Below are 57,671 nucleotides of genomic sequence, written 5' to 3'. Positions count from 1 at the left end.
AGAAAAACCAACACCTGCCAGGGTGGAGGCCCAGTATCGCCTTTTTGCTTCAAACCGGGACATTAAAGCCAATCTGGAACGTATACAAAAATGGACCGATGAGGTGGCCTACTTTTGCGTAGACATCCGGGATAAAGACCTTGTCAACGGGGCCATGAAAAAAGTGACCCGGCAGTTAGGTCCTGTAACCGCCTTGATCCATGGGGCAGGTGTGCTTGAAGATAAATTGATCTGTGAAAAAACACCCGACCAATTCAGAAATGTATTTGAAACCAAAATCAACGGACTTTTTGCACTTCTTTCGTCAGTGGATCAGGACAAACTGAAATATCTGGTCATGTTCTCATCGGTTGCGGCAAGATTTGGAAATACCGGACAATGCGACTACGCCATGGCCAACGAAGTGCTCAATAAAATTGGCCAGGCCAGACAACTTACCCTTCCCCATTGCAGGGCGTTAGCCATCAATTGGGGCCCCTGGGACGGCGGCATGGTCACGGACGCCCTGAAACGGGAATTTGAAAAACGCCATATTGAGCTGATCCCCATCCAGGCAGGCGCACACCAGATGGTGGCGGAAATGGGCAATGCCGATAGAGCCTGCGTTGAGGTCGTTGTGGGGGGCACCATATCTCCAGAGGTGCCGGACCCAGCTTCCGTGATGAATAAAGCCCTGACCCAGACCTTCAGCAGCCAGGACAGTTGCATTATTGAAGACCATAAAATTGACAATGCACCGGTTGTTCCCCTGGCTTTAATGGTGGATCTGCTGGCCTGCGGTGCTGAAAAAAACAATCCGGGCCTGACTTTTGCCGGAATGGAAAAGGTGCAGCTGCTCAAAGGGATTGTGCCGGGCAATGGCAAAACAGAAGTCCAGGTGGACATTGGAAAGTGCGTCACCATTGATCATCAGCTCTTTACACCCGGCCGTATTACCTCTTCGGGTAAAAACGGATTAACAATCCACCATGCCAGGGCCCAGGTGTTATTAGCGGATAAGCTTCCCCAGCCGCCGGTATTATCAAAATCAGCATCCATGGACCTTGAACCCTTTGGAATGAGCATGGATCAGGCCTATGAAACCATTCTTTTCCACGAAGGCGCCCTTCAATGCATTACTGACATTACCGGCGTGTCGCCCAAGGGAATTGAGGTGATGACAACCACAGCACCGGACATCGGCACATGGTATAAAACACCCCATGCAAGGCAATGGGTCATGGACCCCATGGTTCTGGATGCAGCCTTCCAGGCGGCGATTTTGTGGACCTTCCATAATTGCGGACAGGTCTGCCTGCCCGCAAGCTTTGCCAATTTACGAATATTTCACTCCTTTCCCAGACAAAGCGGACATAAGATCCGGATATTATTTACGGTCAACCACCAGGATCAGCACAAAATTAAGGGATATTTTACATTCCTTGATGAAAACAAAACGATCATTGCAAGCATGATGGGATTTGAAGCTATCATGGACCCGGGGCTGCTTGATAAATTTAAATCCAGCCCCCTGTTTGACCGGGATAAAATTTTAGCCTTTGCCCAGGGCAATCCATCCGAAGCGTTTGGAGAACCCTATAAAATTTTTGATCACGCGCGTGAAATTGCAAGATTGCCAAGACCGCCCTACTTTTTTATGGACGCGGTGACAAAAGCAGACCACCCCGCCTGGCAAACCGCGCCCGGCGGGTGGATAGAAAGCAGGTATAAAATTGATAAAGACGCATGGTATTTCGCAGCCAACCATAGCGACACCATGCCGTTTTGTATTCTCCTTGAAGTGGCCCTTCAACCCTGTGGCTGGCTTGCAGCCTATGGCGGCGCAGCCCTGACCTGTGAAGACCGCCTTCATTTCAGAAACCTTGGGGGAAAAGCCAGACTGGTCAAAAACCTGACCCGGACATCCGGGTGGGTGAAAATCCGTGTCAGAATGACCGACGTGTCCAAGGCCGGTGGCATGATCATCCAAAAATTTGATATGGATGTGCAACACAAGGGAGAGTCCGTTTACACAGGCTTCACCAATTTTGGATTTTTTACGGCTGATGCCTTATCCAAACAAGTGGGAATCAGGAAACCCGAGGCGTTTTTGAGCCTTGCAAAAAACAGCCCGCAATCTGAAATCGCACTTGAAGATCATGCGCCTTTAACCCCGGAAGATCAAAATATCGGCCCCAATACGGGAATGCCGGGAAAAGCCTTGAGAATGATAGACAAAATCACCTTCCTTGATTTCAACGCAGGATTGCACGGCCAGGGGCTGATCCAGGGTGAAAAACAAGTGGACCCCGATGAGTGGTTCTTCCATGCCCATTTTTATCAGGATCCGGTCTGCCCGGGTTCCCTGGGCATAGAATCATTCCTCCAGTTGATCCGATTTTTCATGGTCAAAAAATTCGATCTTGACCCGGAACAGTTTACACCGGCAATTGATGAAAACCATGAACATGAATGGATATACCGGGGACAGATTATCCGCTCGAACGCAAACATTGTTGTCCAGGCCCATATAAGTGCGTGTTCCATGGATGAAACAGGTTGCAGGGCAATGGCGGACGGTACCCTGTGTGTGGATGGGATCTGTATCTATGAAATGAAAAATTTTTGTTTTTCTTTGCAGGCCTTAACCATTACAACGGATTCGAAAACGGCTAAAAAAATATCCAACCTGTCCTGACAGGTTTTTGATAAAGACTCTTTTTCCTGCCCCCCTTTTTTTTTCTATCCGAAAAAAGTTCTATATAACTAATAAAATATTGACACGAAAAAAAAATTACGTTAATAAAAGTTGTCATTTGAATTATATTTAAGGTGTAAAATGAAATCATCCAAGATCAAATCAGCCCTGACTTCTCTTTTATCCATCTCTCAGCCTGTGTTCATATGGGGGCCGCCCGGCATCGGCAAAAGCCAGATTGTCCGGCAGACAGCGGCGTCACTTGATCTGGATATTGTTGATATCAGGGCGGTTCTTTTGGATCCGGTGGATCTTCGAGGCCTTCCCAGGATCAGCCAGGATGGCCTGTCCCACTGGTGTGCCCCGGCCTTTTTGCCCACCACAGGCTCAGGCGTTCTTTTTCTTGATGAGCTAAATGCTGCCCCGCCTCTGGTTCAGGCCGCATGCTACCAGCTGGTTCTTGATCGAAAACTTGGCGAGTACCAGTTGCCTGACAACTGGTCTGTTGTGGCCGCAGGCAACCGGGAACAGGACCGGGCTGTGTCACACAGGATGCCGTCTGCACTTGCCAACCGTTTTGTCCATATTGATTTTGAGGTGAACACTGACCAGTGGCTTGAATGGGCCCAAGGATATGGTATATCCCGGCAGGTACGGGCTTTTATAAGGTTTCGGCCCTCGCTGTTACACGACTTTGACCCCAAAAGAGAAACCCGGGCCTTTGCCTCTCCCCGGTCCTGGGAATTTGTGTCAAGACTTTTGGAATCAGATCCTGAACCGGAAATGATTCCCGAACTTGTTGCCGGGGCTGTGGGAAAAGGGGCTGCTGCTGAATTCACAGGGTTTCTTGACTTATGGGACCAGCTGCCCTTGCCTTTGGATATCATTTCTGATCCCGAGGGCATACCTGTTCCGGATAACCCTGCGGTACTTTTTGCATTAAGTGAAATGATGGGTGCGGCCATGACCCTTGAAAATATCACCCTTGTCATGGCCTGGGCCCGGCGACTGCCCCCTGAATTCTCTGTTCTTCTGATGCGTGAAGCTGTGCGAAAAACACCCCGGGTCGTTGAAACGGCTGATTTTGCTGACTGGGCATCCATGAACGCTCAAATTCTGGTGTGACATTGGCAATAGAAGATAAACAGGCCAAAGACCGCTTGCTTAAAGCAAGGGCTGACATGGTGTTGAACCATCCTTTTTTTGCCTCCCTTGCCATGCGTTTGACACTCAAAGAGGACCGGACCTGCAGGACAGCCTGGACCGACGGTAAAACCTTTGGCTACAATCCGGATTACATTAATATTCTTCCCCGGGACAAACTTGTGGGCCTGTCTGCCCATACGGTCATGCATCCTGCCTGCAATCACCATTTGCGCAGAAAAGACAAGGAACCCGAAGCCTGGAACAAAGCCTGTGACTATGTCATTAATCCTATTTTGCTGGATGCCGGTTTAGTCCTCCCCGATGGTTTCCTCTGGGATGATACATATATTGGAAAAACCGCAGAGCAGGTTTACGAACGCTTAATTGAAGATTCGGGGGATGAAGAGAATAGCGAGCCTGATCCGGCAGCACAAAAAAGCGCCCCTGATAAAGAACAAAAAAACAAGGAGGATGAGAGCTCATCCACAGATGATTCGGAAAATGGCGATGAAAAACGTCCTGACCCGGATGATGACATGGATCCCGGGGGAAGCGGTGAGGTCAGGGACGGTCAAACGTCTGAAACCACGCCACCTTCAGGGCAGAACGATACGGATACAAACTGGGACCAGGCCTTGGTTCAGGCAGCATCCAATGCCAGGAGCATGGGAAGCCTGCCAAAGGGGATAGAGCTTCTGGTCAAAGAACGATTCAGCCCCACACTGCCCTGGGCATCCTTGCTTTCCAGATTTATTCAGCAGTCTGCCCGCCATGATTACAGCTGGACAAGACCCAATCGCAGATATATCCACCAGGGCCTTTATTTTCCAAGTTTAGTGTCGGATCAACTGCCACAGCTTGTGCTTGCCATAGATACCTCGGGCAGCATAAAACCTGTAGAACTCGAGCGGTTCGGGGCCGAACTCCAGGCCATTTTGTCCATGAATCCAAGTCTTATACATCTGGTCTATGCGGATATGGCTGTCACGGGATACGAAATGATCAGCGATCAGGATTTAAACCTGGCCTTTGCACCCAAAGGCGGCGGGGGTACCGATTTTACCGTGGTGTTTGACTTTGTCCAAAGCCAGGGCATAAATCCGTGCTGCCTTCTTTTTTTCACAGATATGGAGTGCCGGCGGTTCCCCTCATTTACACCGCCATATCCGGTGCTCTGGATCAGGACCGGGCAGAGCGGTTATACGCCGCCATTTGGCCAGATAATAGAGATGTTGCCTGATTGGCTATAGCTGATTGGAGATAATCATATGAAAGTCAATTGGAAGATCAGAAAAAAACGAGGAAATTTCAGGCCCAGGCTTACATATACAATAAGCCTGGACGCATATGAAAAAAAGCTGGCCATTCACGCTGTTCAGGTTGAAAGCCATATCCCCATGATTCCGGGTTCTCATTTAAGTTATTGTCTGCCGGGTGAACACGAAAGAAGCATGTCATGGAAGCCGGACAGATATCATGTGCTTCAGGTCCCGTATTTTAAAGACGGGTATATTGATGGATTTATCCGTCTGCCGTTTAAAGAGTCGGGGCAATATCCCGAAGTGGTATCATCCTTTGAAAAACTTCGAGAAGAGTACGAAAAAAAAGTGTGCATGGTTTATGCACACCCGCCGCTGGAACAGACAGGAAGTCTTGACACCACTGATGACACCCGAAGCCGGATCGCATCAACGGTGACGGCCAATCGTCTGTTATCAATGATAACAAAATCAAAATTTGACGCATATTAAAATGACCGGGCTAAACCAATCGGGCTAAACCAATCGGGCTAAACCAATTGGGCTAAACTAGGCGGCTGTCAAGTCCGCACCGGTCTGCGGCAGCCCGGTCCAGCATGTGGGCGAGCGCTTTGGGCTTGCCCGGAAAAAACCCAAAGGTCTTCATCCATACCTCTTCATCTTCCATGCAAAAATAGACAGCAACACCAGGGGCAAGCTGCCGGAACAGGGCACCAAGGCGCTGATACATGGCGATGCGTAATGGCTTGAAATAGCGCATTTTATTGTCAAGCCCGGTGATGAATTCACCGTAGGGGATGGTTGAGTCCGGAAACCGCGCTTCAATGATGGATTTTAAATGGGGCATAAACCTGAATGTGCCGATGGAAATCCATACAACATCTTCAGGGCTGACATGGGCAAAGATGGCCTCAACCACCTTTTCATAAGCACCTTCGCATCCGGGATACAGGAAAATAGGGTCAAAATGAAATGCCACCCGAAATCCCTTTGACACAGCTTTGGCTGCCGCCTTAAGCCGTGCGGAAAGGCTGGCTGTGCCCCGCTCCTGGGATGCTATCATTTCAGGGGTATTCAATGACCAGGACAGAATGGTTTTCCGGTTATGGTCCAGGTCCAGAAGGGAGTCTATATTGACGGTTTTGGTTTTCAGTTCAAGAATCGCCCGGTCCTGGGTCGCGAATTTTTCAACCAGGAATCCGGGCATCAGGCTGACCGGTTCCCAGATCAGGGAATCTGTGTACTCGCCGGTGCCGATGCGTACAATGTGATCCCCTTGAAAAACCGGGTCCAGTGCGGCAGTGTACTGGTCAAAACCTGCAAAATACTGGAGCACGGGAGGATGAAAATAGGCTTGCAGGATGCAGTAGGAACAATCCATGGTGCAATAGGTACCGCAGTGCAAAATGGTGTAATCACAGCAGGTGTAGTAGCTGGTGCCCGGGCATTGACGGATCAGGGCGCCCTTGTTGCGGGTGATGTAAAGCACTTTTTTGGCAAAGCCCACGGGATCATCGGACTGGTTGATCAGGTCATATACAGGTCTTGGGTCCGCGACCTTTTCCGGGGTGGGTTTGAGTTTTGAGATCAGGTACTCAATTTCCGGCGTCTGATCCAGATCCTTGTCCATGAATACCCGGATTGGATTGATCATATTTATCTGTCCACAAGGGATTTGAAGTCGTTGAGGTCTGCAAGTTCGGCCAGGCGGTTGAGGCGTGTTTTAAACTCATCCATATTTTTAAATTCCATTTGCATGGCATAGATTATTCCCTCAAAATTTTCAGGAACAGCCAGTTGAAGTCCGGAATCCAGTTCAAGGGCCTTGATCTGTTCCCGGGCCTGTTTTTTAGCTGCCGTAAGTGCAGGAAAACGTCTCTGGGCAAGAAACGCCTTGAACTGCTTTCCAAGGGCACCCATATCCCTGTGGCCCAAACGGCTGCCCCCCTGCCCTGTCCCATCTCCATTCGTGATCCCCAAAGGACTTTCCTGGATGAGTTTTGACACGCTTATTTTTTCAAGGGCGCATATCTCCTTTGCCCATGCAATGATTTCCATCTGGATGCCCGAGGACGCTTTGATTTGGGAAAAAAGATGTAAAAACCCAGCCCGGGTCTCTGCATTCATGGACACAAGATGTTTACACGCCTTAATGGATATTTGACCTTGATCCAGAAGATCGAGAACAGGATCGGGCAGGGCATGGATACGCGCCAGCGTATTAATATATCCTGAATTCAGCGGCATGTTGAAAATGGACGTTGCGTTTTCTGCAATACTTTGGGCATCCATGAAACGTAATAAAAGAACGGTTGCCCGGATAAGTTCTGCAGGGGTCAGCTCCCTTGAAAATGAATTTTCGGTTACAGCAGCCATGGCAGCATCAAGGGTTTCTCCGGCCGGCATGACACGGCAGGTTATCCGGGACAGGCCTGCATGCCTGGCCCCTTCAATCCGCCTGAACCCGGACACCACAATGTATTTATCCTGTCCGCGCAACACCAGGGGCGGAACCATGATGCCATATTGGGATATGGATGACTTGAGATGTTCGCTATCATGGTGGGGTCCTGTAATGCGAAACCCGGTGTCTGAAAGATCAACCTCGGACACCGGGATATCTGTAAAAGTCATTACCGGCATGGATCAGATGGATTCTCCGGTCAGCCGGGTAAAGATTTCCTTGTAGGTTCTACTGGTATTTTCAATGATTTCCCGGGGCAGTTCGGGGCCTGGCGGGGTTTTGTCCCAGCCTGAATTGGTCAGCCAATCCCTGACAGTCTGTTTGTCAAAACTTTTCTGTCCCCTGCCGGGGGTATAATCGTCCAGGGGCCAGAACCTGGATGAATCCGGGGTCATGATTTCATCAATAAGGATAATTTCACCATCAAGCAGGCCAAACTCAAATTTTGTGTCCGCAATAATAATGCCTTTTTCCAGGGCAAGGGCAGAACCGCGGTTATAAATTTCAAGGCTCAGGTCCCGCAGTTTTTCAGCGGTTTCCTTCCCTATAATATTCACCGCCTCATCAAAACCGATGTTGATGTCATGATCACCGATTTGCGCCTTGGTGGACGGGGTAAACAAAGGCGTTTCAAGCTTGTCAGACTCCCTGAGGCCCTGGGGCAGCCTGATATTGCATACATGACCTTCGGCTTGATAGGATTTCCAGCCTGATCCTGAAATATAGCCTCTTACGATACACTCCACAGCCATGGGTTGGGCTTTTTTCACCAGCATGCTGCGGCCTTCAAGCTTGTCTCTGTATTTATGAAACTGCACCGGATAATCATTGACATCCGTACTGATAATATGGTTTTTAACGATGCTTTCCATCTGTTTAAACCAGAACACAGAAATCTGGTTCAATACCTTGCCTTTGTCCGGAATGGCGTCTGGCAACACTACGTCAAACGCGGAAAGCCGGTCGGTTGTAACCATGAGCAGGGCATCTCCCGTATCAAAAATGTCCCTGACCTTTCCTTGTCTGATCAATGGCAGACCTTCATATTCTGTTCCGGGTATAATGCTCAAGCCTTCCTCCTGTCCTTAAAATTCAATTTAAAAATTTTGCTGATAAGTATCACACAATGAGTCGTATTACTATCAGAATGATCTTTTGATTTTTTTCTATAACCTGCGGTGATGTGGCAGAAACGTTCATACCTCTACAAATTTGACAATCGTCGTGCCCTGATACATAATTCAGGTATTTTCTAAACCAATAAGCTGATAATACTATGAACACAGTTTTTACCCAAGTCAAAAATGCATTGGGCAAACCCTATGACGATCTTCACTTTCTATTGCATTGCCTTAAAGAAGTATTGGAGGAAAATAATCAGCACAAGCTGGTTGGTTTGCTTCCGTGGCTGAATTCTACAATTCCGTCAGATCCGGACCTCACGAGCAATGAATACATCCATATGATGTCGATGTGTTTTCAACTGTTAAATCTGGTCGAGGTAAATGGCGCGGTACAAAGCCGTCGCCATAAAGAAAATGAGGATATGGCCCAGGTGAACGGACTGTGGGCGAATCAGTTCCGATATTTGACGTCCAAGGGTATCACCCAGTCCCAGATTCTCAAGGTATTGCCGAACGTTCTGGTCGAACCGGTTTTAACGGCACATCCGACAGAAGCCAAACGCACTGTGGTGTTACAGGAATACCGCAAGTTATACCTGTTGCTGGTTAAGCGCGAGAACCAGATGTACACCCGGGTTGAACAAGCGGACATCCGGCAGGAGATCAAACATATTTTGCACCGCTTGTGGCATGTCGGAGAGATCTATATTGAAAAGCCGCGGTTGGCGTCGGAGTTGGACAATATTCTGCACTATCTGACCCATGTTTTTCCCGGTGTGATTATGATTTTGGATAAGCGTTTGCGTCAAGCCTGGAAAGAATCCGGATTTGATCCGAAGGTGCTGAATAATTCGGATTTACTTCCGGTGCTGTCGTTTGGAAACTGGGTTGGCGGAGACCGTGACGGCCACCCGCTGGTGACCCCTGAAATTACCAGGCAGACGCTCGAAAAGCTGCGTATTCACGCGTTTTATATCATTAAAAACGAATTGAAAAACTTGGCGCAAAAGCTGAGTATTTATCACAATATCTCGAACGTGAGCAAAAATTTTGCTGCGCGGATTAAAGAACTGCGAACGGAAGTTGGCATCAATGCCGAAGTTGAGTTCCAAGAACATGCCCAGGAGATATTTAAGGCTTATGTACTGGTGTTGATTCAGAAAATTCCCATTGATCTGAGCCGGGAGTTCAATCTTGAATTAGAAAATAAGCCCAATAGTTACCAAAGTTCCATTGATTTGATTGCTGACCTAAGCTTGCTTTACAACGAGTTGGAAAAATGCGGCATCGGCGAGGTAGCCCATGTTGATGTTGAGCGGATGAAGCGGATTTTAAAGATCTTCGGTTTCCATTTGGCAAAGTTGGATATTCGCCAAAACAGTGCGTATCATGACAAGGCATTGAAACAGTTGGTTGCCGCATCCCTGGGGGCGCAGGCAGCCGCGCAGATTGAATATTCCCAGGACGCCAGGCGCGCCTTCCTGGATCAGGAACTGAAAATCAACCGTCCGTTTTTGGTGCAGCATAAAAGCCTGGAGTTGGAAGGACAAAATGTGATCGGGGCCTTGCAGGTCGTCAGTGATCATGTTCAACGCTACAGCACGAAGGCGTTTGGAAAGCTGATTGTGAGTATGACCCGAAATACAGAGGACCTGCTGACGGTTTACCTGTTCATGCGCGAAGTGGGTTTAATTGTGAAGAAAAACGATCAGCTTGGGGCGGTTCTTCCTGTTGTGCCACTTTTTGAAACGATTGAAGACTTGAAGTTGAGCCCAGCCATTCTGGACGATTACCTGAACCATCCGATTGTGAAAAACAGTTTGCAGATGCAGTCATGGGAGAATCCCGATGGCGAATTGATTCAGGACGTGATGGTCGGTTATTCCGACAGTAACAAGGACGGCGGAATCCTGGCCAGCGCCTGGTTCTTGCATGAGGCACAGAAGCAATTGACAGAAACAGGCAATAAACACGGTGTGAAAATCCGTTTTTTCCACGGTACCGGTGGCAGCATCAGTCGTGGTGCAGGCCCAAGTCATTGGTTCATCAAATCATTGCCGCACGGATCAATCAATGGTAAGTTTCGTGTTACAGAGCAAGGCGAGACGATTGAGCGAAAATATGCCAACCTGGTGAATGCCGCATATAACCTGGAGCTGATGGTTTCGAGTGTTACAGCACAAACCGTGTTGCACGAAAATACAAAAGACAGGTGCGAAGAAGTTGAAAACTTATTCCGTGGATTAGGTGATCGGGGGCGTCATTATTACCGACAGCTGATTCTTGATCCTGATTTTATCACTTTCTTTTCCCAGGCAACCCCCATTGATGTGATCGAGTCGAGTAAAATTGGTTCCCGCCCGGCACGCCGCACCGGAAAGCGCAGCATGGAAGACCTTCGGGCAATTCCCTGGGTGTTCAGTTGGTCGCAATCGCGCTTCAATATAACCAGTTGGTACGGTGTTGGCTCCACGTTGAATGAGCTGAAAAACAAAAACCAGGCGGCGTACAAGAATTTGCTTCAATTCGTTGAATACGATCCTTTTGTACGTTATGTGATGACAAATATGGATAGCAGCCTGGCATCGACCGATGTGCGGATTATGGAGAAGTATGCTTCGTTGGTTGAAGAGGTTCAGATTCGCGACCGAATCATGGAGATGATTAAAAAAGAGCTGGACTTGACGCGTAAGATGGTGGGGAATGTGTTGAAACGGCCAATTAACGAACGACGCATGAATCACTATTATTCAACCATGCTCAGGGCAGAGGCCCTTGATAATTTACACGACGCACAGGTTGAATTGCTGCAGAAATGGCGAAAGGCGAAAAAGGCGAACTCAAAGGAAGAAGACCATTATCTGTTTGCCCTTTTGCAGTGTGTTAATGCAATTGCCAACGCGCTCGGCGCAACCGGTTAAGGATGCAAAGCAAATCAGGGTTCTTCGGAAGGTTTAATGATAAAAGACTGAATCCGGTTGGCGTCCATGTCTTTTACCGAAAAAACCCAGTTATTCATGAGAATGGATTCCCCGGGATTTGGGATGCGCTCCACAAGTTCCAGAAAAAATCCCGAGATTGTATCGTAGTTGGCAGATTCAGGAATGCCCAGGTTCAGCGCTTTGTTAAGATGATATATATCTGTTTTGCCGGACACCAGCCACTTGTTCCCTTTGATCTGGACAATATCCGGTGTATTTTTATCGGACTCGTCGGCAATTTCTCCAAAAATTTCCTCAACCACATCCTCAAGGGTTACGATACCGGACACGCCACCATATTCATCAACCACAACCGCCATATGGCTCTTTTTTGCCTTAAAGGCTTTAAGCAGGGAATCCAGTTTTTTTGATTCCGGTATGAAATACGGATTTTTCATAATCCCTGTTACATCAATGCTGCCCGGATTTTTTCCGGAACCGACCGTTTCCAGGTATCCGGCAAACAGGTCCTTGATATGCAGAATCCCCACAACATTATCGATGGTATCCTCAATCACCGGGATACGTGAAAATCCTGTTTTCAGAATGGTTTGGATATCCACACCCTCGGCCGCATCCACCACAAACATATCTGCCCGGGGCGTCATGATTTCAGAACAGCAGGTATCATCAAACTCAAAGATATTGGTGATATATTCCTTTTCTTCTTCCTTGATTTCGCCTTCCCCTTCAACCACCTCCACCATGGTCATCAATTCATCTTCGGTCACGGTATCCTGGGAATTGTTTATGGTGCCGTGCAGTTTTGGAATAAAATTAAGGATAAAGATCAAAGGCCATAAAAATTTTGACAGCCAGTACAGGGGATATATGACCATCCTTGAAACCACCACATTGTTGTGGTTGGCAAAGGATTTTGGAAAAATTTCCCCAAAAATAAGTATCAGAAGCGTCATGGTGCCGGTGGCAATACCCACGGCATTGGACTGAAAATGAACCATGGCAAGGGAGGTGGCAAGGGCTGATGCACCTATGTTGACCAGGTTATTGCCAATGAGAATAGTGGTCAAAAGGGTGTGGGAGTCCTCTTTCATCTCCAGGATAAGCCGGCCGGATTTTGAACCATCCTTGGCAATATGAAGGGCTTTAATTTTCGAAATGGAGAAAAGCGCTGTTTCAGACATTGAAAAAAAACCTGAAAGAAAAAGGCAGATACATAACAGGGCCGGTTCAAAACTCATAAGCGACAATATTTCCTAATGGTTGTGAATCAGGTTAAGTATAATAGCCGCCGTACGTTTCGGGGCGCCCGGCAGGCCCAACCGCCTGCGGACTTGGTGAAGCTGCCGTTTATGATGCTCAAGTTCGGGTATCATTGAGAATACAGTCTCACTGATAGTTCCGGCATTGGCGTTGTCCTGGATCAGTTCAGGCATCACCTGGCTGCCGACAACCAAATTGGCAAGCCCGATGTATTTGGTTTTTACAAGCAGCTGTGCAAGCGTGTAGGCCACAAAGGACATTTTATAAATAATGACCGTGGGCACAAGATTTAAAGCAGCTTCCAGCGTGACGGTTCCCGATGCTGCAATCAAAAGATCGGCCCTGTCAAAAATCTGTTTTGGCCGTCCGGTTACAATCCGGCATAAACAGCCGTTTGGGTGGTGGAAAACAATATGTTGAATGCGTTCTTCATATTGTTTAATGCCGGATGAAATCAAGAATTTTACATTGGGACATTTTTTTGCAATATTTTTTGCAATCATACCGGCTGCATCCAGCATGACAGGAAGCAGTTTATCAATTTCAGCGGATCTTGAACCGGGAAGCATGCCGATAACCAAATCATCTGACAGGGGGGTTTTCTTGTCTTCGTTTAAAACCGGCAGGCGTTGGGGGTATTCATCCACCAGGGGATTTCCCACATAGGTGGATGAAATTTTTCTGGCTTTATAAATGGGGATTTCAAAGGGAAAGATCAGTGCCACATGGTCCGTGACTTTTGCAATGGTATCCAGGCGGTTGGCATTCCAGGCCCAGACCTTGGGTGCAATATAATAACAGACCGGAATATCATAATGCTGTTTGATAAACCCAGCGATTTTCAGATTAAAGCCCGGATAGTCAATGAGCACAACCGCATCAGGGGGATCTGTTTTTAATCGTCGCTTAACAAGGGAAAAAGCCTGTTTAATGGTGCCTATTTGCTTGATCACCTGAACAAGCCCCATGGCAGACAGCTTGTCAATGGGAAAAAAAATGTCTGCCCCCTGCCCTGCCATGGCTTTACCGCCAATGCCCGTGATCCGGATACCGGGACAAAGTTGTTTTAATGACCGCACCAGGGCGGCCCCGTGGAAATCACCTGACGGTTCACCGGCAAGGATCATGATATGCCGGCCAGGTTTATTCATGGATTTCATCCTCGGTCATAGCGATTATGCAGATATTGTAATTATCGGCAAGGGCAATCATTTTTTCACGGTCAAATGAAATTGATTTTTCAGCTTCAAGCACAAGCACGCTGGCACCTGACCGGTGCATGGTTTCAATGGTGGCACACCCGGATGCGGGCAGATCAAAGCGTAAGTCCTGGTTGGGTTTGGATAATTTTACAATCGTGGCCCCATTACCCCGGCTCAGACGCCCTCCCCGTTCTATGGTGGCGTCCGTGCCGTCAATGGCTTCCACGGCAAGGACCGTACCATTGGAAATAACAAGGCACTGGCCGATATCAAGACGGCCGATGGCCTTGGCAAGTTTCCATCCCTGCTGGATATCTTTTTTTTCCGACCTGTCAGGTTTTCGCTTTGTCCAGCATCCTTTGGGACTGATCAGCTCGGGCAGAAGAAAGGTGGAGGAAACCAGGGTAATGCCCTGTTTTTCCAAAAGATCCGCAAAAGATGACAGAATATTGTCATCGTGTGTGCCTGCGGTTTTAGCGATAAAGGCAAGGGCTTTGAAATCCGGTCTTATATCTTTGAAAATATTGGCCTTGCTGATGGAGCCCATGAGCAAGGCCCGGGTGACACCATGGGATTTAAAATAGCGGATCAGTTTGCTGAGCTGACCAAGATAGAGCCATTCAAACCGGTGGGTCAGTTCGGCAAGTTGAGGGTCAGTTTCACTGTGGAATCCTGCCCCAATAATTTTATAACCGTTTGCACGTGCCTTTTGGGTGAAAAGCATCGGAAACTGGCCGCCGCCGGCAATCAGACCGATGCGGGAAGAATAACTATTGCCTTCAGGGGCGTTCATGAAATTTAACGTGTCACCCCACGGTTGGAGTTTTTTATAAATTCCGTGAAGAACACGATTTCAGGGAGTTGTTCAACTTCTGCCTTGGTTCTTTCCACGGCCTGGGTCACTGTCAGTCCGATCCGGAAAAATATCCGGTACGCTTTTTTCAACTGCCGGATGACACAGGGCTCAAAATTATGGCGTTGGAGCCCCACATTATTCAGTCCATGCAGGGTGGCCCGGTCACCTGCGGCAATGACATAGGGCGGAATGTCTTTGACCACAGCGGATTTCCCGCCGATATAGGCATAGTCTCCGATTTTGACGAACTGATGAACGGCCACAAGGCCGCCTACAGTGGCATAATTTCCGATTTCAATGTGTCCTGCAAGGGTTGCGTTATTGGCAAGGATGACGCCTTTACCGGTTTTGCAGTCATGGGCAACGTGGGTGTAGGCCATCAGATAGTTATCTTCACCGACTTCAGTCAGCCCTCCGCCAAACCCCGTACCCCGGTTAATGGTGACAAATTCACGAATAATAGTCCCCCTGCCAATGGTAAGGTAGGTGGTCTCACCATGAAATTTGAGATCCTGGGGAGCCCCGCCAATGGAGGCATACTGAAAAATATTACAGTCCGGGCCGATGGTGACATGGTCGTCAATGGTACAGTAAGGCCCTATGGTTGTGCCGGATCCAATGGTAACATCTCCTTTGACAATGGCATAAGGGCCAATGGTGACATTCTCACCTATCCTGGCAGACGAATCAATAATTGCCGTTGGATGAATCGGTTGAATCGGTTGAATCATGGTTGCTCCGTTGAACTGCTTTCCAGCTTTTTTATCCGTTTTTCAATGGAAAGCAGTCGTGTTCTTAAACTGGGTAGCCGGGGTATGATACGGGATGCTTTCATCCAGAGTTTATGGGACATGTGGGGGATGCCTGACACAACATCGCCGGCAGGAACATCACTGGAGACGCCGGCATAGGGGCCGACAATGGCCCCGTCCCCGATATTCAGGTGGCCGGAAATACCGGCTTTGCCTGCAATAATGACGTCCCTGCCGATGGTGGTACTCCCGGCAATCCCCACCTGGGCCACGACCAGTGTATTGTCACCGATTTTAACATTGTGGGCGATATGGACCTGATTATCCGTTTTAACGCCGTTGCCGATGCGGGTTATGCCCAAGGTTCCCCTGTCAATGGTAGTGCAGGCCCCGATTTCACAGAAATCACCGATATGGACGTACCCTGTATGGACTAACTTGGCATGGGCATGACCATCCTGGACAAATCCAAATCCGTCAGAACCGATGACGCAATTGGGATGAATAATGGCCTGCCTGCCTATGTGTGTTTTATCTGCCAGGGTGACATTGGGGCAGATCCGGCAGGAATCATTGATCCGGCATTGTTTTCCGATCACCGAATTGGCCATGATATGGACATGACTGCCAATGGTACAGCCCTGCCCGATGCTGACATGGGCTTCAATGCGTGTACCGTCACCAATGATAACGTCATTTGATATCACAGCCGAAGGGTGGATAAATTCTTTTAAGGGCGCCGCCGGCATCAGATGTTCCACAATCTTAAAAAATGCCAGTTTCGGATTATCGCTGTAAAGAAGTGTTATACCGGAAACCGCAGGGGCTTGGTTGGGAACAAGGATGATGCCTGCCTTTGTTTCATCCAGCCGGGAGAAAAAAGAAGGTTCCACCGCAAAAGTCAGGTCATTGGGTCCTGCATCGTCAAAGGAGGATACCCCGGAAATGGCTGTGCCCGGATCCCCATGTATCCGGGCGTTAACCATGGCTGCTATTTGGTCTGCTGTAAGCATGAATTATTTTTTCTTAGCGTATATTGAATTGTATTCTTTAATTACCTCATCAGTGATATCCACCTTATCTGCAGCATAGATAACACCGGCGACTTTTTTTTCAATGATCAAAAGATATCCCTTTGCCGTTCCTATCTTGTTGCTAATGTCAAAGATATCTTTTTGTATTTCATTCATCCGCTTGTTTTGCAGAATCTGCATTTCCTGGGTATAGTCGGCATTCATTTTTTTCAGGTCGTCCGCTCTGTCCCGCAGTTCCCTTTGCCGCTCAAGTTTTTTTTCAGCGCTGAGCACAAGGGCTTCACGGTCTAACGCGGTTTTCATGTCTTGAACTTTTTTTTCCTCAGCCTCAAGTTTTGCCTGAAGTTGTTCAAGTTTTGCCTTGAGGTCTTTCTGCATCACTTTGCCAGCACTGGATTCTTTTACTATTTTTTCAAAGTTTACCATACCTATTTTAGTTGCATCCGCTGCCAATGCACTACAGGTGAACATTGCGGCAATAATCAAACCCACCGGAATTAGATAACTTTTTTTCATTTATGCCTCCGAAGATAAAATTTTATTTTTTTAGAAAAATGCACCAATTGAAAAGTCAAACTGGCCATCACCGGTACTCTTAACATCTTTTCCGTCTATAACTATACCATAGGCCAGCCTGATGGGTCCCATGGGAGAATTCCATCTAAGTTCAAAGCCTGAGCTGGAAAACTGATCGCCAAAGTCAATATCTTCACCGTGGTTATATACATCACCTCTGTCATAGAACAAAACGCCGTAAACCGCCTGTTCCTCTGCAATGGGAAACACCATCTCAATATTGAACTGGAAATATCTCTCGCCGCCCACCTCAATGGAGGAACCATTTCTGGTACCGTTAATATCTGTGTCGTCAAACCCCCTGATGGAGTTAATTCCGCCAAGATAAAAGCGCTCCCAGTCTATGTCCAGATCCCCATTGGTCCTGTCATCAAGGTATCCCCACTTGGCATAGAAACCGGCTGAAAGTTTCCAGAACAAAGGACAAAACACCGCAGATTCCGCAAGATACTTGGTAAAATCAATCTCTCCGCCTATAAATTCTCCCGCATACTCAATGGACAGTTTATGGTACATGCCGCTTGTGGGCAGAAAACTGTGGTTTCTTGAATCATAGCTGATATAGGGCGTGATACTTGAGGTCAGATAAGAGCCTTCGACCACCGATGTATTGGCGGATTCCACATCCCCGATATCGAAGTGCTCAATGTTGTAAATCAACCCAACGGTGGTGTAGTCCCAGAGGCTCCGGGTGGCAGCCCGCAGGGTGAGCCCCATGGCGTCCTTTTCATAATGATCGTATTCGTTTTCAAATTTATAAATGTCAAACCCGGCTGAAATGGGCTTGTCAAACAGCCAGGGTTCGGTGAATCCGATATTATACAACGCATTTTGGCCTGACATCCGAATGGTGAATTTACCTGTCTGCCCTTTGCCGAAAAGGTTACGCTCCTCAACGGAGAACTGACCGAAGGGTCCGTCATCACTGGAAAAACCGCCGCCAAATGAAAAGTTGCCAGTGGATTTTTCTTCAACGTTGATCAGAACGTCCCGTTTGTTTTCTTCTTTGGTTTCAACCGGTTTGATGTCGATATTCTGGAAATAGTCTTTGAACACCAGGTTCCTGTTGGAGCGCTGGATTTTTTTCATGCTGTAAAGGCCCTGCTCTTCAATGGCAAGTTCTCTTCTGATCACCTTGTCCCTGGTTTTTTCGTTGCCGGTAATAATGATCCGGTTGAAGTAGACAAGCGGCCCTTTATCAATGTCAAAGCTTATATTGACAATTGATTCTGCATCATTCCTGTCCACCCGTGGAATGACCCTGACATTGGCGTACCCCTGGTTGGCATAAAAATCGTTAAGGGTAATCATATCCTTACGGATAAGTTCCCTGTTATACAATTCGGATTTTTGAGACACCAGAAGCGCTAAAAGTTCTTCTTCAGAGGTAAGAATGTCGCCTTTAATGCTGACCACACCATTTTTATATTGATTTCCCTCATCAATTTTAAACTGGATGGTAATCTCTTTGGTTCCCATATTCACCACAGGGTCGGATACTTTGACATTGATAAATCCGTTGTTCTTATAAAGGGCTTCGATGCGAAGCACATCATTGTCAAGTTCGGTTTCGTCAAGTTCTCCCGAGGATGTTATAAATGACCAGAATCCCTTTTCCCGGGTCTGTATTTCATCTTTGATATCATCGTCGTCAAAATATTTATTGCCCTCAAATTCAATGGATGAAATTCTTACTTTTAAACCTTCTTCGATATTGAAGACAACATCTGCCTGGTGATTTTTCAATGGTTTGACGTCATAGGAAATCCGGCAGTTGTGATAATTTTTTTCATAATAGAGGCGCTTGAGTTTATCCACATCATTGTTCAGCTTAAATGCATTAAGAATGGACCCGGTGGATGTCCCTACAACCTCAAATAATTCTTCGTCCTTATAAACATTATTATTTTCAAAGCGGATATTACGGACACTGGGTTTTTCCCGGACTTCAAAAATGACTTCAACCCCTTTATCCATGTTCTGCTTTTTGATGACCACATCATCAAAATAACCCATTTTATACACGCTGTTCAGATCTTTATCTAAAGCGGTTCGATTGAGAAGATCGCCTTTTTGGGATGAGATGACCCTTTGGATTGCATCTGCGTCAACACGCACATTGCCTTTAATGGTTATAGCTGAAATGATTTTCTGCTGAAACAGTTCGCCGATAATATCTTTTTCCAGGGAGGTTGCGCCTGCATACAACTCCGCCAGGCTTGGAGATTGTGAGAAAAAGGTTAAGGGGGCCTGTTTTTCATACACATTGTGCATCTGCGAATCAATGCTCACCGCCTGCCCGGCTATAAAAATATCACCGGTAATGATCCAGTCAACACCTAAACGGATGCCCTCCTGGCGGAATTGGTCATATCTCCAGTCAGTTGTGTCCACAACGGTATCGGTGAGCACTACGGTTGCGCCGTCTTTTTCAAGTTTTTCCTTCAATATTTTTGACAGGGCAGGCGCAATTTTTTCATCGGGCTGCTCTGCCTGGACATGGAAGGGAAAAAGTGCCACTGCAACCCCCTCCTCTGCAGACAAAATGCCTGCTCCCAAAAGGTAAAAAACCGCTGCAAGCACCACACCGAACTTAATAGTTTTCATAATCCGTCCTAAGTAATTTATGTTACTTAATTATTACTTTTCATACCGGTACGATTTTCCCGTCTTTAAACGTCAGTTTTCTGTCCATTAAACCGGCCAGATCTGAATTGTGGGTGACCACGATAATAGTCATCCCCATTTCCCGGTTAAGTTCTTTCAAGAGTTGGTGAACCGCACTGCTGTTTTTCTGATCCAGATTGCCGGTGGGCTCATCAGCCAGCAGCAGGGCCGGTGACATGGCAAGAGCCCGGGCAATGGCCACACGCTGCTGCTCACCGCCGGACAGGTCTTCCACCCTGTATTCGATCCGGGCACCTAGTTCTACCCGTTCAAGCATATTTACTGCATGTTTTTCAATAGTTTTTTTCGATTTACCCCTATATTTACGACTGATCAGCCCGGGCAGCATTACATTTTCAACGGCTGTAAATCCCTGGAGCAAATAGTGAAATTGAAAAACAAAACCAATATTTTCGTTTCGAAAGGCTGCAAGCTTTTCATCATTGTACCCCAGAATCTGTTCACCGCTGAACAGCAGACTTCCCTCATCGGGTTTATCAAGGGTGCCGATAATGTTCAGCAGGGTGGATTTTCCAATACCCGAAGCCCCCACAATGGCAATGGTCTCACCTTGTTGTATGGTTAGATCTGCCTGGCGGAGAATATCCAGCGCAGCTGTTTTAGAACCAAAAAACCGTGAAACCCCGTTCAGTTGAATCAGCGGCGTGTCATCCATATCTTATGGCCTCTACCGGATTCATTCGTGACGCCTTGAAAGAGGGATACAAGGTGGCCAGAAAACAGATGACCAGAGCAGATACAGCGGTTAAAATGACATCCGGATATTCAAGCTGAACCGGAAGCGTGGAAAAAGGATATGCCTCGGGCAGCTTGATAAACTCGTATCGTTTAAGAATGTAACAGATCACCACCCCAAGCGTTGTTCCGATACCCGTGCCGATTATGCCGATAATCATCCCTTTTATTATAAATATACGCCGGATCATGGCATTTGTGGCGCCCATGGCTTTTAATACGGCGATATCACGGGTCTTTTCCATGACCATCATGATCAGTGCCGATGCAATATTAAATGCCGCCACAAGAATAATCAGCGTTAAAATGACAAACATGGCGGTTTTTTCAAGTTTAAGCGCTGAAAAAAGGCTGTGGTTGATATCCATCCAGTTGCGCAGGTAATACGGATATTTGATGAATCCAAGTTCGTTCTGACTTAAGTCTTTTACCTTGAATATCTGATCGGTCCAGATGCCGAAAGCCGAAATTTTGCCCTTGGCCGATACCAGGGCCTGGACCTGATCCAGCCGGGCGTAGGCCAGGCTGGAATCATACTCCGACATGCCGGATTTAAAGGTGCCGGTGACCACAAACTGCTTCATGGACGGAATTTGCCCCATGGGCGAGATAATGCCCGCCGCTGACATGAGAATCACGCGGTCGCCTTTAACCACCCTGACGGCATGGGCCAGGGACTGGCCAAGAATAATACCGGGAAGGCCTTTTGTAACCGGTGTGGGGTTCAATGCGTTTTCAAGGTCTTCAGGTGTGTATCCTTTGACCAGCGCAGCTCCTTTTGCCGGCTCAATTCCCCGGATAATAATGCCGGAAAAAGAGTTGGCCGTGCGTATCATGGCCTGGCCGAATAAGACGGGAGATACGGCGGTGACCCCGGGGGTCTGCCTGATTTTATCTTCCATGTCCGGATCAGGGATAAAGTGGCCGGAATAATTCATGGCCAGAATATGCGGTTCCAGTCCAAGAATCCTGTTGCGAAACTCTGTTTCCGATCCGCTCATGACAGCAATAACCACCACCAGAGCCATCACGCCGAGGATAACACCTGACACGGACAAAAGGGTGATCAGAGAGATAAATCCCTCTTTGCGTTTAGCCCGCAGATATTTTCCGGCTATGAAAAGTTCTACCCCCACAGATCCCTTTTATGCATTTTTCATATGTGGAAAAAGAATCACCTCTCGTATGGAGGCCGCATCTGTCAGCAGCATGACAAAACGGTCAATGCCGATCCCCTGACCTGCCGTGGGCGGCATTCCGTACTCCAACGCCTCGACATACTCCGCATCCATGATATGGGCTTCATCATTTCCTTCGTCACGTTGACGCACCTGCATGGTAAAACGGTTATACTGGTCTTCGGGATCATTGATTTCGGAAAATCCGTTGGCGATCTCCCTTCCGGCAATGAATAATTCAAACCTGTCAGTCAGTTCCTGATCTGAATCGCTTTTCCTGGACAGGGGGGACACTTCCACCGGATATCCGGTAATAAATGTGGGCTGGATGAGTTTGGGTTCCACAAGGGCATCAAAAAGTTTGGTCAGTACTTTACCGTGCCGGTCCTTTTTGGCGATTTGAATATTTTCCTTTTCAGCGTACAAAAGCAACGCCTGGGTGTCATTGACAATGGCCGGATCAATCCCGCCGATTTCCGATAAGGACTCTATCATGGAGATGCGTTTCCATCCCTTTGAAAAATCAATGGTCTGCCCCTGGTATTCAATGCTGCTGTCCCCGGCAATCTGGGTGACAATGGTGTAAAACATCTCTTCGGTCAGGTTCATCAGGTCTTCATAGGTGGCATAGGCCTGGTAGAACTCGACCATGGTGAACTCCGGATTATGCCGGGTGGAGACCCCTTCGTTCCTGAAATTCCGGTTGATTTCAAACACCTTTTCAAATCCGCCCACCACCAGCCGTTTGAGATACAGCTCCGGCGCGATACGCAGGTACAACTCCATACCCAGGGCATTGTGCCAGGTTTTAAACGGTGTGGCCTCGGCTCCGCCGGGCAATGTCTGCATCATGGGTGTTTCCACCTCCATGAATCCGTTTTCATCAAAAAAACGTCTCATGGCAGCCACAATGGCACTTCGTTTTTTAAAAATCTGCCGGGTGTTGTCATTCATGATCAAATCAAGGTACCGCTGGCGGTATCTTTTTTCAGGGTCCTTGATCCCGTGAAATTTTTCAGGCAGGGGCCTTACAGACTTGGATAAAAGCTTAAAACTTTGGGCAAGCAGGGTCCATTCACCGGTTCTTGTCTGGAACAACGGGCCTTCAACACCGACAAAGTCTCCGATATCCAGTTTTTTGAACAGGGCATACACATCGTCGCCCACCTTGTCTTTCTGGATATATACCTGCATCTGCTCACCAGCATCCTGGAATCTGACAAATGAGGATTTTCCCATTTTATTAATGGCCATCATACGGCCGGCCAGACGGAACCGGGTTCCGTTTTCGCCCAGGGTTTCCGCATTTTTCTCTATGATTCCCTTTACTTCATGAACACTGTGGCCTGGTTTGAAATCATTGGGATACAGGCTGATGCCTTCGGTTTTCAGCTCGTTTATCTTTTCCTTGCGAAGATCAAGAAGTTTGCTTGTTTTGTTATCCATAAAAATAGCTGCTTTCGTTTATATTTAAGATCCGAATTTATTAATAAAAATGGCCGTTTCGGTTTGATTTAACACTTTAAGGCACGGTAAATCCGTGCATAAAACATGGTAAAATAGCGTTTTTGTATTGCCTTGTCAATGACGGCGCAGGACCCAACAATGCAAGTGCATGAAAAAAATCTGATTATAGCGAAAAAAAATTCAGAATGCTCCTTGATTAGCATGCCTGATATAAGTCGAAATCGTGGTGGGCCAAGATTCCGGGATAACCGTTCGGCACGGGAAAGCCGGACTTGACTTATATGATCCAAGCCGGTACCGTTTCATCTGCACATAATTGAAAAATTAATGTCAGAAACATAACAAGCCGATAGACGATATCTTAAGTATGAGCACTGTTTTCAGAAAAGCCGCGCCTGTTCGCCCGGTACCCGCCGGGATTCAACTTTTTCCCTTTCTGGCATGGCTGGGCCAGCTTAATAAGGCGTCGTTGCGCGCAGATGTGCTGGCAGGGCTCACCGGAGCCTTTATTGTATTACCCCAAGGGGTCTCCTTTGCCATGATTGCGGGGCTTCCGGCCCAGTATGGTCTCTACGCCGCCATCGTTCCGCCGGTGATCGCGGCCCTGTTTGGCTCCTCCAGGCATCTGGTCTCCGGTCCCACCACCGCGATCTCCATTATTGTCTTCTCCACATTGAGCCCTCTGGCTGAACCCGGATCCGCAGATTACATCCGCCTGGCTTTGACCCTGACCTTTATGGCCGGCCTTTTCCAGCTTGGATTTGGCCTGGTCCGCCTGGGCACTTTGATCAACTTTGTCTCCCACTCGGTTATTGTGGGATTTTCAGCAGGGGCCGCATTGCTCATTGCCACCTCCCAGCTCAAACATGCCCTGGGGGTGCCTGTGCCCAGCGGATCTTCGTTTTTAACCTCGTGGGCGTTTCTGCTAAAATCAACAGGTCAGATCAACTATTATGAATTGTGGATTGCGCTTGTTGCCCTTGGCTGTGCCATTGTCATCAAGGCCTGGAAACCCCGGTGGCCGGCACTGCTTTTTGCCCTGGTTGCCGGCTCCCTGTTCAGCATCGTTCTAAACGGCCAGGCCCATGGCGTCAGATTCTTAGGCGAGCTGAGCGGTCAGCTCCCCCCGGTCTCAGCCCCGGATTTCACCCTGGATACATTGAGGCTCATGGCTCCCGGCGCCCTGGCCGTGGCCTTCCTGGGCCTGATTGAGGCGTTATCTATTGTAAGGTCCATTGCCGTTAAATCGGGCCAGCACATCAACGGCAACCAGGAGTTTATCGGGCAGGGGCTGTCAAACATTGCAGGAAGTTTTTTTTCAGGGTATGCAAGCTCCGGCTCCTTTACCCGGTCCGGGGTGAATTATGATGCCGGTGCCGCCTCTCCTCTGGCCTCCATTTTTTCCGCCCTGTTCCTGGCCATTATTGTTTTGCTGGTGGCGCCTCTGACAGCTTTTTTGCCTTTGCCAGCCATGGGTGGTGTAATTTTTTTTGTGGCCTTCAAACTCATTGATGTGCATCATATCAAAGAGATCCTTAAAAGCAGCCGGCCGGATACCATGGTTCTTTTGGCCACCTTTGCCGGAACCCTGTTTTTTGCCATTGAGTTTGCCATCTATGCAGGTGTCCTTCTCTCCATGGCCATCTACCTGACACGGACCTCCCATCCCCATGTCACCCCGCTGATGCCGGACCCCCTGGACGACCGCAGAACCTTGATCAATGCCCGGCAGAGCAACAGTGCCCCCTGCCCCCAGCTCACAATGGTCCGGATTCATGGCTCGCTTTTTTTCGGGGCTGCCAACCATGTTGCCCAGGCCCTGGAAGAGATAGATGAACACAATCCCAAACACCTGCTGATTGTGGGATACGGCATCAACTTCATTGATGTCTCCGGTGCCATGGTGCTGGTCCAGGAGGCCCAGCGCAGACAACAGTTGGGCAAACGCCTCTATCTTTGCAGGATCAACCGGGATGTGGAGCATTTTTTAATCCACGGCGGATTTATGGAAAAAATCGGGAAGGCCCATCTTTTTGACCGGGAAAACCAGGCCATCAGTATCATATACAAAGGACTGGACCCAAGGATATGCCACACCTGCCAAACGCGCATTTTTAGCGAATGCCCGGCACCCCACAACCTGAGAGAATTAAAGGAGAAAAATATGGATAAATATGTATGCGGCCCCAATGGCTACGTGTATGACGATGCGCCTGGATGTGATGGAAGCCCAGGCGCATGCCGGCCCTGTGACTACGTGTATGACCCGGCAAAGGGCGATCCCGACAACGGCATTGCCCCCGGCACTGCCTTTGAAGACCTGCCCCAGGATTGGATTTGTCCTGTATGCGGGGAATATAAAAATGAATTTCGAAAAGAAGAATAACACCCCAACGTTGGGGTCAACCATTACCCGGGAGACGCCGGTTTACTCTTTGAAATTGGGATTTTGAAAAATCAGTGTAAACACCGTGCCTTTTCCGGGAATGGATTCAAAATCAATCATGCCCTCATAGGCATCAACAATTCTGTGGATAATTGACAGCCCAAGTCCTGTTCCATCACCTTTAGTGGTGAAGAACGGATCAAAAATATGGGGGGCATTTTTTTTGTCAATGCCCAGGCCTGTGTCCTGGATCGTCAGGTAAATGCGTTTGTGTCTGGGGGAATACAGGGATATTTTAATTTTTCCTTTGCCTTCAATGGATTCTGCTGCGTTTTTTATCAGATTCCATAAAATCTGCTGCAGATGAACCGCGTCCATATTGATATACAGATCCCTTTCAAGCCGGGTAACAATATTGATTCTGGCATACCAGTCCGGTGTATTGTCAAACAGGGTTTTTACATCATCAATTGCCTTGGCCAGATCTATCAATTCTGCGTTGGTCCGGCCGGGTTTTGAAATCAGCCGAATATCGGTTGCAATCTGTTTGAGGCGTTCTGTTTCCCTTAAAATAATCTGCATCAGTTTATCACTTTCCCCTGTTGGCGCCATCTCCTCCCTCAGCATCTGTATGGAGCCGGACAAAGAGGCCAAAGGGTTTTTAATCTCATGGGCAATGCCTGACACGATTTCATCCACAGCCGCCATTTTTTCCACGCGCTTTAAATGCTCCTGGGCGATTTTAAGGTCTTTTCTGGCTGTCTTAAGCTGCAGGGAAAGAATGCCGCTTAACGCAGCCGTGGCAAAACAGGCTGAAACAGTGATCACAATCCGGTACAGGATATGGTGCTGGTCCACGACCAGAGCAAGGTCCGGGTTTTCAGGCAAGGGGATAATGATTTTAAGATACTCAAGCTCAATGAGAAAACCATATTGAATACTTGATGCCAAAGCCACTGCAAAACTGCCCTGGACAAGCAGCAGCATGGCGGCATAGATGATGACCAGCAGATATAAGAACGTGAAAATACTGTGAAAGCACCCGGTGACAAAAACAATGGCTGTGACGATAACAGTATCAATAAGTATCTGGGTATAGGCAAGGGCATACAGATATTTCTTTTTGCACAGCCAGGCAAAATAAACCAGGGACAGACCAAGGATGGTGCCGGAAATTTTGTAAAGGGACAGAAAGGATTGATCCCGTTGTCCGGTCAGGTCTGTATCGGAAAAAAAAAGGGTGGAAAATATCAGTATCAGGGCAAATACAGCCCTGGCCAGGACAACCCACTTGATCTGACGATACAGCTCCCGGATCCGTCGGAATAAAAAATCCGGGCTATCCAATGGCGCTGGCCATTGAAAAGATCGGCAAGTACATGGCGATAACAAGGCCGCCGACCACGACACCTAAAAAGACAAGCATGAAAGGCTCGATCATGTCAGTCAGGTTTTTTACGGCCTGGTCCACTTCATCATCATAAAAATCTGCTATTTTAGTCATCATGATATCCAGGGCACCTGTGGATTCACCCACTGCGATCATTGAGCAGACCATGGATGGAAAAACCCCGCTCTCCAGCAACGGATCCGCCATGGACCGGCCTTCGGAAATGCCGATCTTGACATCTGATATGGCAAATTCAATGATTTTATTGCCGGCGGTTTTGCCCACAATATCCAGGGCATCAAGAATAGACACCCCGGATGAAATCATGGTGGCTGTCGTACGGGTAAATTTTGCAACAGCCACCTTTCGAATCAAAATGCCGACAACCGGCAGGCGTAAAAACATGTCATCGAGAAAAATCCGGCCCTTTTTTGATTTATACGTTTGTTTGAAAAGAAAAACCGCGCCGATCAATCCCAGGATCATCAATCCGATGTTCCCCACCACAAAATTACTTAACGTCACAACCATCTGGGTGGGGATGGGCAGGGCCGAGCCCATGTCGGAAAACATTTTTTCAAATACCGGTATAACAAAAACAAGGATAACGCCCACCACAATAACTGCCACGGCCAGGGTAATACCGGGATAGGTCATGGCTCCCTTGACCTGCTTTTTGAGTTTTGCCATTTTTTCGGCATAGGCGGATAAACGCTGTAAAATGACATCAAGAATACCGCCGGCCTCCCCGGCCGAGATCATGTTGACAAAAAGTTCGTTAAAGGTTTTCGGATATTTTTTCAGTGCATCGGCAAAGGTCTCACCGGATTCGACAGACTCTTTAATATGCTTAAGCTGCTTTTTAAATGTGGGATTTTCCTGCTGGGAATACAAAATATCCAGGCATTGCAGAAGCGGCAGGCCCGCATCAATCATGGTGGAAAACTGTCGTGCGAAAATAATGACGTCGCTCTCTTTTACTTTAGGCGCAAGAAAGGAAATATCTTCAAATAAATCTTTGGGCTTTTTCCTGACCCTTGTCGGGGTTATTTTGCGGCGTTCCAGACTGGCCCTTACCTGTTCCGGCGTCTCAGCTTCCATCTCCCCTTTGATTTTTCGGCCTTTGGGATTCTTGCCCTTCCACTCGTAAATGACTGTCATGATCATTCCTTCATGTTTTTAAGATAGTGTCCGTTCAGTGCCGACCATTATTTTGCGATGTATACCCCAGGACTTGTCTGAACATTGTAAATTCAATGCAGATATACTATATGAATTTGCAAAGTGCATTTCAACAGGAGTTATCCGGTGTCCCTAAAAAAACAGACAATATCTCCCAGAACGGTCATAACCAGCCATGTAAATTCTGACTTTGATGCCATTGGGGCCATGCTGGCCGCTCAAAAGCTGTACCCGGAAAGTGTCATTATTTTTCCCGGGTCCCAGGAAAAAAATCTCAGGGATTTTTTCATTCACTCCATGGGATACTTGTTTAATATGGCAAATCCTGACACGATCGACTTCTCCTTGACCCAGCGGCTGGTGATTGTGGATACCCGGAAAAAAAGCCGCCTGTCCGGTGTTGAACCGCTGCTGGAAAAACAGGATCTTATCATTGACATTTACGATCACCATCCCTCTTTGCCCGGCGAAATCAAAGGCACCTATGACCTGTCAAAGCCCTACGGGGCCACGACCACCATCATGTGTGAACTCCTGCGTGAAAAAAAGATCCACATCAGCAGTGATGAGGCAACGGTGATGGCCCTTGGGATTTACGAGGATACCGGCAGCTTTACCTATTCTTCCACAACCCGGGCGGATTTTGAACAGGCCGGTTTTCTGGTCTCCTGCGGGGCATGCCTTTCCACCATTTCAAGCCTTGTGGTCAAGGAGATGAAGACCGAACAGGTCACCTGGCTCAATGAATTGATCAATGAAATGACAACCGTTGCCGTCAACGGTATCCAGATCCATCTGTCCGCCATTGCGGCATCCCATTACATTCCGGATCTTGCTGCCATTGTGCAGAAAATTGTCAGAATGGAGAATCTGGACTGTTTTTTTGCCCTGGTGCTCATGGGGGCCAAAGTGCATGTCATTGCCAGAAACCGTCTTCATGAACTGGATGTGGGGAAAATCATGGGGGGCCTTGGCGGAGGAGGCCATTTTTATGCGGCATCTGCCAAAGTGGCAAACCAGACACTTCCCCAGGTTGAAATGCGTTTGATGGAACTTATCGAACAGCAGGTCAGGCATGTGCGTGTGGCAAAAAAATTAATGTCCAGCCCGGCCATCACCATCACCGCTGATAAATCGTGTCTGGATGCAGCGAAGAAAATAATCCGGTACAATGTCAACACCCTGCTTGTCCTTGATTTACACACAAATGAATACCTAGGGTTTATTACCCGCCATGTGGCCGAAAAGATCCTGCATCATAAGCTTGGGCACCAGCCTGTTGTTGATTATATTGAACCGGGGACCCAAAGTGTCAGCCTCTCCTGTGACCTGGCTGACATTGAACACAAAATTATTGATTTAAAGCAGCGGGTCGTTCCGGTCATGGAGAACCGGGTCATTGTCGGCGTTATCACACGCACCGACCTTTTAAATTTTCTGGTGGAACATAACCGGGAAGTTGTCCTGGGCGAGAAAACAGATATTTCCGGCCTGAAACCCCGGACAAAATACGTAGGCAAGCTTCTGAACCGCCGTTTGGACAAGCGTGTACTCACCCTGCTTTCCGACATTGGCAATGCCGGTGACACCCTGGGTGTGGAGGTCTTTGTGGTGGGCGGTTTTGTCCGGGACCTGATGCTGGAACGGCCCATTGAAGATGTGGATATTGTGGTGGAAGGAGACGGCATCGCCTTTGCCAGCTATTTTGCCTCAATGCATAACTGCAGATTTCACCAGCACCGCAAGTTCAATACAGCAGTGATCATTTTTGAGGACGGGTATAAGGTTGACGTGGCCTCTGCCCGGCTTGAATATTACGCAACCCCCGCAGCACTGCCTGTGGTGGAGAACTCCTCCATAAAGATGGACCTTGCCAGAAGGGATTTTACCATCAATACCCTGGCCATTTCCCTGAACACGGAGACCTTTGGCACGCTCATTGATTATTTTGGCGGTGTCAGGGATGTTAAGGATAAAATTGTCCGGATTATCCATAATCTAAGCTTTATTGAAGACCCCACCCGGATTTTCAGGGCCATCAAATTCTCCAACAGGTTTGGGTTCAGGATTGGAAAAGTGACCTCCAATCTTATCGGAAACGCTTTAAATGTCGGTGCAGTCAAACATTTAAGCGGACTGCGGGTGCTTTCGGAACTCAAACAGATTTTCGGGGAAGACAATCCTTTGCCTGCCGTGCAGACCATGGCTGATTACGGCCTGGACAAGGTGATTCATCATGATCTGAAATTAACTGATGCCACCTGCGCCTTGTTTGAGTCCGTGGGAAAAACCCTGGCATGGCATGATCTTTTGTATGAAGAGGATGCGTATCCCAAATGGGCGGTGTACTTCATGGCCTGGCTTCACGGGTACGCCTTTACGATGAGTACCCAGATCGCGGACAGGCTGATGTTCCCTGTAAAGGAAAGAGAGTTGCTGCTTGAACAGCGTATCAAAGCCGAACAAACGATCCGGCTTATTGAAAGAAGCTATCCGGTCTCAAATCAGCAGATGTACTGGTGGCTGATCTATTTTAAAACCGAATGCCTTTTGTTTATGCTGGCATTGACTAAAAATGAACCGGTGCGCAAAGCCATCTCCCATTTTTATACACACCAGAGAAAAACTCAACCGTTGATGGGGGGAAAAGATCTTAAATCCGCCGGTATAAAGCCGGGACCGGTTTACACCACGATTCTCAATAAAATTATTGAGCAAAAGCTGGACGGCAAATTAAATACCATGGACGAAGAAATCGAATTTGCTAAACATTACGCCTCTGAACACAAGCTGATTTGATCACAGGTGGCGGAAGTCATTTTTCTTTTCATAAAAATATCCCGGCAACAGCTCCGGTCATACATGTGGCTAAGGTGCCTGCAATAATGGAACGAAATCCTAAAGATACGATTTCATCCCTTCTTTCCGGAACCATAGCGCCCATGCCGCCGATCATAATACCCAGGCTGCCCGGATTTGCAAAACCGCACATGGCATATGAAATAATGATGCGGCTGCGTTCACTTATTTCGCCTGCCGGAATGCGGGTCAAATCAAGGTATGCGATGAATTCGTTAAGAATGGTTTTGGTCCCCATCAAAGCACCGGTGACCGGGGCTTCGGACCAGGGGATGCCCATCAACCATGTTGCAGGTGCCATGATCCAGCCTAAAATCCGCTGCAGCGTGAACGGCTGCCCTTTTAACAATGGCATAAGTCCAAGCGCCATATTGACCAGGCTCACCATGGCCACAAGAACAATGATCATGGCCACAATATTGATCAGAAGATCAATACCGGACACCGTGCCCTTGGTAATTGCATCCATGACGCTTTTGTAAACCGTTGGCGCGGACAGGCTTCCCTCTGTTACATCTTTAGTTTCAGGAATCATGATTTTTGAAATCAGAATCGCAGCCGGGGCACTGATAATGGAGGCGGTAAGAATATGCCCTAAAATACCGGGGATCACAGGCGTAAGAATCGTGGCGTAAAGTACCATGACAGTACCTGCAATGGTGGCCATACCGCATGTCATTAAAGTAAATAACTCACTGCGGGTCATGGCGGATAAATACGGTTTGACCAGCAAAGGCGCCTCCACCATGCCCACAAAAATATTGGCTGAAATCCCGATGCCTTCAGCTCCGCCGGTACCCAGTGTTTTATTGAGAATCACACTGAAGAAACGCACCACTGCAGGGATAATTTTCCAATAAAACAACAGCGCAGACAGTGCGCTCATCACCAGAACCAGGGGCAAAGATTGAAACGCAAGAATAAACGAAGCTCCGGGATAGGATTCCTGGAAAGGAAGGGCCCCGCCGCCAATGTATCCGAACACCATGGCTGTGCCCTCGCCGGTTGCCGTTGAAATAGCGGTCACTAAACCGTTTAAATAAAGAAAGCCCTGGCGTATCCATGCAAATTTCAGCGTCACCACGCCAAGAACAAGTTGCAAAAATATCGCTGAAATAATCAGCCTGGCAGAAATTTTTTTTCTATTTTCACTTAATAAAACAGCAACACCGGAAAACGCAAACAGTCCCAGAATACTTTGAAACATATTAACTCCTTGGCATCAGATGTAAAAATTTGTACCAAATGGTATCAGCCATTGCCTAAGATATTGCAAGTTTTTATTTTTAAGCGCTGCTTGCTGGTTTTCATTTATCATTGTTTGTTTCACCTGTTTCTGTTTTCCAGATTTACTTGACTATTTTTCTTGAATCGCATTAACCCAAAGCGGTTTTGATAAATTTTTATCAGGCGTCATAAAATTTTTTTTTATGTAATAGGCCATGGCTTTTCGGCATTTTATATGCAATACGCCTAATTTTTCAGCATCATAATTACGGAGAATCGCCTGTTGAATATTTTCCGGCAACTCGGGATTCGGCCTGAAAGATAGGGTCACCCTTTCATTCCACTCCCAATCCTCGTCAGAGGGAGTCCAGTCTTCATATGATATCTCAGCACATAAAATTCTGGACAGTACAAAATCACGAAATTGACGTCTCAAGTGGCAATATGACCTTACATGATACCTGTTTTCTGCAAACACTAAGTGGTTGGGTGAAATAATTCTCTCGGTACGTTCCTCCGATTCAAGCTCCTTTTTTTTATATTCTATTAAAAGCGTCTGTTTCCGTCTCAGGGCTGTGAAAACTTGTTTAACAATTTTGAAGTCCAATTTGTGTCTCAATTTCCTGCTGACATCTTCAACTTCAAAATCACTCCAGTCTATTTCCTCTTTGTAGTATCCGACAAGGGTTTGGCCCCTGAGGTAATCTAAGAATTTTAATGGGTCTGGTTTTATAAATTTTGATTGAAAACCGGCGGTTGCGACATGGCATCTCAGGGAGCTATCATACTCCATTTGATCAGGAAACATATTTCGATAGTTGTCTATTGCTTTTTGGGCCACGGGCCGGCTGATATCAAAAGCGTTTCCCAGTCCGCCGGCAGTCAATCCCTCTCCCCACAAAAGTCGGGTTTCAATATACTCAATTCGTTCTTGTTCAAATTTCTTCATGCTAACCTGTAAAGTTTTATATCATATTGATGGGTTGTTAGGTTGGATTAGTTTGTGTATATAGGAAATATCAAAAATCAGAATCGACGTCAAACTCAAGAAGGATCTGCCAATGTATAGAATTAGATTAACTTTACCTAAAAGGGTTTCCGCAACCTATCGAAATTTGGATATCATTCACGATTCTCTGGTACATGCCTGGATAGACGCCGGAGCGCTGCCGGAATCCGTGGTGGGACAGCAGGCCGGCATCTGGCATTTTGGAGTTCTGGGATGGAACAGCAAACGAGAGAATCATGTCCATACCCTGGTGGTGGGTTCCCCGGATGATGACCTGTCCGGAGTTCTGAAAAAATTTGATCCATCTGCAGTCTGCTACAGCCGGGCCTTAACCGCAGAACAGATTGATTTTTCACAGGGTCAGATTCTCGAAGACTCTGACCCTGTCGGGCCTGGACAGTCTGCACTGGGGCTGGTGCTGCTCTCTCCTTTAGCCATCTCACGTCAGGCAAGGGGAAAAAATACCCCTCGCTGGCATACCCAATTGTTAGAAGCCGATTTGAGCCGGGCGGTAAGTCATCGCCTCAGCCGTCTGACGGGAAGAGATGTTGATCTGAAGATATCGCCAGACCATCTCTATTTGCGCGCCCATCCCAAACACGACACCCTTATCCAGACCAAAGAAATGAAAAATGGCAGGCGTGCCTTTGTCATTGGTATGCGTGCGCCGTTGGTAATACAGGGCAGCGAAGAGGACTTGCGTCTGGCCTGGTATGCCGGCATCGGCGAAAAAAACCGGAGCGGATTTGGATGCATCGGATTGGCAGAACGGGGGATTGGGCGATGAGTGAATCTGAATGGATGCCAAAAGCCACCAATACCGTCTCAAAAGTTTATCAATCTTTTCTTTCAGACGTACTTGAAACGCATTTGATGAAAAAAGACCGGGAAAATATTCCTCTCAGTGAAAAAGCCCGGGAACAAATTTTAAAAAATAAAACCCATATTGATCGCCGTGTTCTCCGTTTGATGACCATCAGCGGCAAGGGCGGGTATTCATCCGATCCCCAAAAACGACAGCAGTACAGCCAATACTTTAATATCACGCTTCTGGAACATCTTTTGTCTGTCATGCGGGGGGCAATGTTGCTGGCAGCAGTGGACTGGCTTGCCCGGAATCCTGAAATGGATGACACAGGTTTGGAACAAAGGCTTGTGGTTATCGCGGTTGTCGGTTTTATGCACGATATTGATAAGGATTTGCAGCTTGCAAGAGATGAGTCAATCTCCCTTGATGATCTTGCAGAGCGAATGAACCGTTACGGCATCTCCGATTTTTTGAGCCGGTTCGGTCTCTCCCTTTCTCCGGCCCAGCTTCGGTATTTGATTGAGAAAGCAGAAGCAAGCCAGGCTCACCGCCATCTGCCGGATATACCTCCCCCCAGAGAATTTGAAAATCTCACACGCTATGTCCGGCTGGCAGATCAACTGGACAGCACCTGGGTTTTAAACAATCCCGAATCCGGTGGTCTACATGGGGTAATACAATGTTTGCAAAAAGATCAAGGCGCCCTTAGAAGCGATTTCATCAAGGCGTGGAAGGAAATCCATTTATTCGATCCCCTGCATCCGTTTTTGCTGGACGAACTTCAGCGGTATCTGTCCCGACTGAGTATTCATTTGTCAGGCATCCCTCCTCTGATTGAGGTCCACCAGGACGGACACCTGTTTATGCTGTTGCCCCGATCCCGGTATGATGCAATTCTGCATAGCGGACTGAATGCATTGGCTGAAGGGCTACCTTTTAACCTAAGCCTGGATGTTTCCAATAGGGGAATTCCCTGTCTCTATAATGGATCACCAACTTTTGGTGACCTGGAGAATTATATTGAAACCTTGACCTCAAAAAAGCTAAGCGATCTTTTCAAAATCAAACAGGACTTAAAACATGATGTTGAAAACCCATTGGACGAACTTCTTTCGGAAATAGGTTTACAGCCGGCATGGCCGTCCAAATTCACCGGGCAGTTACTACCGGTTTATGCAAGTTTCAGTGGATTTGATTCAGAAGCGATGGAATGGATGTATCATGCAGCTATTCTTGTCATGCTTTTAAATCTGAAGGTAGACGCCAAACCTAAAAACGCCGTGCCCCAAAGCTGTGACCGTGAAAAAAAGCTTTTAGACGTTGTCGAAAAGGCACCGCCTGAATGGCTTGTTTCCATTGAGGATGACGCCTCCCGAAGAACATTAACCGGTTTGTGGGTCACGGCCTTGGCAAATGAAAATGAGGATATTGAGGAATCTGTTTGGGGTGAAGACAAAGGACTTTTAAAACAATGGCTGGAGGGCACTGAAGATAGTCCGGGATTTAATCAATTTTTTAGTGGTGAAGGCGCACAAGTAATTCAAGGCGTAAAAATGAGGTTGAAACAGATGCTTTCCGGCAGGCGGGTTTCAGTGTCTGATGAGAATGCAAAGGGCCGGTGTATTTTTACAGATGAACCTGTTCAGTTTTCCAACACCATCAAACAGGCCACTGGATTGTACGGTGTAAAAGTCTCGGCTTTTTCCGGTCGTGAGGGACGGCCTGAGTCAGTGACAATGGACAGTTCCCACACCAATGTCGGTGCCTCAAGTCTTGCTGAACATAAACTTCGTGCCCGGGCACACGGTCTCCAGGGCGGGCGGGATAACGGTGTCCCTACTTTGATTTCTTCCCCTGTTACCAGCGGATTATTCGGAGGTCTGGCGCTGCGGGATGATAAAGCTATGGTTGCCATGTCTGCTTATGATCTAAGCAGACTTGAAATAAAAAAAGGGAAAGTACTCAAAGGCATGGAAATGTATCAGGCCCGATACCGGATCGCCAGGCTTGAGCGAATGCCCGAAAAACTGGAAGATCAGATCAATATGCTCCGCCTGCTCTTAACCGCCTGCCGTCGGACGGGCAGGCCTTTTCATCTATTTCGCGGCCTTCCTGTCCTTAAAAAAGAATTTTTCTTTTATGATGCCATGCCCCGTGTACTGGCCGATCTGATAGGCGGAAATGCCCTCTGCCTTGAACAACTCCCCGAGGCCCTCTATCAACTGCATATTGCGGGCGACCTGATGGAAACAAACGGCCTGGGTTATGACGTGCTAAAGCGATATGCGGCACCCCAGACGCGGTTTGGTGCTGCTTGCATGGCTTGGTGCCATATCAGAGATAAAAAAGAGGAAAAAAAGGAAAAAAAGCCGGATTTAATAAAGGAATTACAAACAGAATATACCAAATATCTAAAAGGAGAAAAAGCCATGGGTGAACAGGAAGGCGCTTTGGTTAAATTGGGAACAGCTGCCGCCGGTATCCAGAAAAATCCGGGAGCAAGAGCCTCAAGCAGTGATGAACTACTGGTGTTTAAAATTTGTCTGGATGCAATCAGTGCAGCACAAAAAGATAGCCAGATAGATTCTATCTCAATGATTTATGCCGTTGCTGGTGAGTTAGAAACCAACTTAGTCCGGCGTGAGAAGGCAGGAAAAAGACAGAACAGGCAGGGGAGGACCTTGATGGAAGGGTGTGAAGAGGTTGCAGGAATTTTCGTCAATGACGTATGGAAAGGGGTATTTAAAAATAAGTATCCCAGCCAGAAAAGCAGGCGGGTGATGTCGAGCATTTACCGGGTGGCATTTATCAAAGCCCATAAAGAAATAAGAGAAGCGCAGAACCAAACAGATAAACAATGAAGGAGATATGCAACATGAAACGATTTCATAAATACCTTGGCACTCTTGAAACCTTGACTGGCACCACCATAACCGGTGATAAAAAGAATGATTTTTACATCCACCCGGCATTGAAAAATACCGGATGCCTGACGCTGGTTATGATTCGTGAGGCCATAGCTCCGGTGATTTTTAGAAATGCGGAGCAGGAAATAACAGATATTGAATTTAATGATGAAACGTATATCCGGGCAGTTCCCAACAAATTCAAGTTCATTGAAAAAGGACGAGGGCTTCAGATTCTCAGGGCATACCAGGTCGGTGGGAAATTGCCCCAGAACAAAACCGTGCTGAGAAAAAATCAGAAGCCATCTGAAGCCTACGACATGAATACACTGGTGTTCGGGGATTCTGCGGTTCAGGATAACCGCATTCTCCCGGTACGGACCGCAGTCAATTACTCAGACGGTCTCAGCCTTTTGCCCAAGCAACTGTGTGTGGATGAAAGTTTCCACAACAGGGCAATGGAAGATGGCACCCTGTTTGACGCGGAAAGCAAAAAAAACAGCGATAATCTGTTCACCCGGTTTTTTATCCTCCCCGAAACCCTCATGATCCAGGTCCTCTCCACAAGGGGGAAGGTGCTTCCGCCTGAAGGGCTGGATCATCTCCTGCTTTCCATGGGGCTGGCTGGTGCATATGGCGGCCAGACATCCACCACAGGCGTCAATATCCGCTCACGTTTTGCAGGGCTGTACGGCTCACAATTTGAACGTCCACAATCCTCACCTTACGAGATTGTCAAGGCTCTATCGAAAAAAGATATAAATAAAAAAGACGCTGATGCCGTAATACAAGCCCTGCATGAAATTATGTCAGGTATTCATGAGACCCATATGGATTCAGACGCATTGAACAAATACCAGCAAGACCTGATCCATAAATTTGAAACCGAAGACGCCGCCCTTGAAACCCAGTATAAAAATGCCGAGCCAAAAATTGCGGAACTTTTTGACAGCTGGTTCGGAACAGGAAAATAACCATGAAAGCAGATCCTATCGACGTAACCGCAGAAACATTGACACCTTTTGCCTACCACAGCCTGATGGTTCAAAGCGGCACAGCGACCCTGCCGGAACTGATCAGCGACAGGGCCGTGGCCTTCGGACTGGCGGCGGCCTTGGGGATGACAGCAGCACGGGTGGGACTGCCCGCCAAAAATTATCGACTGCATATGGCGTCCATGCCTTGGCGTACATCGGTATTTTTAACAGATTCGCCCCGGTTACTGCCGCCGGTCACCCGCCGCTTAAACCTGGATGCAGAGGGTGGTTTTCAAAAAAAGACCCAGGATGTGGCTAAAAAGGGCAACCTCAAAGATTTTTTTCACACCCAGGAAGTACCGCCATACCAAAAATTTACAGGTATTATTCTTGGCTTGGAGGGATTTGATCCATTTGAATATGCCGGAGAAGATGAACTGGTCATTCGTATCGGCCTGCATAGAAACGGGATGGTTAAATTAAAAAAAGAGGAGAATAATTTACGCGCTGTGCGGTTGAACGCATCCACGGCAGCTTTGTTTGATCAGGAACTTCCGGTGGATCGTTATTGTCTTCATAGTCTGCAATTGTCCCCTTTTATGTCACTTTCAGAGGCAGCCGGAAGGTTAATACAATGGAGATAACAACGGAACTGACTATAGCCCGGCACTGCGTGGGGCAGATGCCGGACTCCGGCTTGTCTCCACTACAACAGCGTCTGGTGGACGACCCGGCAAAAATCCGTATTGCCCATGCCCCCACCGGGGCTGGAAAAAGCTATGCCTTTGAACGGGCCATGATTGACAGGGGGGAACGGATACTCTTTATCGTTCCAACCCGAAGGCTTTGTCAGAATCTGGCAGCAGACCTCCGGGACGCCCTGATAAAAGAACATGGCTGGGATGTATCAAAAGCCGGGTCAAAGATTGCCCTTTGGAACTCAGATGAAAGCCAGCGGCTCAGAGAGGCAGGTGAAAACCGTATCAGCACCCGCCGGGTACGGGAAATTACTGATATAAATGATGCCGTTGACGGCGGGGAGATGGTCATTGCAGTGCCGGAAGTGGTCAGCTGTGTGCTGCTAAGGCACACCCCTGAAAAGGGGTTGTCTGATAAAGGCGTATTCGATATTCTGATGGCCTTTGATCACATCGTGTTTGACGAGTTTCACACGATTTCCCCGCGAGGATTCGGACTGGCAGGACTTTTTGCCAAGTTAGCCTCAGAATGTAGCGGTGCCCGTGCAAAGGTCAGTTTTCTTTCAGCAACCCCGATTGATATCAAGCCGGTTTTAAAACGGCTGGAAATTGCAGAAGACCGGATTATGGAAATTGAGGAAAAGCTGACGCCCGAAGGTCGGGCCGTTCATGGAGATGTTCATCTTTCATTCTGCCGTTGTGATGGTATGGCTCCCCTTCTTTATTACAATGCAGATTTAATTCGCAAGGAAAGAGAAAAAGGCCGGCAAGTCGTGGTGATTTACGACAAATTGTCTGATTTGCAACGGGATAAACCAGAACTTGGAAAAATCTGTCAGAAAGCCGGGATAGAATCGAAAAAAGGCCTGGTTATCGACAGTATTGATGATTCCAGGTCCGGCAGGGATGACAGCGGCTATTTTGCATCAGGCAGACAGCAGAACCCGGAACTGTTTGAGATTCTGATCGCAACGGCCAGTGTTGAAATGGGCGTGACGTTTCGGGCTGACCTATTATTTATGGAGCCGGGGTTTGAGGCAATGAATTTTCTCCAACGCTATGGAAGGGCGGCCCGGGGGGATCATGATGGCTTCGTATTTGTTCGCTATGACGATATGATTGTTACTAAAAACAGTTGGCTCAGGCAGCTTGTAAAATGGATTGAAGAACATCGCGGGCAAACAGTTCAAATCAATGAAATGGCAGATGTGTTATGCAAAAAAACAAAAAAACAGTTTAAAGATTGTCCGGAAGACGAGAAAAAACATTTTGGAAAAATGCCGAACCGCGCTGCCTATGCAACAGGTCTCTACTGGAATGTTTTGATGAATCACTTCAGCAACAGAGGGCATCGTTGGAAACACCTGAGAACCTGTCAACCCACCCCTGCAAAAACCATTTTCAGCTTGCTTGGCAATGTCCGGGAAATGGAAAGGGATCAGTTTATGGGCGAGGCAGCAAAATCCTGGTGCGACCGGTTCGAGTTGGAGACCCGGATGCTTCGGGATATCGCCAAAGGGATAAGGGTGATTGAGAAAAACGGCAATGGCGACTGCTTTTGCGCAACTGAGATATGGTTGCAACGCAATACGGATATCCTGGACCGGTATCCATTGCTGGTAGCAGAAGATGGCAATGAAGAGGTCGTTATTCCGGGACGCCTTCCCGACCATTTACTGGATGACGTTCAGTTTGTCAAAGCAACATGCAAAGCCTGTTTTCCCCATACCCAGCAAACGGTTTTGCTGAACGACGACGCTTTTCTGATAAAGGCCTGGTGCAGTGAGTTTTGTAAAAAAGAAGGATCAGAATCTTTGGTCTGGCGCCTTTATCCCCAGGCCATGAATTCCGCCCTGAAGTTGGTACAACTTACCGGCCTTGTTGTTCGGGATGATGCAGAACCGCTTTCAGCGGCAGGTGTTTTATAAAATGCTGAAAAATTGGCCCCATGCAACTGAATTTTATGAAGAGGTAGACCGACTGAACCTTCACGGCCTTCATTTTCAACATATTGCATTGTGCGAAAGGCGGGCATGGATGTACCTGCATCACATCAATTTTGCCCAGTGGTACGGAAAGGTTCAGACAGGATCGGCAAAGCACGCGGCCAGCTATTCACGGGATCGGACCACTCAGAGTCTTTTCGGTCTGGCTCCGGACAGAATAGACTGGGAAAACCGGGTTGTTTATGAAAACAAGGGAACTGCCGGTGCAGTTGATGCCTCCAACGACCAGACTGCCTTCTATGCGGTGATGCTTTCATTAACAACCAACCTGGAATGGCGGGCCGTAACCCACATTTTGTCTACCCGCAGGCGGCGCGAAGTTCCTCTGGATGCCAGGCAATTAAAGCGCCTTCGCACCTCTTTAGAACGGTTAAAATTATTGACCTCAATGGAAAAACCGCCTGAAGCAAGGCGCATCCGGCTGTGTGCCGCATGCTCCCTGGCCGGTTTTTGCGGATTTGATTAGGCTGATCTATGGAAACTCTTTTCGTTTCAAAAGATGCACAGTTGAAACGCCGTGAGAACACACTTTTCTTAACGGTAAATGGAATGTCAAAGCCCTATCCGGTGGAAAAAATCCGGCATATTGTGATGCTCTCAGAAGCAAAGATGAATTCCAGGATCCTGTGCCTGTGCGGGATGCACGGTATCCGAATCTCTTTTTTTGATTATTATGGATATTTTAAGGGCGCTTTTGAACCGGTGGATCAAAGTCCGTCCGGCCGGGTGAAGCTGGAACAGTCTCGCTGCATATTGGATGATAAACTAAAAATGGTGATTGCCCGGGAGATCGTTCGCGGCGCCGCCCACAATATGCAAGCCAACCTGCTTTATTATAAGTATCGAGGTGTTGATGAGTTGAATATGCCTATCTGTCAGATGGACCGTCATATCGATAAAATCGACAAGACAGCTTCCTGTGAGGAACTTATGGGGGTTGAAGGAAACCTTCATCAAATTTATTACGGAGCTTGGAAGCTAATTGATCCTGCCTTGGATTTTGGCAGGCGAATACGTCGGCCACCCAACAATCCAGTAAATTGTCTGATTTCATTTTTAAACCAGATGACATATACGGTGGTACGACATGAAATTTTTAAAACTCACCTGGATCAAAGTCTTAGTTGGCTCCATTCACCTTCATCAAATCGGGCGTCTTTGAGTCTGGATTTAGCGGAACTTTTTAAGCCGATTCTTACAGACGCCTTAATTTTCAAAATGGTCAGGAAAGGGATGCTCCGGGAAAACTGGTTTGATCAAAAAGACGGTGTCTGTCTTCTTTCCGAAACGGGCAGAAAACATGTAGCAATGCAGTTTTCTACACGATTGGAGGAGACATTGAAAGGGCGGACCTATCGTGAGTGGATGTATAAGGAAGCCCTTAATCTTGAACGTCATGTAATGGGAATTTATGAATATGAATCGTTTAAACGAAAGATTTAGGCATGTATATACTGATGACGTATGATGTGGAAGCTCGCCGAACTGAAAAATTTAAAAAGCTGCTCCAGAAATATTTAGAGCATATTCAATATTCTGTTTTTAGCGGGGACCTATCTGAAGCAAAGGTGATTGAACTCCGGCGGGAAATCAGCCGCCTTTTAAGGCCGAACGAGCGCGTGACAGAAATTAGCGCTGCTAACCGGAAAAATGTAAAAGTGGCTCATTATACAAAACCTGCGTGCGGAAAAGGTGAGGCTAAACGAAATGAAGACACTTCTCATTCATCAGATTTTTATGTACTGTAGCAAGAAGAGGTGAACTTCGATGCCGGGTGAAGTATTTGTTTCAGAAGAATGAAGCGAGGGCATACTTATCTACAGGTTGTTTTATTATAATTTGAATTATCGTGGTAATGATATTGTTATAAGATTCGGCGGTTATCTATCCCCATGAGGGATTGTGAACAGGTTGTGACCACATCGGGGCAAACTCCTGCTGACGTTATCTATCCCCATGAGGGATTGTGAAATGGGAACGGGCCTGGGCCGGGTTTAACCTTGAGGGTTATCTATCCCCATGAGGGATTGTGAAAGTATCTTTGCGCTCCGGCCCAGATCGGCAAAACAGGTTATCTATCCCCATGAGGGATTGTGAAGCAACTTTTGTTTGATATAACTTTTGTTCGATATAAGTTATCTATCCCCATGAGGGATTGTGAATCGTTCCCCTTGCCGTTGAACAAACCTTTAGTTTTAGTTATCTATCCCCATGAGGGATTGTGAAAAGACTGAGCAAAAACCGCATGAACAAAGGATCTTGGTTATCTATCCCCATGAGGGATTGTGAAACTTGAGGAGTTTGACCCGGACAGTGGTTTGGCTCGTTATCTATCCCCATGAGGGATTGTGAAGTTTGTCAATGATGTCAGCGACCCGAACAAACCGTGTTATCTATCCCCATGAGGGATTGTGAAGTTTCGATAGTGCTGTCTGCCTCAGTCGGTCCAGATGTTATCTATCCCCATGAGGGATTGTGAAACGGTATTTTGAGCAAAATAACTTTCAGCGGCACGGGTTATCTATCCCCATGAGGGATTGTGAAAGTATCCTGGACGCGATTGAAGGCATCCGTTATACCGGTTATCTATCCCCATGAGGGATTGTGAAATAATTTGGCCACAGGGGGGACCATAACCGTATCCGGGTTATCTATCCCCATGAGGGATTGTGAAGCTCCTAATGATTTTGATGACGCTAAAGCTGCATGCGTTATCTATCCCCATGAGGGATTGTGAAAATATGCTCGTTAAACGAGAAGAACAGAATAACGGGGTTATCTATCCCCATGAGGGATTGTGAATCTTTTTTAACTCGACAGATTTTAACCTGGATGGATGTTATCTATCCCCATGAGGGATTGTGAAATCGTTGACCGTTATGGCATCCGGGTATTGCGCGATCGTTATCTATCCCCATGAGGGATTGTGAAATCGGTAATTATTACGGCCTTAAGGTTGACGGCAATGGTTATCTATCCCCATGAGGGATTGTGAATCAAGTATTCCAGCACACTGTGGAGCCTTGGTTACCGGTTATCTATCCCCATGAGGGATTGTGAACTCAAAATTATATCAGCAGATAATCTTTTTGATATTTGTTATCTATCCCCATGAGGGATTGTGAAACGCTCAGGGGAAGATCCCGGCAGGCGATTAAAAACAGTTATCTATCCCCATGAGGGATTGTGAAATCCGATTAACGCGGCAATTGCGGCACCTGCAACAAGTTATCTATCCCCATGAGGGATTGTGAAACGCTGATTAGTCCAAAATCAAAGCTTACACCAAAGAGTTATCTATCCCCATGAGGGATTGTGAATCCCCGGGGGCAGCCGGCCAAGATGCATGGCTCTATGTTATCTATCCCCATGAGGGATTGTGAAATTGATTATGTCATGGGCCTGGTAAATAAACTTATCGTTATCTATCCCCATGAGGGATTGTGAAATCTTATCAGCCTGGCTAAAACAGATAGAACCGGCCGTTATCTATCCCCATGAGGGATTGTGAACGGGAGCGGGCGGCAAACGATCTTGTCTTTTATTGGGTTATCTATCCCCATGAGGGATTGTGAAGTCAATGTACGTTACAGCATCTTGTCCAATTATCTCAGTTATCTATCCCCATGAGGGATTGTGAAGGTCAAGCGTTGTGGTCAGGTAAACGTCAAAACTGGGTTATCTATCCCCATGAGGGATTGTGAACAATAAATGATGTTTCTGCTATTGTAAGTTTTGGTGCGTTATCTATCCCCATGAGGGATTGTGAATTGATATTTCAGAGATGACGGAAAGCGTTGAGTATCGTTATCTATCCCCATGAGGGATTGTGAATTGATATTTCAGAGATGACGGAAAGCGTTGAGTATCGTTATCTATCCCCATGAGGGATTGTGAACCGCTCAAGCATCATGAGCAGCATGGCCGTGGAGTCGTTCTCTATCCCCATGAGGGATTGTGAATGGGGTTCGCATTTGGCTCAATGATGACTTCATTGGAGTTATCTATCCCCATGAGGGATTGTGAAGCTCGATATCTGTTCTTTGGAATACCGCGATGAGCTAAAAAAGCCAGGCCAACATTTTTTCGTTGACAATAATATTCGGCCCATTTATTAGTTTGATAACTAATAATTAGATAGCTAAATGAATATGACCGATTCAAATTCAGATTTCCAAAAACAGACATTAGGGCTTTTGCTGGCGCATGTCAGCCGGCTTGTGGGAATGCGCATGCGGGCAAAACTGCATGAGTTCGGGCTGTCACACACCCAGGGAATGATCCTGGGCCGTCTTTGGCGAAAAGATGGTGTGGCCCAGACCACCCTTGCCCAGGCACTGAACATCACCCCGGCCACAACCACCAGCGCTTTGCAGCGAATGGAAAGAAACGGATGGATCCAACGCCAGCGAATGGCAACCGACCAGCGGACTGTCCAGGTGCAGTTAACTGAAAAGTCCAACGTTCTGGGCCGGGAGATCCGCACCACGTTTGAAGACCTGGACCGGGAATTAACCTCGGTACTGAGTCAAAGGGAACAAAAAGCCTTGTTTTCTTCACTGATCAAAGTCCAGCAGCATTTGTCCCGAACAGCCCGGGCCACAGATCCCAGCGAACCGGAACACGCTTGCAAGCCGTGTCAGGAGGGCCGATGAATTCCCTTCCCCGGTTATACCGGTTCCTTCGTCCTTATGGGGTCCAGGCCGTAACCGCCCTGGTCCTGCTCTTTTTCATGGTGGCAGCCGACCTTGCCATTCCCCGCTTAACCCAGCGAATCATTGACAAAGGCATCCTGGTCAATGACCTGCATGTTGTGGTGACCACAGCCCTTTATATGGCGGGTGCGGCCCTGATTTCCATGATCTTTGCCCTGGCCAACAACCGGCTTTCGGTGGTTGCGGCCCTGGGATTCGGGGCCAACCTGCGGAGCGCGCTCATGCGCAAGGTCCAGTCCCTTTCATTCGGCAATCTCGACCATCTTAAGACCGGCAATCTTATTGTCCGTTCCACCAGTGACGTCAACACCGTACAGACCATTGTGATCCTTCAGTTGCGCATCATGACCAAAGCCCCGGTCTGGGCCGCCGGTGCCATTATCATGCTGGCCCTGACCAGTCCGCGCCTGGCCCTGATGGCTGCCTGTTTTGTGCCCTTTATCATTGGTATGATGTGGATGTTCGCCCGCAGATCCCGCCGGTTATTCCTGGAGATGCAGCAACGCCTTGACCGGCTGAACACCATCCTGCAGGAAAACCTGGCCGGTATCCGGCTGGTCAAGGCCTTTGTGCGCACGGCCCATGAAATCACCCGGTTTGATCACGCCAACCAGGCACTGATGGACCAGGCTGTCCAGGTCTCCCGGCTTTCGGCGGTGTTCATGCCGCTCATGCTTTTTGCGCTGAACCTGGCGTTGGTCGGTGCCATCTGGCTTGGCAGCGGGCTTGTATTATCCGGGGGCATGACCCTGGGCCATATGGTGGCGTCCATTAATTATCTTGGATTTGCCCTGTTTCCGATCCTGTTGCTGGGGATCATGCTCGGTCCGCTGGCTGCGGCAGATGCCTCGGCCGGCCGTATCCTGGAAGTGCTGGATGCAACGCCCCAGGTCACGCCCCCGGCCAGTCCGGTGTACCCGGACCAGGTCCGGGGACGGATCGCCTTTGAAAAGGTCTGTTTCAGCTACGGCACAGATTGCACCGAGCCGGTTCTCAAAGAGATCTCTTTTATTGCTGAGCCAGGAGAAACCGTGGCAGTACTTGGTGCCACCGGTGCCGGCAAATCTTCCCTGGTTCACCTGATCCCGCGGTTTTACGACGTAACCGCCGGCCGGGTCACCCTTGACGGCATTGACGTAAAGGACATGGACATAGGCCGGCTGCGCAGCACTGTGGGCATGGTGCTCCAGGAAACCGTTCTGTTCAGCGGGACCATACAGGACAACATCCGTTACGGCCGGATGGCGGCCACCCGGGAAGAGGTCCAAGCCGCCGCAGACACGGCCCAGGCCACAGCGTTTATTGACCGCCTGCCCCAGGGCTTTGACACCCCGATCGGTTCGCGCGGGGGCACGCTCTCCGGGGGCCAGCAGCAGCGCATTGCCATTGCCCGGGCCCTGGTGGTCAGGCCCAGGGTGCTGATCCTGGACGATGCCACCAGTGCCCTGGATGCGGAGACGGAAACCCGGCTTCAAAAGGCCCTGGACCAGTGGGCCGGAAGCTGCCGCCCCCCGGTCACCCGGCTGATCGTGGCCCAGCGCATCAGCACCGTGATTCATGCCGACAAAATCCTGCTCCTTGACCAGGGCCGGATTTCAGCCGCCGGCACCCATGCTGAACTGCTGGCCTCAAGCCCTATTTACCAGGATATTTACCGCTCCCAGCTTCAGTGACCGCGGTGGTGGAAGGGGAAACCATGACAAATAAGCAAAACCTGAAATCCGGCAAATCAGATTTCACCGGGATGACCGGTCCGGGAAGGGGCAGCGGGGCCCTGCTGGTGCGGGATATCCGACGGGCCAAAAATGCAGGCGGAACCCTGCGCCGTCTTTCGCGTTATCTTTACCCGTATCGAAGCACCCTTGTAATAATCATTGCCGCAGCAATTACAGGCACAGGCATGGCCCTGTCCACCCCCTACCTGGTCGGCCAGACCATTGATCTTCTGGGCAACCGCCAGACCGATGCGCTGCGTCTGCCCCTCCTGCTCATGCTGGCCGCCTACCTGATTTCCTCCGGGGCCCAGTTAGTGCAGGGCGTTTTAATTGCCCATGTGTCCCAAAAGGCCATGCAGATCCTGCGTGCGGATCTGTTTAACCATATGCAGACCCTGCCGCTCAAATTTTTTGACACCCAGGCCCAGGGGGACCTGATGAGCCGGCTGACCAATGACATGGATGCCGTCAACCAGGTGCTCACCAACCATGCGGCCCAGTTATTCACCGGGCTTTTTACCTTGGCCGGCATTGTGATTATTATATTTTTTATAGATCCGTGGCTGGCTGCGGGCTCAATGCTGGCCTTTCCTTTGATGATCGGTCTGGTGGGGCTGGTGGGAAAAAAAACCCGGAAAAAATTCCAGGGTTATCAGAAAAATTTAGGCAATCTGAACGCATCCCTTGAGGAAACTTACAGCGGACAGCGGGTGGTGCTGGCTTTCGGGCAGGAGCAAAGCGCCCTGGAAAAGTTTGATCAGGCCAACGAAGCAGCCCGGACCACCGGCATCGCAGCCATGACCCTGTCGCTTCTGGTCATGCCCATGATGGGCATCCTGTCCAATCTCAACATCGCGGTGGTCTGCGGCCTGGGGGGGTGGCTGGCTGTCCGCGGCATGGTGTCCGTGGGAACCATTGCCGCGTTTATCTCCTATTCCAGGCGCTTTGCAGAACCGTTGCGCCAGCTGGGCAATATTTACAACCAGATCCAGGCAGCCCTGGCCGGGGCTGAACGGATTTTCGAAATTATGGACATGGTCCCGGATTCACCAGACCCGCCCGATGCCTGTAGATTCGAACAAGTGGCCGGAGAGGTCCGGTTTGACCACGTCACCTTCTCGTATATCCCGGGGATTCCGGTGCTGTATGATATAAGCCTGCATGCCCGGCCCGGACAGCGCATCGCCCTGGTGGGGCACACGGGTGCCGGAAAAACAACACTGATCAATCTGTTGTCCCGGTTTTACGATAACGATCAGGGAGAGATCCGCATTGACGGCATTGATATCCGCAGTGCAACCCGTGAAAGCCTGCGGCGACAGTTGGGCGTAGTCCTGCAGCAGACTTTTTTGTTCAGTGAGTCTGTGCTGGAAAATATCCGTTACGGCCGGCTTAACGCCACGGATGAAGAGGTGTTTGCCGCAGCCCGCACTGCCCGGGCAGACGGTTTTATCCGCCGCCTGCCCCAGGGCTACCACACGCTGCTTTCCGAGCGGGGATCAAATCTGTCCCAGGGCCAGCGCCAGCTTCTGGCCATTGCCCGGGCCATCCTGGCCGATCCGGCCATCCTGGTCCTGGACGAAGCCACAAGTTCCGTGGACACCCGTACGGAGGCACTCATCCAGCAGGCACTTGACCAGCTGATGCGCGGCCGCACAAGCTTTGTCATTGCCCACCGTCTTTCCACCATTGCCAATGCCGACCAAGTCATTGTCATTGACAAAGGCAGAATTATCGAAAAAGGCTCCCCCCGGGAACTTCTGGCCATGCAGGGCAGCTATTACCAGCTGTATCAAAGCCAGTTCAAGCACCGGCCCGGCTAAAATATGGAAATTAAAAATTAATTGACAATACAGACAAATAGTTATAGTATGCAGAGTTTTTTTAGATACTAGATATATGATGTCAGATTGTAAGGAGATAAACCCATGTATGCAGTAATCAGAACCGGGGGCAAACAATACAAGGTCCATGAGGATCAGGTTTTAAAGGTTGAAAAACTTGAGGGCAGCCAAGGCGCTGCAATTGAGTTTAATGATGTCCTTTTATACTCCGATGGCGAGACCGTAACCTTAGGCGCGCCCCAGATTGAGAATGCAAGCGTCAAAGCTTTTATCGTAGAACAGGGGCGGAGTAAAAAACAGCTTGTATTCAAATACAAACGGCGCAAAGGCTACCGGAAAATGAGAGGCCACAGGCAGCACTATACTGAAATCAGAATCGATTCCATTTCAGCTTAATTGTTTGTCCTTAAGGCATATTAAATTTGTAGCGTGTTAATAATGAAAGAGAGAGAAATATGTCACATAAAAAAGCAGCAGGCAGTTCAAAAAACGGCCGGGATTCAAATGCCCAGCGGCGGGGCGTAAAAAAATTCGGCGGAGAAAAAGTCACCGCAGGTAATATCATTATCAGACAGTGCGGCACCAGAATCCATCCCGGCAACAATGTAGGGATGGGCAAAGACTATACCCTTTTTGCCAAGATTGACGGTGTCGTGACCTTTGAAAGAAAAGGTCGTGACAAGAAAAAAGTTAGTGTATATGACGCGTGAAATTCGTTGATGAAGCTATTGTTACGATCAGGTCCGGAAGCGGCGGTGCAGGCTGTGTCAGTTTTCGGCGTGAACGTTTCATTGAAAAAGGCGGGCCCAACGGCGGAGACGGCGGCGATGGGGGAGATGTCATCCTTCGGGTGGATCCTTCAAAACGGACCCTGTATGAATATCGCCGCCAAAAACACTTAAGCGCAAAGAACGGATCTCCCGGCCTCGGACAGCAGAAGCATGGCAAAAACGGCAGCCACTGCTATCTGTCACTGCCTCCCGGTACCATTGTCTTTGATGCTGAAACTTCCGAGGTTCTTGCAGACCTCACCGACCCTGTCAAAGAAATCGTTATAGCCCGGGGCGGCATGGGCGGACGGGGCAATAAACGATTTGCCACATCCACCAACAGAGTACCCAGATTTGCCCAGCCCGGAATCCCGGGTGTTGAGATGAAACTTCGCCTGGAGCTGAAACTCATGGCAGATGTCGGGCTTGTGGGCCTGCCCAACGCAGGCAAATCCACCCTGATTTCAGGCATTTCCGCGGCCCGGCCCAAAATTGCCGAATATCCCTTTACCACACTGACCCCGACCATCGGCATGGTGGAGCCGCCCTTTGGCGAGCCCTTTGCCGTAGCTGACATCCCCGGACTGATTGAAGGGGCCCATGAAGGGGTGGGGCTTGGAATAAAATTTCTTAAGCATATTGAACGTACCGGCATTCTGGTGCATCTCATTGACGCGGGCGGTATTGATCCGGAAAATCCGCTGGCACAGTTTCAGCTTATAAACAATGAACTGGCAATGCACAGCGATACCCTGACAAACAAAACCCAGGTTGTGGTGCTCAATAAAATTGATCTTACGGGCACAGAAAACCGGGTTGAGGCCTTTAAAAATGCGTTGCCTGACCAGACTGTTTTTACCATTTCCGCAGCCACGGGCAATGGCGTTAAACCCCTGGTCAACCACCTGGCTCAACTGCTTCAAGCAACAGCATCCGAAGACAAGGGGAAACAAGGGATCGTGCCGGGCAACCTTTAACGGACACAGCCAAGATGAATGCAGGACTTTTCGGCGGCACATTCAATCCGATTCATAACGGCCACCTAGGCATCATCAAATACGTCAAGGCACAGTGCGCCTTTGACACAATCATCATTTACCCGTCAGCCCTGCCCCCCCACAAATCCAACCATAACCTGGCTTCCGCACAGGACCGTCTGGCCATGGTCAAAGGTGCTGTGAAGCATCTGAATGGTTTCCAGGTATCTGATATCGAGCTTCAGCGGCAAGGCCCGTCATTTACCATTGATACCATATCCCAGTTTAAAACCATCTTTGGTAAAGACGCCCGTTTTCATCTGCTTTTAGGCTCTGATGCTTTTTTTGACACGCCCTCCTGGAAACAGGCCCGCCAAATTTTTGGGGCACTGCCCGTGATCGTGATGCAGCGGGGGGAAAAAACCGGGATGGCACCTTTTGCATCCTTTATTGACGAACACGTCGCAAAAGGCTACAAACTTAAGAACGATAACCTTTTTGTCCATGACCGGCTTTTTGCCATCCGCATCTGCAATGTTCCAAGAATTGATATTTCATCAACACAGATTCGGAACCGGATTAAATCCGGTAAATCCATTTCAGGACTTGTACCTGAATATGTTGAGACTTTTATCAGAACAAAGGATTTATATAAATGATCGCCCTCCAAGAGGAATATATCCCCTATTTTTCCCCGATATTTGACCGAAAACCCAAAAGCGTGGTTGCACTGATGGTCAGTGAATTAACCTCTTACACAGACATGGTGGTCATTGTGGAGGCCGGATCAAGCCGGCAGGTAACGTCCTTGGCCGAACATATTGTAACATCCCTTAAGGACGCAAAAATAAAGGCAATCGGTTCAGAAGGGGTCAAAGAAGGCCTGTGGGCGCTTCTGGATTTCGGGCACCTGATCATCCATGTCTTTGAATCCGATGCCAGGGCGTTTTATGACCTTGAAGGGCTGTGGAGTGATGCCAAACGGGTTGATCTCTCCGGATTTGGTACCCAGACAGAAACCGATATGGAGGATGACGATGGATTTTGAAAAACAGCCGGTCAATATCTTGATGATACTTGACGGATGGGGCATCAACGAATCGGAAAAAGGCAATGCCGTGGCCGCGGCCAACACACCGTTTCTGGACACGCTGATGGCCGGCTGTCCGAACACAACCCTTAAATGCTGCGGCGAGGCCGTGGGTCTTCCCGACGGTACCATGGGAAACTCCGAAGTGGGACACATGAACATGGGGGCCGGCAGGATTGTGGCCCAGGATTTTGTCCGGATCAACATGGCCATCCGGGACAACAGTTTTTCTTCCACCCCGGCCCTTGTTTCAGTTATGGATAAGGTGAAACAGGCCGATAAAAGCCTGCATCTGTTAGGGCTGCTTTCCGACGGCGGGGTCCACTCCCACATCAATCACCTGTTTGCCTTAATAAAAATGGCAAAGGATCAGGGCATTACCCGGGTTTATATCCACCCCATTATGGACGGCCGGGATACCTCTCCCACATCCGGCATTGATTTTCTAAAACAGCTTGGGGACAAACTCCAGGACCTTGGCACAGGAAAAGTGGCCACCATGACCGGCCGTTTCTGGGCCATGGACAGGGATACCCGCTGGGAACGGATAGAAAAGGCCTATGCGCTTTATACCCAGGGCAAAGGGATTGATGCGTCAGGACAGACCCCGGTCCAGGCCATCCAGGCCGCCTATGACCGGGAAGAAACCGATGAATTCATCAAGCCGGTATGCTTTTGTCCGGGGAATGAAGGCAGAATTGAACCAGGCGACGGCGTGATATTTTTCAATTTCCGGGCTGACCGGGCCAAGGAGATCACCCGGGCATTTACACAAAAAGATTTTTACGAATTTGAGCGGCCCGTCAATCCCACGCTTTCCGATTTTGTGTGCATGACCCAGTATGACGAGCACTTTGATCTGCCCGCAGCCTTTGGTCCCCAGCACCTGGACAAGATTTTAGGACAGATCTTAAGCGAACATGAAATCCCCCAGCTTCGCATTGCAGAGACTGAAAAATACGCCCATGTCACCTATTTTTTCAACGGTGGTGACGAGGCCGTCTTTGAGGGAGAAGAGCGCATACTCATCCCCTCCCCCCGGGATGTGGACACCTATGACCAAAAACCTGAAATGAGTGCAGCCCAAGTGGCGGATACAGCCTGCAAGCAGATCAGATCAGGCAAATTTCAGTTTGTGGTGCTTAACTTTGCCAACATGGACATGGTGGGCCATACCGGCATATTTGAAGCGGCGGTAAAGGCATGTGAAACCGTGGATATCTGTGTAAAAAAAGTCGTTGAAGCCATCTGGGAAACAGGCGGCACCGCTTTTGTCACGGCAGACCACGGCAACGCCGAACAGATGCTGGCCCAAGACGGGTCCCCCCATACGGCCCACACCTTAAATCCGGTAAGGTTTATCGTTGCAGCCAAGCCAGCCCCTGCCATCACGCTTTCGGACGGCAAACTTGGGGATATTGCCCCGACCATACTCAAGGCTCTTGGCATAGAGCAGCCTTTGGAAATGACAGGCCAGTGTCTGATCCAGGGAAAATAAGACAAATATTAAAATTAATCATTTCACAACTTGAATAATTTATAAATTATGACACTTGATCAAATCACTGATTATATTACCGGCAAAGAGATCGACAATGTGGGCGCGGAAGCCAGCCGCCAGATTTTTGAAAAATTCCTGGTTCTGACCAAAGGCTACGCCAGAACGGATATCCTTGTGGATGTCCCTTTAACCGTTCAGTTCAAGGGCGAAGACTATCTGTCCGTGATCGATCTGATTGTAAACGTGGAAGACCGCCCCTTTATGGCCATTACCTGTGTGGCAGGGTCCATTGGCTCCTATGAAAGGGAAATCCTGGCCGGTGCCAGGCTGATCTATGACCACATCATTCCCTTTGCCGTATCCACGGATGCCAGGAGCGCCATCATCAAAGACAGCGTCACAGGAAAAACCATCGGACAGGGCCTTGACGCCATCCCGGATTATTCCCAGGCCCGGGACCTGTTAAAAAACATGGAAGCCATTGTCCTTGATCCGGACAAAAGAAGCGGTGAAATGATTATCTACAGATCGTTCAACCTGGAAAAGGTCAACAAATAAAGAATGGTGTGGACGCATTTAGCCGGGCATATGCGCCAGAACATGAATCATGATTCAGGGTGAATCTTCATATCCTCAATAATTCTGGTGTCCAGGCAGGACCGAATGAATTGATTCATGGGCACCGGGTTTGCGGTTTCATAAAAGTCCAGCATCAGGGTGTTGAATTCCAGTTTGCGTTTGGCCTGGACATTGATCCCTGGAAATCCGCTTTGAAGAAGAAAACCGTTCATTACGAAGCGGCCGGTGCGTTTATTCACATCATGGTAAAACTGGTTTCGGGCCATGGCTAAAAAATAATGGATTGCCCGGTCATACACATCACTATATCCAAGGGCAGTTGACAGCATCAGATCAAACTGTTCCGGTAACTGCTCTGCCCTGGGTGGCGTATACGGGGTGCCGGCAATGGTTACGATTCCGTCCCTGAATTTTCCCCAGGTCAGCGCATCTTCTTTTGCCGCTATTTTATGAATTTCATTGACCGTTAGCATATCGACTTTAAAAGTATCGCTTTCAACCAGGCTGAAAATGTATCTCCAGGCATCTGCCTGGTTCAGGACCACCTGCTGATCCGAAACCTTATGTCCGCCAACGGTTATCCCGTCAAGCAGGGTCTGAATTTCAGGAATGGTGAAATTCAGACCCTCCAGGTTTACTGCGTCGCACACAAATTCAGGCATCATTCTTTTTGTGTGCATCAATGCCCTGTTTTTATCGGGGGTCATCCCCCAATGACGGTCCTGCATAACGTGCCCGTTTCCAATTATGCCCGGGGCACATCCTTGCCGCAATGTTTGCATACCGTGGCCCGGTTTTTAATAATCTCGGCACAGAAGGGGCACTCCCGGGTGAAATGGCGTTCATGGAGCTGCTCAATGGCTTTTTTCACCCCTTCCTGGAGCACCGGGGTCGGGAACTTATGGTTGATCAGGTGCTCCACAGCCGTGGCATCACCTAACTCGCCTACCATTTCTGCCGCTTTCAGCCTTACCTTGGGCGGAATTTTTGGGTCCAGGCAGAGCTTTAAAATCTCATCCCAATCCTTGGAAATATAATAATCAGTGAGAATGGAAAAGGTTTGTTTCATCAGCTCTTTTTTGGCCTCTTCCGCGATAATCGCTGCATCATCCATAACAGAACCGGTGCCGCCGATGGGGCTGAACACGGGCATGTATTCAAAATGGTCGGCACCGGGTTCGCAAAAGCATCTGTACGAGGCAGGTGCTTCCATGGATTCCATCAGGTGCTGCCAGCCCTTTTGGTAAGAAGGGCATTGATCATTAAAACAGACAAACAGATAGGGGGTCTGCCAGCCCAGACCGTCGGAAAAATTAATGGGCGGAATCTCCCACAGGGTCATGGGCTCATCGCAATGGGGACAATGGGGTTTGTCCAATTTAATATATTTTTCAAGCAGTTCTTCTTTGGTCTCAAAAGCCATTGTTTTCTCCTTATAGTAATTATGCCGGATCAAAAAAACCGCAGCATCTACCATAATAAGCACAGGGGGATGGTTGTCAAACCATCCCCCTGTGTTAACAGATTATCTTGGAATAATTATTCAATGATTGCCAGTATATCATCCTTGGCCACGGAATCACCGGTTTTAAAATTGATGGCTGAAATCGTTCCCCCGGCTGTTGCCGGCAGGGCGTTTTCCATCTTCATGGCCTCAATCACCACAACGGTATCGCCCGCATTCACCGTATCCCCTACATTTTTCTCATACTTGACGATCATGCCGGGCATGGGTGCCTTGACAGGCGTTCCGGAACCTGCTGCCGCAGCAGGTTTGGGGGCGGGTTTGGGCGCTGACTCCACCGGTTTGGGTGGTACGGGTTTCGGAGCCGGTACGGCTGCCGGCGCCCCAGGGAGCGCAGGGGATGCAGGGGCAGAAGGTGCTAGGGGCATGGCCCCAGCAAGGGCTGCGTAGGAAATCACGGGAGAACCGCCCACCTCATCGACACCCACTTCAAAACATTCACCGTCCACAAATACGTTAAAGGTTCTGGCAAATTCGCTTTTTTCAGGCAGATCCGCAACCGGCTCGATAAGTTTTCCGGCCCGGGCCTTTTTAATCATATCATCCTGTTTTTTTACATCTTCCAGGGTAATGGGTTTGACAGCGTCAGGCACCTGTTCCCTGCCGTATTTCTGCATCAGGTATTTTTTGCCGGTTACGGGGAACAGGGCATAAAGAATAAGATCTTCATCGTCCACAGCCAGATTACCGATCTCTTCCCTGGCTTTTTCAAGTTCCGGTGAAAGGACTTCGGCCGGACGGCAGGTAATGGGTTCCTCGCCCCTCTCATATCCCTTGAGCGCCTTTTTCTGAACTGCGGCATCAATGGGAACCGGGGTTTTGCCGTACAGGCCGTAGCACAGATCCTTGACCTGGGCCGTAATCATTTTGTAGCGCTCTTCCTTGGTGTCAAAAAGCACATTATTAACCGTCTGGGTGCCCACAATCCTGCTGGTGGGCGTCACAAGCGGAATCTGGCCCAGCTCTTTTCTGACCCTGGGCAGTTCTTTGTACACCTCATCAATTTTGTCCAGGGCATCCATTTCCCGGAGCTGTTTCACCAGGTTGGCGAGCATGAAGTCAGGGGCCTGGTGCAAAAGCACATTGATATCGATCTGGGAAACCCTGGTGTCGTCCAGCAGGTGCTTATACTTGGGTATCACCTCTTTTTCCAGGGTCTCATTGATCCGGGTAAGGGCCTTGATATCAAATCCCGTATCCCGGCTGGTGCCCATAAGGCTCATCACAAGGGGTTCCAGTGCAGCATGGGATGTTCTGTATGCATAGGGCGTCATGCAGGTATCAATGATGTCAATCCCTGCCTCTACCGCCTTGAGCTGGGTCATGGGGGACATGCCCGTAGTAAAATGGGAATGCAGGTGGATCAGGGGTTTGACTTCGGCCTTCAGCGCTTTTACCAGTTCAAAGGCGTCATAGGGGGACATCAGACCTGCCACATCCTTGATGCAGATGGAGTCAGCGCCCATATCCTCAAGATCTTTGGCCTTTTTCACATAATAGTCCAGGTTATACACCCCTTTGCCCAGGCGGGGTTCTGTCAGGGTATAGCAGATGCAGCCCTGGAAATGAGCACCGCACGCTTTGATAACAGGCGCCACGGTCTCAAAATTTCTGTAATCATTGAGGGCATCAAAGGTTCTGAAGATGTCCAGCCCGTTTTCCACGCCCTTTTTAACAAAAAGCTCGGCCAGATCATCGGCATAGTTACGGTGTCCCACAAGGTTCTGGCCGCGCAGCAGCATGGAGAGAGGGGTTTTTTTGAAATACCGTTTCAGGGTGCGAATCCGCTGCCATGGATCTTCGTTGAGATACCGGTGCATGGTATCAAAGGTGGCCCCGCCCCAGATCTCCACGGCCCAGAACCCGATGTCATCCATCTGCTCGGCCACAAGGATCATATCCTCGGTGCGCCCCCGGGTGGCAAACAATGACTGATGGCCGTCCCGCAGGGAAAGATCCTCAATTTTCAAAGGGTTTTCTGCCTTGGGCCGTGCCTGGGAATAATCCATCTCAACCATTTTAACTTCATTGTGATCGGTCATAATATCCTACATATATTATAAAATTATCTTGTGTTTTATCATTTCAGCATTCTTTGCCGTATCACTGCATTGCCGTTCATAATCGCCTGCCGTCCGGAAAGG

46 protein-coding genes and 1 CRISPR repeat array (2 of these 47 cut by a window edge) are annotated in these 57,671 nt (G+C 48.5%); of the genes, 25 read left to right on the top strand and 21 right to left on the bottom strand.

Annotated elements, in window-relative coordinates; genetic code table 11:
* From Q366_RS10050 to Q366_RS10035, 4 genes are all read left to right on the top strand, one after another.
* Positions 1–2,677 carry the 3' portion of an SDR family NAD(P)-dependent oxidoreductase gene (locus Q366_RS10050; protein ID WP_245619922.1) on the top strand. 836 nt of this gene lie to the left of the window's left edge, so only the last 2,677 of its 3,513 coding nucleotides appear in the window; the start codon falls outside the window, past its left edge; the stop codon is at positions 2,675–2,677.
* 141 nt (positions 2,678–2,818) lie between these two features.
* Complete coding sequence (locus Q366_RS10045) at positions 2,819–3,802, top strand: AAA family ATPase (RefSeq protein ID WP_035238626.1); 984 nt, start codon at positions 2,819–2,821, stop codon at positions 3,800–3,802.
* Positions 3,803–3,804: 2 nt separating this feature from the next.
* Positions 3,805–5,073, top strand: coding sequence for a vWA domain-containing protein (locus Q366_RS10040; protein ID WP_051957961.1), 1,269 nt, complete (start codon positions 3,805–3,807; stop codon positions 5,071–5,073).
* An 18-nt stretch (positions 5,074–5,091) separates the two neighbouring features.
* On the top strand, positions 5,092–5,574 hold the full coding sequence (locus Q366_RS10035; RefSeq protein WP_051957960.1) for a hypothetical protein: 483 nt from the start codon (positions 5,092–5,094) through the stop codon (positions 5,572–5,574).
* A 52-nt stretch (positions 5,575–5,626) separates the two neighbouring features.
* Here the strand turns inward: Q366_RS10035 and Q366_RS10030 are convergent, their stop codons facing one another.
* From Q366_RS10030 to Q366_RS10020, 3 genes are read right to left on the bottom strand one after another with little or no spacing between them, the layout of a single operon-like run.
* Positions 5,627–6,736 (bottom strand): SPL family radical SAM protein, encoded by a 1,110-nt coding sequence (locus Q366_RS10030; protein WP_035238624.1) that lies wholly within the window; start codon positions 6,734–6,736, stop codon positions 5,627–5,629.
* Between the two features lie 2 nt (positions 6,737–6,738).
* A complete protein-coding gene (locus tag Q366_RS10025; protein ID WP_035238623.1) occupies positions 6,739–7,725 on the bottom strand; it encodes a ParB/RepB/Spo0J family partition protein in 987 nt (328 codons plus the stop codon).
* Positions 7,726–7,728: 3 nt separating this feature from the next.
* Positions 7,729–8,616 carry a phosphoribosylaminoimidazolesuccinocarboxamide synthase gene (locus Q366_RS10020; protein ID WP_035238621.1) on the bottom strand — a complete coding sequence of 296 codons (888 nt, stop codon included), beginning with the start codon at positions 8,614–8,616 and terminating at the stop codon, positions 7,729–7,731.
* Positions 8,617–8,822: 206 nt separating this feature from the next.
* Between Q366_RS10020 and Q366_RS10015 the strand changes: the two genes are divergently transcribed.
* Positions 8,823–11,591: a phosphoenolpyruvate carboxylase gene (locus tag Q366_RS10015; protein WP_035238619.1), complete on the top strand. Its 2,769-nt coding sequence runs from the start codon at positions 8,823–8,825 to the stop codon at positions 11,589–11,591.
* A 14-nt stretch (positions 11,592–11,605) separates the two neighbouring features.
* Here the strand turns inward: Q366_RS10015 and Q366_RS10010 are convergent, their stop codons facing one another.
* From Q366_RS10010 to lysS, 10 genes are read right to left on the bottom strand one after another with little or no spacing between them, the layout of a single operon-like run.
* The gene (locus Q366_RS10010) at positions 11,606–12,853 is read right to left on the bottom strand and encodes a hemolysin family protein (RefSeq protein ID WP_035238617.1); all 1,248 of its coding nucleotides are present in this window, start codon (positions 12,851–12,853) and stop codon (positions 11,606–11,608) included.
* A gap of 15 nt (positions 12,854–12,868) precedes the next feature.
* Positions 12,869–14,026: a lipid-A-disaccharide synthase gene (gene lpxB / locus Q366_RS10005; RefSeq protein WP_035238615.1), complete on the bottom strand. Its 1,158-nt coding sequence runs from the start codon at positions 14,024–14,026 to the stop codon at positions 12,869–12,871.
* Positions 14,019–14,870 carry an LpxI family protein gene (locus tag Q366_RS10000; protein WP_035238613.1) on the bottom strand — a complete coding sequence of 284 codons (852 nt, stop codon included), beginning with the start codon at positions 14,868–14,870 and terminating at the stop codon, positions 14,019–14,021. The genes lpxB and Q366_RS10000 overlap by 8 nt, the downstream gene beginning before the upstream one ends.
* A 5-nt stretch (positions 14,871–14,875) precedes the next feature.
* On the bottom strand, positions 14,876–15,664 hold the full coding sequence (gene lpxA / locus Q366_RS09995) for an acyl-ACP--UDP-N-acetylglucosamine O-acyltransferase (RefSeq protein WP_035238611.1): 789 nt from the start codon (positions 15,662–15,664) through the stop codon (positions 14,876–14,878).
* Positions 15,661–16,698, bottom strand: a complete 1,038-nt coding sequence (gene lpxD, locus Q366_RS09990; protein WP_035238609.1) for a UDP-3-O-(3-hydroxymyristoyl)glucosamine N-acyltransferase — start codon at positions 16,696–16,698, stop codon at positions 15,661–15,663. Before lpxD ends, lpxA begins: the two co-directional genes overlap by 4 nt.
* Before the next feature lie 3 nt (positions 16,699–16,701).
* Positions 16,702–17,235, bottom strand: coding sequence for an OmpH/Skp family outer membrane protein (locus Q366_RS09985; RefSeq protein ID WP_035238607.1), 534 nt, complete (start codon positions 17,233–17,235; stop codon positions 16,702–16,704).
* Between the two features lie 30 nt (positions 17,236–17,265).
* Positions 17,266–19,902 carry an outer membrane protein assembly factor BamA gene (gene bamA, locus Q366_RS09980; protein WP_035238605.1) on the bottom strand — a complete coding sequence of 879 codons (2,637 nt, stop codon included), beginning with the start codon at positions 19,900–19,902 and terminating at the stop codon, positions 17,266–17,268.
* A gap of 40 nt (positions 19,903–19,942) precedes the next feature.
* A complete protein-coding gene (locus Q366_RS09975) occupies positions 19,943–20,638 on the bottom strand; it encodes an ABC transporter ATP-binding protein (protein WP_035238602.1) in 696 nt (231 codons plus the stop codon).
* The gene (locus Q366_RS09970; RefSeq protein ID WP_035238600.1) at positions 20,631–21,854 is read right to left on the bottom strand and encodes a lipoprotein-releasing ABC transporter permease subunit; all 1,224 of its coding nucleotides are present in this window, start codon (positions 21,852–21,854) and stop codon (positions 20,631–20,633) included. The genes Q366_RS09975 and Q366_RS09970 overlap by 8 nt, the downstream gene beginning before the upstream one ends.
* Positions 21,855–21,863: 9 nt before the next feature.
* Entirely contained in the window at positions 21,864–23,342 is a 1,479-nt protein-coding gene (gene lysS / locus Q366_RS09965; protein WP_035238598.1) for a lysine--tRNA ligase, read from the bottom strand.
* A 388-nt stretch (positions 23,343–23,730) separates the two neighbouring features.
* Between lysS and sulP the strand changes: the two genes are divergently transcribed.
* Entirely contained in the window at positions 23,731–25,749 is a 2,019-nt protein-coding gene (gene sulP / locus Q366_RS09960) for a sulfate permease (protein WP_084691773.1), read from the top strand.
* A 42-nt stretch (positions 25,750–25,791) separates the two neighbouring features.
* Here the strand turns inward: sulP and Q366_RS09955 are convergent, their stop codons facing one another.
* Both Q366_RS09955 and Q366_RS09950 read right to left on the bottom strand, forming a co-directional pair.
* A complete protein-coding gene (locus Q366_RS09955) occupies positions 25,792–27,096 on the bottom strand; it encodes a two-component system sensor histidine kinase NtrB (RefSeq protein ID WP_035238596.1) in 1,305 nt (434 codons plus the stop codon).
* Positions 27,089–28,300, bottom strand: a complete 1,212-nt coding sequence (locus tag Q366_RS09950; RefSeq protein WP_035238594.1) for a type II secretion system F family protein — start codon at positions 28,298–28,300, stop codon at positions 27,089–27,091. Before Q366_RS09950 ends, Q366_RS09955 begins: the two co-directional genes overlap by 8 nt.
* Positions 28,301–28,447: 147 nt before the next feature.
* Here Q366_RS09950 and Q366_RS09945 point away from each other — a divergent pair, with 147 nt between their 5' ends.
* On the top strand, positions 28,448–31,120 hold the full coding sequence (locus tag Q366_RS09945; protein ID WP_035238592.1) for a CBS domain-containing protein: 2,673 nt from the start codon (positions 28,448–28,450) through the stop codon (positions 31,118–31,120).
* A gap of 28 nt (positions 31,121–31,148) precedes the next feature.
* Here Q366_RS09945 and Q366_RS09940 read toward each other — a convergent pair whose 3' ends face one another.
* Together Q366_RS09940 and Q366_RS09935 are read right to left on the bottom strand one after the other, a co-directional pair.
* Positions 31,149–32,387, bottom strand: a complete 1,239-nt coding sequence (locus Q366_RS09940) for a NupC/NupG family nucleoside CNT transporter (RefSeq protein ID WP_035238590.1) — start codon at positions 32,385–32,387, stop codon at positions 31,149–31,151.
* Positions 32,388–32,537: 150 nt separating this feature from the next.
* Positions 32,538–33,356 carry a helix-turn-helix transcriptional regulator gene (locus Q366_RS09935; protein ID WP_035238588.1) on the bottom strand — a complete coding sequence of 273 codons (819 nt, stop codon included), beginning with the start codon at positions 33,354–33,356 and terminating at the stop codon, positions 32,538–32,540.
* 112 nt (positions 33,357–33,468) lie between these two features.
* On the opposite strand from Q366_RS09935, the gene Q366_RS09930 reads away from it, so the two are divergent.
* From Q366_RS09930 to Q366_RS09845, 18 genes are all read left to right on the top strand, one after another.
* Positions 33,469–34,203, top strand: a complete 735-nt coding sequence (locus tag Q366_RS09930; RefSeq protein WP_035238587.1) for a CRISPR-associated endoribonuclease Cas6 — start codon at positions 33,469–33,471, stop codon at positions 34,201–34,203.
* Positions 34,200–37,085 (top strand): hypothetical protein, encoded by a 2,886-nt coding sequence (locus Q366_RS09925; protein ID WP_051957959.1) that lies wholly within the window; start codon positions 34,200–34,202, stop codon positions 37,083–37,085. Before Q366_RS09930 ends, Q366_RS09925 begins: the two co-directional genes overlap by 4 nt.
* Before the next feature lie 14 nt (positions 37,086–37,099).
* Complete coding sequence (cas7d, locus tag Q366_RS09920) at positions 37,100–38,104, top strand: type I-D CRISPR-associated protein Cas7/Csc2 (RefSeq protein WP_035238585.1); 1,005 nt, start codon at positions 37,100–37,102, stop codon at positions 38,102–38,104.
* Between the two features lie 2 nt (positions 38,105–38,106).
* Complete coding sequence (locus Q366_RS09915; RefSeq protein WP_035238583.1) at positions 38,107–38,751, top strand: hypothetical protein; 645 nt, start codon at positions 38,107–38,109, stop codon at positions 38,749–38,751.
* A complete protein-coding gene (locus Q366_RS09910; protein ID WP_051957958.1) occupies positions 38,742–40,733 on the top strand; it encodes a DEAD/DEAH box helicase family protein in 1,992 nt (663 codons plus the stop codon). The genes Q366_RS09915 and Q366_RS09910 overlap by 10 nt, the downstream gene beginning before the upstream one ends.
* A 1-nt stretch (position 40,734) precedes the next feature.
* Positions 40,735–41,277: a Dna2/Cas4 domain-containing protein gene (locus tag Q366_RS09905; protein WP_035238581.1), complete on the top strand. Its 543-nt coding sequence runs from the start codon at positions 40,735–40,737 to the stop codon at positions 41,275–41,277.
* Positions 41,278–41,285: 8 nt separating this feature from the next.
* On the top strand, positions 41,286–42,254 hold the full coding sequence (gene cas1, locus Q366_RS09900; protein WP_035238580.1) for a CRISPR-associated endonuclease Cas1: 969 nt from the start codon (positions 41,286–41,288) through the stop codon (positions 42,252–42,254).
* Between the two features lie 14 nt (positions 42,255–42,268).
* On the top strand, positions 42,269–42,559 hold the full coding sequence (cas2, locus tag Q366_RS09895) for a CRISPR-associated endonuclease Cas2 (RefSeq protein WP_211251881.1): 291 nt from the start codon (positions 42,269–42,271) through the stop codon (positions 42,557–42,559).
* A 131-nt stretch (positions 42,560–42,690) separates the two neighbouring features.
* Positions 42,691–44,838: direct repeats of the CRISPR family, unit length 28 nt; unit sequence GTTATCTATCCCCATGAGGGATTGTGAA.
* 118 nt (positions 44,839–44,956) lie between these two features.
* The gene (locus tag Q366_RS09890) at positions 44,957–45,466 is read left to right on the top strand and encodes a MarR family winged helix-turn-helix transcriptional regulator (RefSeq protein ID WP_084691772.1); all 510 of its coding nucleotides are present in this window, start codon (positions 44,957–44,959) and stop codon (positions 45,464–45,466) included.
* A complete protein-coding gene (locus tag Q366_RS09885) occupies positions 45,463–47,199 on the top strand; it encodes an ABC transporter ATP-binding protein (protein WP_035238576.1) in 1,737 nt (578 codons plus the stop codon). The genes Q366_RS09890 and Q366_RS09885 overlap by 4 nt, the downstream gene beginning before the upstream one ends.
* A 23-nt stretch (positions 47,200–47,222) precedes the next feature.
* The gene (locus Q366_RS09880) at positions 47,223–49,064 is read left to right on the top strand and encodes an ABC transporter ATP-binding protein (RefSeq protein ID WP_035238640.1); all 1,842 of its coding nucleotides are present in this window, start codon (positions 47,223–47,225) and stop codon (positions 49,062–49,064) included.
* A 105-nt stretch (positions 49,065–49,169) separates the two neighbouring features.
* Positions 49,170–49,481 carry a 50S ribosomal protein L21 gene (gene rplU, locus Q366_RS09875; protein ID WP_035238575.1) on the top strand — a complete coding sequence of 104 codons (312 nt, stop codon included), beginning with the start codon at positions 49,170–49,172 and terminating at the stop codon, positions 49,479–49,481.
* 59 nt (positions 49,482–49,540) lie between these two features.
* Positions 49,541–49,795, top strand: a complete 255-nt coding sequence (gene rpmA, locus Q366_RS09870) for a 50S ribosomal protein L27 (protein WP_035238574.1) — start codon at positions 49,541–49,543, stop codon at positions 49,793–49,795.
* Positions 49,792–50,832, top strand: coding sequence for a GTPase ObgE (gene obgE, locus Q366_RS09865; protein WP_051957957.1), 1,041 nt, complete (start codon positions 49,792–49,794; stop codon positions 50,830–50,832). Before rpmA ends, obgE begins: the two co-directional genes overlap by 4 nt.
* Positions 50,833–50,846: 14 nt before the next feature.
* Positions 50,847–51,491 (top strand): nicotinate (nicotinamide) nucleotide adenylyltransferase, encoded by a 645-nt coding sequence (gene nadD / locus Q366_RS09860; RefSeq protein ID WP_035238573.1) that lies wholly within the window; start codon positions 50,847–50,849, stop codon positions 51,489–51,491.
* A complete protein-coding gene (gene rsfS, locus Q366_RS09855) occupies positions 51,488–51,880 on the top strand; it encodes a ribosome silencing factor (protein ID WP_035238572.1) in 393 nt (130 codons plus the stop codon). The genes nadD and rsfS overlap by 4 nt, the downstream gene beginning before the upstream one ends.
* The gene (gene gpmI, locus Q366_RS09850; protein WP_035238571.1) at positions 51,870–53,420 is read left to right on the top strand and encodes a 2,3-bisphosphoglycerate-independent phosphoglycerate mutase; all 1,551 of its coding nucleotides are present in this window, start codon (positions 51,870–51,872) and stop codon (positions 53,418–53,420) included. The genes rsfS and gpmI overlap by 11 nt, the downstream gene beginning before the upstream one ends.
* Before the next feature lie 48 nt (positions 53,421–53,468).
* A complete protein-coding gene (locus Q366_RS09845; RefSeq protein WP_035238570.1) occupies positions 53,469–53,981 on the top strand; it encodes a type I restriction enzyme HsdR N-terminal domain-containing protein in 513 nt (170 codons plus the stop codon).
* A 47-nt stretch (positions 53,982–54,028) separates the two neighbouring features.
* Here the strand turns inward: Q366_RS09845 and Q366_RS09840 are convergent, their stop codons facing one another.
* The 4 genes from Q366_RS09840 to Q366_RS09825 all read right to left on the bottom strand — a co-directional run.
* Complete coding sequence (locus tag Q366_RS09840) at positions 54,029–54,730, bottom strand: Fic family protein (protein ID WP_035238569.1); 702 nt, start codon at positions 54,728–54,730, stop codon at positions 54,029–54,031.
* A gap of 17 nt (positions 54,731–54,747) precedes the next feature.
* Complete coding sequence (locus Q366_RS09835) at positions 54,748–55,425, bottom strand: zinc ribbon domain-containing protein (RefSeq protein ID WP_035238638.1); 678 nt, start codon at positions 55,423–55,425, stop codon at positions 54,748–54,750.
* A gap of 116 nt (positions 55,426–55,541) precedes the next feature.
* On the bottom strand, positions 55,542–57,569 hold the full coding sequence (locus Q366_RS09830) for a pyruvate carboxylase subunit B (RefSeq protein ID WP_035238567.1): 2,028 nt from the start codon (positions 57,567–57,569) through the stop codon (positions 55,542–55,544).
* 38 nt (positions 57,570–57,607) lie between these two features.
* Positions 57,608–57,671 carry the end of a hypothetical protein gene (locus Q366_RS09825; RefSeq protein ID WP_035238565.1) on the bottom strand. It continues 146 nt past the right edge of the window, so only the last 64 of its 210 coding nucleotides appear in the window; its start codon lies beyond the right edge, outside the window; its stop codon occupies positions 57,608–57,610.

It is taken from the genome of Desulfobacter vibrioformis DSM 8776 (assembly GCF_000745975.1).
Classification (GTDB): domain Bacteria; phylum Desulfobacterota; class Desulfobacteria; order Desulfobacterales; family Desulfobacteraceae; genus Desulfobacter; species Desulfobacter vibrioformis.
This window is presented reverse-complemented; position numbering and strand designations above follow the sequence as displayed.

Bases quoted from the DNA above. Each gene is read 5' to 3' on its own strand.
- Q366_RS10045 (WP_035238626.1), top strand. From the start codon at position 2,819: ATGAAATCATCCAAGATCAAATCAGCCCTGACTTCTCTTTTATCCATC.
- Q366_RS10035 (WP_051957960.1), top strand. From the start codon at position 5,092: ATGAAAGTCAATTGGAAGATCAGAAAAAAACGAGGAAATTTCAGGCCC.
- Q366_RS10030 (WP_035238624.1), bottom strand. From the start codon at position 6,736: ATGATCAATCCAATCCGGGTATTCATGGACAAGGATCTGGATCAGACG.
- Q366_RS10025 (WP_035238623.1), bottom strand. From the start codon at position 7,725: ATGCCGGTAATGACTTTTACAGATATCCCGGTGTCCGAGGTTGATCTT.
- Q366_RS10015 (WP_035238619.1), top strand. From the start codon at position 8,823: ATGAACACAGTTTTTACCCAAGTCAAAAATGCATTGGGCAAACCCTAT.
- Q366_RS10010 (WP_035238617.1), bottom strand. From the start codon at position 12,853: ATGAGTTTTGAACCGGCCCTGTTATGTATCTGCCTTTTTCTTTCAGGT.
- lpxB (WP_035238615.1), bottom strand. From the start codon at position 14,026: ATGAATAAACCTGGCCGGCATATCATGATCCTTGCCGGTGAACCGTCA.
- Q366_RS10000 (WP_035238613.1), bottom strand. From the start codon at position 14,870: ATGAACGCCCCTGAAGGCAATAGTTATTCTTCCCGCATCGGTCTGATT.
- lpxA (WP_035238611.1), bottom strand. From the start codon at position 15,664: ATGATTCAACCGATTCAACCGATTCATCCAACGGCAATTATTGATTCG.
- lpxD (WP_035238609.1), bottom strand. From the start codon at position 16,698: ATGCTTACAGCAGACCAAATAGCAGCCATGGTTAACGCCCGGATACAT.
- Q366_RS09985 (WP_035238607.1), bottom strand. From the start codon at position 17,235: ATGAAAAAAAGTTATCTAATTCCGGTGGGTTTGATTATTGCCGCAATG.
- bamA (WP_035238605.1), bottom strand. From the start codon at position 19,902: ATGAAAACTATTAAGTTCGGTGTGGTGCTTGCAGCGGTTTTTTACCTT.
- Q366_RS09975 (WP_035238602.1), bottom strand. From the start codon at position 20,638: ATGGATGACACGCCGCTGATTCAACTGAACGGGGTTTCACGGTTTTTT.
- lysS (WP_035238598.1), bottom strand. From the start codon at position 23,342: ATGGATAACAAAACAAGCAAACTTCTTGATCTTCGCAAGGAAAAGATA.
- sulP (WP_084691773.1), top strand. From the start codon at position 23,731: ATGAGCACTGTTTTCAGAAAAGCCGCGCCTGTTCGCCCGGTACCCGCC.
- Q366_RS09950 (WP_035238594.1), bottom strand. From the start codon at position 28,300: ATGACAGTCATTTACGAGTGGAAGGGCAAGAATCCCAAAGGCCGAAAA.
- Q366_RS09940 (WP_035238590.1), bottom strand. From the start codon at position 32,387: ATGTTTCAAAGTATTCTGGGACTGTTTGCGTTTTCCGGTGTTGCTGTT.
- Q366_RS09935 (WP_035238588.1), bottom strand. From the start codon at position 33,356: ATGAAGAAATTTGAACAAGAACGAATTGAGTATATTGAAACCCGACTT.
- Q366_RS09930 (WP_035238587.1), top strand. From the start codon at position 33,469: ATGTATAGAATTAGATTAACTTTACCTAAAAGGGTTTCCGCAACCTAT.
- Q366_RS09925 (WP_051957959.1), top strand. From the start codon at position 34,200: ATGAGTGAATCTGAATGGATGCCAAAAGCCACCAATACCGTCTCAAAA.
- cas7d (WP_035238585.1), top strand. From the start codon at position 37,100: ATGAAACGATTTCATAAATACCTTGGCACTCTTGAAACCTTGACTGGC.
- Q366_RS09915 (WP_035238583.1), top strand. From the start codon at position 38,107: ATGAAAGCAGATCCTATCGACGTAACCGCAGAAACATTGACACCTTTT.
- Q366_RS09910 (WP_051957958.1), top strand. From the start codon at position 38,742: ATGGAGATAACAACGGAACTGACTATAGCCCGGCACTGCGTGGGGCAG.
- Q366_RS09905 (WP_035238581.1), top strand. From the start codon at position 40,735: ATGCTGAAAAATTGGCCCCATGCAACTGAATTTTATGAAGAGGTAGAC.
- cas1 (WP_035238580.1), top strand. From the start codon at position 41,286: ATGGAAACTCTTTTCGTTTCAAAAGATGCACAGTTGAAACGCCGTGAG.
- cas2 (WP_211251881.1), top strand. From the start codon at position 42,269: ATGACGTATGATGTGGAAGCTCGCCGAACTGAAAAATTTAAAAAGCTG.
- Q366_RS09890 (WP_084691772.1), top strand. From the start codon at position 44,957: ATGAATATGACCGATTCAAATTCAGATTTCCAAAAACAGACATTAGGG.
- Q366_RS09885 (WP_035238576.1), top strand. From the start codon at position 45,463: ATGAATTCCCTTCCCCGGTTATACCGGTTCCTTCGTCCTTATGGGGTC.
- Q366_RS09880 (WP_035238640.1), top strand. From the start codon at position 47,223: ATGACAAATAAGCAAAACCTGAAATCCGGCAAATCAGATTTCACCGGG.
- rplU (WP_035238575.1), top strand. From the start codon at position 49,170: ATGTATGCAGTAATCAGAACCGGGGGCAAACAATACAAGGTCCATGAG.
- rpmA (WP_035238574.1), top strand. From the start codon at position 49,541: ATGTCACATAAAAAAGCAGCAGGCAGTTCAAAAAACGGCCGGGATTCA.
- nadD (WP_035238573.1), top strand. From the start codon at position 50,847: ATGAATGCAGGACTTTTCGGCGGCACATTCAATCCGATTCATAACGGC.
- rsfS (WP_035238572.1), top strand. From the start codon at position 51,488: ATGATCGCCCTCCAAGAGGAATATATCCCCTATTTTTCCCCGATATTT.
- gpmI (WP_035238571.1), top strand. From the start codon at position 51,870: ATGGATTTTGAAAAACAGCCGGTCAATATCTTGATGATACTTGACGGA.
- Q366_RS09845 (WP_035238570.1), top strand. From the start codon at position 53,469: ATGACACTTGATCAAATCACTGATTATATTACCGGCAAAGAGATCGAC.
- Q366_RS09840 (WP_035238569.1), bottom strand. From the start codon at position 54,730: ATGCAGGACCGTCATTGGGGGATGACCCCCGATAAAAACAGGGCATTG.
- Q366_RS09835 (WP_035238638.1), bottom strand. From the start codon at position 55,425: ATGGCTTTTGAGACCAAAGAAGAACTGCTTGAAAAATATATTAAATTG.
- Q366_RS09830 (WP_035238567.1), bottom strand. From the start codon at position 57,569: ATGACCGATCACAATGAAGTTAAAATGGTTGAGATGGATTATTCCCAG.